The sequence below is a fragment of the Fuscibacter oryzae genome (assembly GCF_016765795.1).
In the GTDB taxonomy this organism is placed as follows: Bacteria; Pseudomonadota; Alphaproteobacteria; order Rhodobacterales; family Rhodobacteraceae; genus Fuscibacter; species Fuscibacter oryzae.
On record NZ_JAESVP010000011.1, the window covers coordinates 1 to 53,906 of the forward strand.

Below are 53,906 nucleotides of genomic sequence, written 5' to 3' on the forward strand. Positions count from 1 at the left end.
TGTTCCCTGATCATCCCGATAATCTGCGCCTCGGTGAAACGGCTTTTCCTCATGTCGTCTGCTCCTTCTCAGGTTGGGCAGACTCTACATCACAGCGAGGGAACTTCCGGGGGGCAGGTCAACCCTGATAACGGGACTAAGTTTTGGACATCGTGTATTAACGTCTCGATGGCGGACCTTCTTTCAAACAAGGAGATGCTTTCGATTTTCAGATCTGCTTCGAAGGTTGACGGCACAGCCAATCACACCTTCCGCTGACAGTACAACAGTAGCAGGAAAGTGCCTCCGCAGCGCAGACCTTTCGCGACCCGAGATCGTGAAACGCGTCGCGGCCGCTGAAACCCTGCGAAGGGCGTTCGCGGCGCTACCCGAGCCTCCGGCCCGGGGAACGAGCACTCACGGAGCATTTGGCCTTGCGAGTGATTGGGAAGCCAAGCACAAGGCGCTCGTCTCCAAGTGGCTGCAAACGTCGGGGGAAGTAGCGGAGGTGGTCGACGCGCTCTGTCACCGCGCTCCCCTCGCGCCTGGGAAGCAAGAAGAAATCGCGGACTATTGCCGGAAAAAGCTTGCCGACCACGTGTCAGAAGTCGTGAACAACGACCGGTATATCCAAGAAGAACTCAGCGAACGCCTGGCTACCGCCGGCGTGCTCCCGATGTTCGGTTTTCCGACCCAAACACGGAGTCTGTTCAGCTACAAGAAGGACGCGACCGTGGACGAGATGGTCGTCTCGGACCGCCCGCTCGACCACGCTGTCTGGGCGTTTTCACCCGGCTCCGAGATACCCAAGGACAAGCAGGTACACGTAGCTTGCGGTTTCGAGTACAAGAAGCAGGTAGGAGGGCGGATCATTCCCGACCCTGACCCACTGGGCAAGCCCCTGGTGTTTTCTCGCTGCGAAGAGCCAACTTGCGGCAACATCATGCAAGGCGCGGTCGAGACATGTGACGTTTGCCATTCGATGGCGTCGCCGTTCAACCTTTACCAGCCAAAGGGCTTCGTGACGACTGGACGACCAAGAGACTACGATGGCCAACGGCAACGAGGTCCGTCGTTGAAGCCGCCGGTCCTGGCGTTCAAGCCGGATTACGCCTCTGGGTTCAGAGTGGGCCCGATGAGCGTCGCGATGACATCCGACGAGCCAATCGCGCTCGTGAACGACGCCGGAGGGGAGTTTTTCAAGTTCCGTCGCAAGGTCAATTCCATCGTCGTGAACGACGACTACCTCTACAGGGATGACGCTCCACACCAGGACCTACAGGGGGATCCGGAGACGACGGGAGCGATCGGTGCCGTCTTCAACACCGACGTGATGACCCTGCTGCTCGACCGTTTGCCAGGCGTTGGATACAACGGGATCCTCGATGTCGAGAACCAGCCGGCCGCCGCGGCCGCGCTGGTATCTTTCGGAGAATTCGTGAAACTCGCGGCCGCCGTCGACCTCGACGTTGATCCTTCGGAGCTTCGGGTCGGCACCCAGAAATGGCGGACCCCAAGTTGCGTGACCCGGCAAGTATACGTGGCGGACTCCCTCGAGAACGGGGCCGGGTACACTCGCCACGTTTGCGATGCTGGCCGCCTGAAAGGGATGCTGGAACGGCACTACCAGATTCGGAAGGCCGAATGGCAAGCAGATGACCATGCCCTGTGCGACAGGTCCTGCCCAGATTGCCTTCGGAACTACAACAACCGCTTCCTGCATGCGGCACTCGACTGGCGCCTTGCCCTAGACGTCGCCGAGCTGGTGCTTGGACTTCCCTTGGACATGGATCGATGGTTGGCGCCTGCCGAGAGGATTGGGAAACGCTTCGTCGAGCTCTGCAACACCGAGAATGGGAACGTCTTCTTGGAGAAGTCCGATAGCCTTTTCGCGGTCACGCGACGCGATCCTGGGCTGTCGCTCGTGCTGTCACACCCACTCTGGTACACGTCCAAGGACGGCCCGGCCCAAGATCGCCAACAGAATGCCAAGCTGAGCTTGCAGGCAAATCATGGCGCTAGTCACGAAGTCAAGTTCGTCGACATAAGGGAATTTACAGCTTCTCCGCAGTCCTTCGTGATCAGGATGCTGGAAGCGTCATGATCGAGATTATTGGGACTGAGGGGTCGAGCGAGTACCGCGCCGCGCTCATGGTCCGCGATGCTTTGGAGGCAACTTGGCCCGGCGTCTCAAACACGCCGGCCGAGCAAGACGACATCAAGATCGCCGTGAGCGTGAAAATCACCGGCTACAAGGTACAGGATATCGACGTCGTCTTGGTTGGCCAGCTGTCGCGACCCCGGCTTTTCCGACCGGCAAGGGTGATCCGCGGACACGCCGGCAATCGCCTCAATGATCGCCCCGTCGTCGTTGAAAGCTTCGTCGTCGCGATCGAGGTCAAGGACCAGGACGACAAGGGGGTCAAGGTAAACGACGACCAGGTACAGGTTCGGTATTCAAGATCGGGCAAGGTCGAATGGAAGAGCGCGACGGACCAGAACGTCGACCAAGTCCATTCGCTCAAGGCGTACTTTTCTGACCAACACGCGGACGTATTCGTGCGTCGATGCATGGTCTTTTCTCCTAGCTCAAGCAGCCACGCCAACACGCCAGAAACGAGCTGGCTCCACGAGATGGCGGAACTGCCCAGGGTCTTTCCCGCGAACTCCTCGACGAGGTTCTTTTGGCTTTCCTTGGCACGCCCAATGGTCGCCATGAACAAAGCGTTCATCAAGTCGGGGCTGAACGACGCGATGCTGGCAGCGATCTCGGTTTCCCGCTCGTCGAGGTCCTGGTCGTCCTGCACCTTTTCGGCGACTGAGGTCGCGTCACCAATGGTGAATTTTTCTCGTGGCCTGAGTTCTGCGAACACGAGTTGCCGAACAAGGGAACGGAAATGATTAAGTTCAAGGCCCGCTGCAACGTCCGCCGCGTCATCCCTGCTATCGGTGAAGGCAATCATCGGGGCAGCGCGAGTTTCCGAACCGAGGCTTGACGTGGCTCGGTCCGCGATCACCTGCGTTGTCACATTCAAGCCCGTCCGCAGCCCCCGGATCGGGCTGTTCACGCGGCTTCCCGAGAAGAACGCCTTCAATATGCGGTTCTGGCTTTTCTTGGATTGGCAAGCGGGACAGATCTCGGGGAGCCCGGGAACGTCAACCTTGCCTGGAACTTGGTACATTGTCCCTGTCGGTTTTTCGCCGGCTTGAGCCTTGTGAAGGTGGCCATACAAGGGATGGTAGACCGCGGGCGCAAAGCTGAACGTTTCAGGTTTCTTGGTTGCTGGGTTCGTGTGCTGCCAAGTTGAACTGACGCCAGGGGCCACTGATTTCCCTGGCCAATACCAACGGAACTGGCTGTTTGGCCGTTCATTCACGAGGCCAGGAACGGTAGTCGAAAGATCCGTTGGCCCGGACTCGAGGAAAACATCTCCGTCGGCGTCTTCTCCGCTCCGAGGTACCACGTAGCCGCCGAGGTAAGCTTCACCACAATCGTAACAGTACAGGAGTTCGAGCACTTGTCCACCGCAGGGGCACTTGATCGCTGGTTGCTTGAAGATCTTGCCTATCTGGCGTCCGTCGTAACTGTACGCTGGATCAATCTCGGTACACGCAGGGTTCGAGCACGCCCACATTCCTTGTATCTGGCGAAGAAACATGTGAGCGCGGAAGGAAGGCTTCGGTTCCTTGAACGACGTGGACTTCTCTCGTGCTGCGGCATGTAGAATGGCCTTAAGCAACTGCTCACTTGCCTCCGCCCCGAACAACGCATCCTTGACCTTCGATATCCGGGCGGGCCCAATAGCGCCGTCGTCCCGTTTGCCTGCAACAAGGCAAGCTGTGCCTAGAGCATCGCGCGGCGAAATCTGGGCAAGGATTTGGTTAATCGCGGTTTCGTCGCCGTCGATGATTGCCTGTTCTTTTCCCACAAAAATGGACGTGTCTAGGGGCAGGTCGGCCTTTGGCTTGCGTGGTTCGCCAGGGAAGACCGCGAAGGTGGCCGAGGGCAGTTCCACCCCTTCAGCTTCCATTTCGCGCAGCACCTCGCCGATCCGGCGCAGCTCGGCCGCGCTCAGGAACCGTTCGCGTTTCTCCTCGGGGTATTTCCGGATGTGCTTGCGCGGGTTACGGAATGAAACTCTGTTCCCGTCCCTGCACCATGCCCGCGCAACGCTGGCCGTCTGGCGCAAGGGCTATAACACCGAACGGCCCCACTCCCGGCTCGGCTGGCAGACCCCAGCCGAGTTTGCCCGAACCTTCGCCCCGCAACGGGACCTGACGCCGCACAATCCGCAAAGCTCCGCGCCAGCCCCCGTTGCCCAACCCGCACCAAAAGGCAAAACTCAAACCCGGAGGCTCGCTCACGCTGGATAAAAGTTGGGGGCAACGTCACCGGGGCGCTGCTTTTCAAGGGTCCAACTCTTGCCGTCGCTGCTCATCCGCGAGGCGATCAACTGCCCGTGATGAAGATGTCCTTTGCCAGTCTTTTATGCTCGATCAGCTTCCGAAGACCACTCCGAGTATCGTCCGTGATCACGATCCCTTGATCGAAGCTTCGGAAATGGCTGAACTCTTGATCTGCCATTCGTTGGTATGTGCTACCCGACATAAAGCTCTGCACTGGCCGGGCGACGAGTTCCTGTCCGTCGTGCCAGCGCAAGTGCAAGTCATTGCGCTGAACAAAGACCTCCATCGGCGGCGCGCCGAACGTCTCAAGTATTGGGATCACCTCAGGGTTGAACCGCCAATCAGGAAGGTCAAGCGTTCCGGCGTCATACTCAACGACCAACTCGTTCATCAGTGGGTATAGCTTTCTACCCAAGACACTTATTTGCATGTCGAACCAATCGCCCTTCCGAGGCAGTAGCGGGCGCAGGAAGGCGAGGCCATCAACGAAATCGGCGGGCAGCGCGAAACGCTCGCCACTCACCAAAATTGGCGAGAGCGGGGGGCTATAGGGCCGAGTATTTTCGAAGCGCTGCAACATGGCTTTGAGGCGTAAAGCCCTGATGTGCAGAAGTTTGGCGGCAGGTGCCGCGCATGCCCACGTTTAAACGTACCAATCCAAATGTTGCAAGAATATTGCAAAATGGAAAAGGCGTCCCGTATGACGCCCTCTAACCCGTTGTTTTTATTGGTGGAGCCAGGGAGGATCGAACTCCCGACCTCTTGAATGCCATTCAAGCGCTCTCCCATCTGAGCTATGACCCCATTCCAATCGTCCGACGCTTGGGCCGCGTCGTGGGCGCTGTTTAGGGGCAGGCGCGGGGGGGTGCAAGAGATAAAATGCACTTTTTCGCGGTTGCCCCTAAACTTGATTCAGTGCTCTTCCTCATCGCCCGCAACGTCTGCCAACTCGTCAAGCGAAACGTTGTCATCGGCGTCATCTTCCAGCAATTCATCGTCCAGCTCGCCATCGGGCGTGGCCGCTGCCAGCAGTTCGTCATCGGCTTCCAGATCGTCAACCAGAACGTCATCGTCCTTTTCGGGAACAGCGCGGCTGATCACGGCGGCCGCCATTTTGCGACGGGCGGATTCAATATCGACGACTTCGCCGGTATAGGGCGAGACGACGGGCACACGGTTCAGGTCATAGAACCGCTTGCCGGTGGTGGGGCAAATACGCTTGGTGCCCCATTCTTGCTTGGGCATGGTCTTCCCTTTATCACAAGGCTCGGGTTTCGAGGGTCGGGACCGCTTGCCACAAGCCTTGGCCACTGTCAAAGGCTTTGTCGCATGGTTGCGGTATGGCCCCATGTGGCTATTCTGACAGCCCTTCGCAAGAGGTTTCATGCCCGTTCTTCCCGGCCTGCCTGATCTGGATATCACCTTGCGCCGTTCGGCGCGGGCGCGGCGGTTTTCGCTGCGGGTGTCGTCGCTTGACGGGCGCGTCACACTTTCCATGCCCGCCCGCGCCCGCGAGGCCGAGGCGCTGGCCTTTGCCCGCGCGCAAGAGGGCTGGCTGCGTCAGGCATTGGCGCGCGTGCCCCAGGGGGCCGAGGTGGCGATGGGGGGCGAACTTCCGTTCGAGGGCAGGCCCCTGCGCCTGATGCCCGGCAGCGGCCGCGCCATTCGGGTCGAGGGCGATTCGCTGCTGGTGCCCGGCGATCCGGCGCAGGTGGGCGCGCGGGTGGCTGCCTGGGCGCGCGCACGGGCGCGCGACCGGCTGGCAGAAGCGGCAGACCGCTATGCCGCGCAGATCGGCCGCAAGGTTGCGCAGGTCGCGCTGCGCGATACGCGGTCGCGCTGGGGGTCATGCACGGCGGATGGGCGGCTGATGTTTTCGTGGCGGCTGATCCTTGGTCCGCCTGCGGTGCTGGAGTATGTTGCGGCGCACGAGGTGGCCCATCTGGTCGAGATGAACCATTCGCCCGCGTTCTGGGCGGTGGTAGAGCGTCTTTATCCCGGTTGGCAGGTGCAGCGCGCCTGGCTGCGTCGCCACGGGTCCGCCCTTCATGCGATAAGGTTCTGATGATGTCGATCACCCCGCGCCTTGCCGACCCGAACGCCGCCGCGCATGAGCGCGTCTATCGCACTCTGCGCCAGCAGGTCATGCACGGCGAACTGGCGCCCGGTCAGTCGCTGACCCTGCGCGGCGTGGCCGAGATGTTCGGCGTCTCGATGACCCCCGCACGAGAGGCGATGCGGCGGCTGGCGGCCGAAGGGGCGCTGACCATCTCGAATTCGGGGCGCATTGCCACGCCAGAACTGACGCCCGAGCGGATCGAGGAACTGGCCCAGGTGCGGGCGCTCTTGGAGCCTGAAATGGCCTCTCGTGCGCTGCCACGGGTGCATTTTGCGCTGATCGACCGGCTGGCCGCGATCAACCAGTTGAATCAGGAGGCGGTGATGAACCAGGATGCCGTCGCCTATGTGCGCAGCAATCTGGAGTTTCACCGCACCCTATACCTGCGCGCCCAGACGCCCGCGATGCTGGCGATGATCGAAACGGTCTGGCTGCAACTTGGCCCGACTATGCGGGCGCTTTACCAGAAGATACGCCGGCGCGAGATGCCGCAGCACCACCGCCACATTCTGGCGGCGCTGCGGGCAGGGGACGAGCCGGGGTTGCGGCTGGCAATCAGGACCGATGTGACGCAAGGGCTGCGGCATCTGATTTCCTGAGCCGCCAAATGGAAAGGCCGGGGGGCTGTCTGCCCCCCGGACCCCCCGAGGATATTTGAGCCAGTATGAAAGGCTCAGGCGTGAATGGCCCCCAAGCCGCAGGCCAGCGCTGCCTCGCGCACGGCCTCGGAATAGGTCGGGTGGGCGTGGCAGGTCAGGGCGAGGTCTTGCGCGCTGGCGCCGAATTCCATCGCCACGCAAACCTCGTGGATCAGATCGCCCGCACCCGGCCCGATGATATGGCAGCCAAGGATGCGGTCGGTCGCCGCATCGACGATCAGCTTGACGAAGCCTTCGGCCTGAAACACCGCCTTGGCCCGCGCATTGCCCATGAAGGGAAACTTGCCGACTTTATAGGCGCGGCCCGCTTCTTTCAGTTGCTCTTCTGTCTTGCCGACCGAAGCCACCTCCGGCGTGGTATAGACCACGCTGGGGATCACATCATAATTCACATGGCCATGCTTGCCGGCGATGATCTCTGCCACGGCCATGCCCTCATCCTCGGCCTTGTGGGCCAGCATCGGGCCGACAATCGCATCGCCGATGGCGTAAAGGCCGGGAACCGAAGTGCGGAAATGGTCGTCGGTCTTGATCTGGCCACGCGGCAGCATTTCCACGCCCAAAGTCTCCAGCCCCAAGCCCGCCGTATAGGGTTTGCGCCCGGTGGCGACCAAAACGGTATCGGCGGCGATGGTCGCCTCGCTGTCGTTCTTGCGCAGTTTGTAGGTTACCTTCGCGCCCGTCGCATCGGCTTCGACCTTTTGCACGGCGGCGCCCAGAATGAACTTGAAGCCCTGCTTTTTCAGGATGCGCTCAAAATTCTTGGCGACTTCGCTGTCCATGCCGGGGGTGATGGCATCCAGATATTCGACCACCGTCACCTCGGTGCCCAGACGGGCATAGACCGAGCCCATTTCCAGCCCGATCACGCCCGCGCCGATCACCACCAGCGATTTCGGAATGCTCGGCAGCGCCAGCGCGCCGGTCGAGGTGACGACGACCTTTTCATCCACCGTCACGCCCGGCAGGCTGGACGGTTCGGAGCCGGTGGCGATGATGATGTTTTTCGCGGTGTGAACCTCATCGCCGACCTTGACCTGCCCGGCGGCCGGGATCGACCCCCAGCCTTTCAACCAGGTGACCTTGTTCTTCTTGAACAGGAATTCGATGCCCTTGGTGTTGCCGTTCACCACATCCTGCTTGTAGGCCTGCATCCTGGCCCAATCGACCGTGGGCGCACCGCCCATCAGGCCCATCTTTTCGAAGTTCTCATGCACCTCATGCAGGTGATGGGTGGCATTGAGCAGCGCCTTGGACGGGATGCAGCCCACGTTCAGGCAGGTGCCGCCCAGAGTCTCGCGCCCTTCGACGCAGGCGGTTTTCAGGCCAAGCTGTGCGGCATGGATCGCGGCCACATAGCCGCCGGGGCCACCGCCGATGACGATCACGTCGAAGTCTGCCATTTGGATTCTCCTTTTCGAACCGAAGGCCGGGGGCTGTCTTCCCCCGGATCCCCGAGGATATTTGGGCCAATGTGAAAGTGTCAGATCAGGGTTGACACCAGAAGCGTAAGGGTTGCCAGAAGGCTCACCATCCAGATGACCGAGCGCCAGGGAACGAGGCCATAGGCATAGGCGGGGACATAAAGGATGCGGGCCGCGACATAGATCCATGCGGTGGCTGTCGTGAGCGGGCCGGATTGGCCCGAGATGGCGAGGATCAGCACCGCAGGCGCGAACAGCACCAGCCCCTCGAAACCGTTTGCGACAGCGCGGCGCAGGCGGCCCAGCAGCGGCGACATCGCAGGAAGTGTGCCATCGCGCGGTCCGGTTGTGACCTTCGGCCCAAGTTCCCGGTTGGCAACGATGGACATCGCGGCAAGGGTGCCGATCTGGACCAGCAGGGCGAAGACAAGGGTGGTGAGTTCCGGGGTCATGGTGCGGCACTTTCCTGCGGGATGGGGGCATCCCAGCCATAAAGGCCCTGATCCAGCAACAGCTCCTGCCGCAACCGGACAAAGGCGTCGAATGCTTGCTGCTCCAGACGGGCAACCTCTGGATCGGTGCGCCATTCCGCAAGCAGGGCCTTGGTTGCGGGAAGATGGCGCTGGATCGTGGTATCCGTCGCCTCGTTCCGGTCAGCATTCACCCAGAAATCCGAACCCTTGAAGTATTTCGTATGGCTCATGCCCAGCCCGTCGCGACGATGGTTTTTCAGAAGAAGGATATCCTCTGACCGGATGGCGTAATGGTTGATGGCGGCATTGTCCCAAGTGAACAGCCTTGGAGCCGCCGTGGTGTGACGCATGATCTTGCGGCTGAACAGCGCGTCTGTGGGCAGGGCCTCGCCACGGCTGTTCACAAGGGATACGTCCTTGCGTCGTGGCGATTTCGGGACATGGGCGACGACCTGACCGAACTGGTCGGGTCGGAACAGGCATTTTCCCAAGGGAAGCCTGCGGCGCCGGATGTGATCCTCGGTTCTGGCAAAGATTTCCAGAACGCTGCCGCCTGACCAAAGGCGCCTGCCGTCAGAACCGAACATTTTCCAGGTCAGCGAAATGCAGTCGGCCCCATGCCCGGCCACAGCCAGCAGGTCATCAATATGGCCGGACCCGCAGGTCACGTTCAGAAACTCGTCAATGTCGATGTGCAAAAGCCAGTCTACCCCGGTCATCGCAGGATGCGCCAACGCCAGATCGCAGCCAGCAACCTGGGGCGGCACATCTGGGGGCGGTGTGTGGGGCAGGTGGATGATCTGGCCCATCTCGGCCAGCCGCGCCATCATCGCATCCGAGCCGTCGGTGCAATCGTTGGTGGCGACAAAAACCAGATCAAAACCGATGGCCCGGTGATAGGCGACCCATTCCAGAAGCCACAGCCCCTCGTTCCGCGCAGAGGCGAGAACGGCGTGTTTCTGGCTTTGGGCGGCGGCGGTCATTCAGGCGATGCCGTTCTGGTGTGGGAGGGGATGGGTGGAAAGCATCGCTCAGACCGTTTGCAGGAATTGGGCGGTGACGCCGTGGCCAAGGGCGGATTGTTTGGCCAGCCAGTCCTGGGCGTGTTTGCGGTTGGCGACCTCGAACAGGACGAGGACGGCGGCGCCTTCGCCCTTCCAGATTTGCAGGGTCGAGAGGCCCGCATCGGCGATGTTCTCCGCTTCCGCATCGAAGGCGGTTTTCCAGGCGGTGTAATCGGGGGCGGTGGTCTGGATCAGGAGTTGCATGGCGGGTTCCTATGCAGTGCGCGCATATGATATTGGCATTCGTCCGCAGAGAATAAGTCGTGAAAAGCCACCGTCGGAGGCAGGGGCCGTGCCATTTTAATAAATGAGGTCAAGGCATTCATGCGGCACCTTTTGCGAGGGTATCCTGGACGCGGCTTACCACGGATTGCAGTATTCTGATCTGTGCGATGCCTAACATGACGCCCAAGGTAAATTGCGCCAGCGCAGTATAAGGGCCGGTCGCAGGCCAAGTGGAGGTTGACCGGGTGGCCATGAGGCCGAAGAAGCAGGCAAGAGAGGCAATGTAGGCTTCATGATCATGTCGCGACAAAAGGCCGATCGACCAGATCAGCAAGCCGGCAGCAATGACCTGCAACATCGCTAGAAAGACCAGAAGCCCCGGAAAACTGTCGCTGGGCACCTGTGCCAGCCCAAGGGATATGGCAATCAGACCAAACAGGATGGTGGAGGCTAAAGCCACCATGGTCAGTCGCCATATCCCAAGGGCTAGCAAGGGCGTTCTCACAAATCCATCAGCAACCGGCGCGGGTCTTCCAGTGCTTCCTTGACGCGGACGAGGAAGGTCACGGCGCCCTTGCCGTCCACGATGCGGTGGTCATAGCTGAGCGCCAGATACATCATCGGGCGGATGACGATCTGCCCCGCAACCACCACGGGACGATCCTGGATCTTGTGCATCCCCAGAATGCCCGATTGCGGCGGGTTCAGGATGGGCGAGGACATCAGCGAGCCGTAGACCCCGCCGTTCGAGATGGTGAAGCTGCCGCCCTGCATTTCGGCCATGGTCAGCTTGCCGTCGCGGGCGCGCAGGCCAAGTTCGGCGATCTTTTTCTCAATCGCGGCAAAGCCCATCTGGTCGGCGTCGCGCACCACCGGCACCACAAGGCCGGTCGGCGTGCCGACAGCCACGCCCATATGGACGTAGTTCTTGTAGACCACATCATTGCCGTCGATCTCGGCATTGACCTCGGGCACTTCTTTCAGCGCGTGGATGCAGGCCTTCACAAAGAAGGACATGAAGCCCAGCTTGACGCCGTGCTTTTTCTCGAACTGGTCCTTGTAGGCGTTGCGCAGCTCCATGATGCCGGACATGTCCACCTCGTTATAGGTGGTCAGCATGGCGGCGGTGTTCTGCGCGTCTTTCAGGCGGCGGGCGATGGTGGCGCGCAGGCGGGTCATCTTGACGCGCTCTTCGCGGGCGGCGTCATCGGCGGCCACGGGCCCGCGCGGAATGGCGGCTGGCGCGGGGGCAGGGGCCGCAGCGGCGGTGGCCACGGCGGTTGCGGCGCGGGCCACGTCTTCCTTCATGATGCGGCCATCGCGGCCGGTGCCTTGCACCTGTGCCTCGGTCAGACCAGCCTCGGCCATGGCCTTTTTCGCGGCGGGGGCGTTTTCCACGTCCTTTGCCGCCGGGGCGGGGGCGGGGGCTGCAACCGGGGCCGCAGCAGCAGCCGGGGCGGGGGCCGCACCAACCGCACCTTCGGTCACAATCGCCAACCGTGCATTGGCGGCCACCGTGGCGCCCTCGGCGGCGATGATCTCGGCCAGCACGCCGGAAACGGGCGACGGCACCTCGACCGACACCTTGTCCGTCTCAAGCTCGCACAGCATTTCGTCCTGCTTGACGGTATCGCCCACCTTCTTGAACCAGGTGGAGACGGTCGCCTCGCTTACGCTTTCGCCCAGGGCGGGCACCATAACGTCGGTCATGTTACTCTCCATTACCCCCGGGCGATCAGCCCAAGGCCTCTTTCACGAGGGTTTCCTGTTCATACTTGTGACGGCTGGCCAGACCCGTGGCGGGCGAGGCGCTGGCCTTGCGACCGGCATAGCGGGCGCGGGTGGTCTTGGCGCCAATCTCGGTCAGAATGGCTTCCAGTTCCGGCTCGATAAAGGACCAGGCGCCCTGATTCTTCGGCTCTTCCTGGCACCAGACGATTTCAGCCCCTTTGAAGCGCGACAGCTCGGCGACCAAGGATTGCTTCGGCACCGGGTAAAGCTGCTCCACTCGCAGAAGGTAAGTATCATCCTGCCCGCGGGCATCACGTTCGGCCAGAAGGTCGTAATAGACCTTGCCCGAACACAGCACGACGCGCTTGATCTTGCCGTCGGCCTTCAGCTTCAGGGTCGAATTGCCGCGCTCCGCATCATCCCACAACACGCGGTGGAAGGTCGATCCGTCGGTGAAATCTTCGGCCTTCGAAATCGCCATCGGGTGACGCAGCAGCGATTTCGGCGTCATCATGATCAGCGGTTTGCGGTAGTTGCGGTGCAACTGGCGGCGCAGGATGTGGAAGTAGTTCGCAGGTGTCGAACAGTTCGCCACGATCCAGTTGTCTTCCGCGCTGAGTTGCAGGAAGCGTTCCAGACGGGCCGAGGAATGTTCCGGCCCCTGACCTTCAAAGCCATGCGGCAGCAGCACCACAAGGCCCGACATCCGCAGCCACTTCGACTCGCCCGAGTTCACGAACTGGTCGAACATGATCTGCGCGCCATTGGCGAAATCGCCGAACTGCGCTTCCCACAGGGTCAGGGCATTGGGTTCCGACAGCGAATAGCCGTATTCAAAACCCAGCACCGCATATTCCGACAGCATCGAGTCGATCACTTCATACCGCGCTTGCCCCGCGCGGATGTGGTTCAGCGGATAATATCGCTCTTCGGTGGTCTGGTCGATCCAGCCGGAATGGCGCTGGCTGAAGGTGCCGCGGGTGCAGTCCTGCCCCGACAGGCGCACGGGGAAGCCTTCGACCTGCAATGAGCCAAAGGCAATCGCCTCGGCGGTGGCCCAGTCGAACCCCTTACCGGCTTCGAACATCGCCTTCTTGGCCTCAAGCTGGCGGGCCACGGTCTTATGAATCTCGAACCCGTCAGGAATTCGGGTCAGGCCCGCGCCGATTTCGGCCAGTGTTTCCGCCTTGATGCCGGTATCGCCCCGGTCATAGCTGGCGCGGTCTTCGGCCGACAGTGATTTCCACCGGCCATCCAGCCAGTCGGCCTTGTTGGGCTTATAGGTCTTTCCGGCCTCGAACTCTTCGTTCAACTTGGCCTGGAAGGCCGCCTTCATATCCTCGATCTCGCCCTCGGGGATCAGGCCGTCTTTTACCAGACGCTCGGTATAAAGTTGCAGAGTCGTCTTCTGCTTGCGGATGCGGTTGTACATCGCCGGATTGGTGAACATCGGCTCGTCGCCTTCGTTGTGACCAAAGCGGCGATAGCAGAAGATATCCAGAACCACGTCCTTGCGGAACTTCTGGCGGAACTCGGTCGCCACTTTGGCGGCGTGCACCACGGCCTCGGGGTCGTCACCATTCACATGGAAGATCGGCGCTTCCACCATCAGGGCGATGTCGGTCGGATAGGGCGAGGTGCGGCTGAAATGCGGCGCGGTGGTAAAGCCGATCTGATTGTTCACCACGATATGAATGCAGCCGCCGGTGCGGTGGCCCTTGATGCCCGACAGTTGCAGGCATTCGGCCACAACACCTTGCCCGGCAAAGGCAGCATCACCATGCAGCAGGATCGGCAGCACAGAGGTGCGGTCCACATTGTCGCCGAACTGGTCCTGCTTGGCGCGGACCTTGCCCAGAACAACCGGGTTCACCGCCTCCAGATGGCTGGGGTTCGCGGTCAGCGACAGGTGGACCCTGTTGCCGTCAAACTCACGGTCGCTGCTGGCGCCAAGGTGATACTTCACGTCGCCAGAGCCATCGACATCCTCGGGCTTGTAGCTGCCGCCCTGGAATTCGTTGAAAATGGCGCGGTAGGGTTTCATCATAACATTGGCCAAGACGTTCAGCCTGCCCCGGTGCGGCATGCCGATGATGATCTCCTTGACCCCCAGGTTTCCGCCACGCTTGATGATCTGTTCCATTGCCGGGATCAGCGCCTCGGCTCCGTCAAGGCCGAACCGCTTGGTGCCCATGTACTTGACGTGCAAGAACTTTTCGTAGCCCTCGGCCTCGACCAGCTTGTTCAGGATCGCTTTGCGCCCTTCGCGGGTAAAGGCGATTTCCTTGCCGTAGCCTTCGATGCGTTCCTTGAGCCAGGCAGCCTGCTCGGGGTCGGAAATGTGCATGTATTGCAGGGCAAAGGTGCCGCAATAGGTGCGCTTCACGATCTCGACAATCTGGCGCATCGAGGCGTGGGTCAGCCCCAGCACGTTGTCGATAAAGATCGGGCGGTCCATGTCGGCTTCGGTGAAGCCATAGGAGGCCGGGTCCAGCTCAGGGTGGTGGCCCCGGTCGGTCATGCCCAGCGGGTCCAGATCGGCGGCGAGATGCCCCCGGATCCGGTAGGCGCGGATCAGCATGATGGCGCGGATGCTGTCCAGCACGGCGCGCTGAATCTGGTCCTGGCTGATGGCAACGCCCTGTTCGGCGGCCTTGTCGGTGACCTTTTTCGCCACGGCCTTGGCATCCACCTTTGCGGCGGGCCATTCGCCGGTCAGCGCGGCGGTCAGGTCATCGGTGGGCGCGGGCGGCCAGTCGGCACGCGCCCAGCTTGGGCCAGCAGCCTGACGCCGGGCATCGGCCTCACTGTCGCCAAGGGCGCGGAAGAACTCGGCCCATTGCGCATCGACCGACGCCGGATCGGCGGCATAGCGCGCCTGCAACTGGTCGATGTAATCCGCATTCGCCCCTTGCAGGAACGACGAGGCATGGAATTGGGTGTTGGGGGATTGTTCGGTCATTTTGTCACCTCAAGGGGGTTGGGACCGTAGGAATTGGGGCCGGAAGACGGGGCGTCGATCAGGATACTGAACATCCACAGACCGGCGAACCAGGTTGCGGCAAAGCCGAGCAGTTGCAGAGCCGTCACTTCGTAGTATTTGACTGTCCGCAGGTCGAAAGAAAGCGAGAAGCCAATGCCTGTTGCGAGGGTAAGAGCCAGAAACAGCCAACGCGACCTGCTCACATCCTGAAACCGGCGCGATCCAGCGGAAAGGACCGGTGTCAGCATGATCAGGCCAACAAGCGCGTTCAAGGTCAGGTGGCCGCTACTTTCCAGTGCCACTGCGGGCGTGAGCGTCGTGAGAATACCGACAAACGCTGCAAACCACCAATACTCCGAGCGGGAGGCCCGCCCGGAGGACTGCAAGGACTTGGCAAAGCAAGTCCTGATGGCCTGCGCCGGTCCCATGATCAGCCCTTGATCGCCTTCATCACGGCTTCGCCCAGATGGGCCGGGCTGTCGGCCACGATGATGCCGGCGGCTTTCATCGCCTCGATCTTCGATTCCGCGTCGCCCTTGCCACCGGCCACGATGGCACCGGCATGGCCCATGCGGCGGCCTTTCGGCGCGGTGCGGCCTGCGATGAAACCAGCGGTCGGCTTCCAGCGGCCGCGCTTTTTCTCATCGGCCAGGAACTGCGCGGCTTCTTCTTCGGCAGAGCCCCCGATTTCGCCGATCATGATGATCGACTGGGTTTCGGGGTCGGCCAAGAACATCTCCAGCACGTCGATATGCTCGGTGCCCTTGATCGGGTCGCCGCCGATGCCCACCGCCGACGACTGGCCAAGGCCGAGGTCAGAGGTTTGCTTGACCGCCTCATAGGTCAGCGTGCCCGAACGCGACACCACACCGACGCTGCCACGCTTGTGGATGTGGCCCGGCATGATGCCGATCTTGCAGGCGCCGGGGGTGATGACGCCGGGGCAGTTCGGCCCGATGAGGCGGGTGTTCGAATTGATGAGGGCGCGCTTGACCTTCATCATGTCCAGAACCGGAATACCCTCGGTGATGCAGACCACCAGCGGGATTTCGGCGTCAATCGCCTCCAGAATCGAATCCGCCGCGAAGGGCGGCGGAACGTAGATCACGCTCGCATTGGCCCCGGTCTTGGCGACCGCGTCATGAACCGAGTCAAAGACCGGCAGGCCAAGGTGTTCGGTGCCGCCCTTGCCGGGTGTGACACCGCCGACCATCTTGGTGCCATAGGCGATGGCCTGTTCACTGTGGAAGGTGCCTTGCGAGCCGGTGAAGCCCTGGCAGATGACTTTGGTGTTTTCGTTTACAAGGATTGCCATTGTTGGTTCCTATTCCTGCGCCAGCAGCAAGACCGCAGCGCCTTTGTGAAAGTCATATTGGGTGACCGGCACGACATTCAGGGCGGCACCGCGTCCATGAACAGAGCCGACCCAGATGGTCCCGCCGTAGGCCTGCTTTGCAGCCGTAGCCTTCAGATGCAGGTCAGAAGCGATTTTGGCGGCCAAATCCATGGCCTGCCGGTTTGTCATCTTGTTGTAAGAGGCAAAGCAGCCCTGCGTCGGGTGCCCCTTGCGGCCCAAAGCGATAACGACCCGGCGGTTGGCCTTGGTTGTCCACTGATAGACGCCCTCTGATCCAACATAATCCCAGCCGTCGGCCTTGAGGTTCCGCAGCCCGGCCACCGGGTCGCCAAAGGCGGCCACGCAGGCATCGAACCCCTGACGCGCCAGCGCCGGATTGCCTGCCGTGTCGGCTGTGGCAGGGAAGCCCGCCACAAGCAGACACAAAGCAAGAAGGCTCCGGCGCATCATGGGCCTTACCCCTTCACTGCCTTGACGATCTTTTGTGCCGCATCCGACAGGTTGTCGGCGGCGATCACGTTCAGGCCGGAATTACGGATGATGTCCTTGCCCAGTTCGACGTTGGTGCCTTCAAGGCGCACCACCAGCGGCACCTTCAGGCCGACCTCTTTCACCGCGGCCAGAACGCCCTCGGCGATGATGTCGCAGCGCATGATGCCGCCGAAGATGTTGACGAGGATGCCTTTGACGTTCGGGTCAGAGGTGATGATCTTGAACGCCTCGGTCACCTTTTCCTTGGTGGCGCCACCGCCGACGTCAAGGAAGTTGGCGGGTTCGGCACCATAAAGCTTGATGATGTCCATCGTGGCCATCGCCAGACCAGCGCCGTTGACCATGCAGCCGATCTCACCATCCAGCGCCACATAGTTCAGGTCGAACTTTTGCGCGGCCAACTCTTTGGGGTCTTCTTCGGTCTCGTCCTTCAGCGCCAGGATGTCGGCGTGGCGGTAAAGGGCGTTGCTGTCAAAGCCCATCTTGGCATCCAGCAGTTTCAGGCTGCCGTCTTTCAGCACGCAGAAGGGGTTGATCTCCAGCATGTCCATGTCTTTTTCGACGAACAGCTTATAGAGGTTGCGCACGATGCCGACGCATTGCTTGATCTGGTTGCCTTGCAGGCCCAGACCAAAGGCGACGCGGCGGCCGTGGAAATCCTGAAAGCCGGTGGCCGGATCGATCGAGAAGGTCAGGATCTTTTCGGGCGTGTCATGCGCCACGTCTTCGATGCTCATCCCGCCCTCGGTCGAAGAGACGATCGAGATGCGGCTGGTTACGCGGTCGATCAGCAGGGCAAGGTAGAATTCGCGGTCAATATCGGAGCCGTCTTCGATGTAGATGCGGTTGACCTGTTTGCCCTGCTCGCCAGTCTGGATGGTGACAAGTGTGCGGCCCAGCATCTGGCGGGCGAATTCAGCGGCCTCTTCCACCGAGCGGGCAAGGCGGACGCCACCCTTTTCTCCAGCTTCGGGTTCCTTGAAATGACCCTTGCCACGGCCACCGGCATGGATCTGCGCCTTGACGACCCAGAGCGGACCGTCCATCTCGCCAGCGGCGGTCTTGGCATCTTCGGCCCGCAGCACAACGCGACCTGCCGAAACCGGCACGCCATAATCGCGCAAAAGACCCTTGGCCTGATATTCGTGAATGTTCATGGGGCGGTTCCCGTCATGATGAATTTGGGGCGTGATGCCATGATTTTGCAGGCCTGCAAAACCCGAAATGCCAACAAATTCATGAAAAGCGACGTTTGTGATCACAGGTTAAAAACGTGTGATCACAAACGCGGAATGTTAGCGGAAACCCTTGCAGTCAGTTCAGCCACAGCGCCATCAGCATGGCATCGCCGCCTATGATAGATTCGAAACGGCTCCAGTTTTCGGCGCTGACCGTCTCGCCTGCCTGATAATAGGGCATCGCGGCCCAGCCCTGAATCCATCCCGGTACATCAACGGGACGCGGTTCGATAAAGATCTTGGCCAGATTGATCCCAGCACTGGGGCCAGAGCGCCAGTAGGGGATCAGCTTGTCGCCCTTTAGCAGTTCTTCGCCATCGGCGAGCACTGCTTGCCAGACGGCCCCTGTATCGGGTGGCAGGGTCAGCCCGAGGGCCGAGGTCTGCCTGGCATTAGGCAGCCATTCGGCCTGATTGTCGGTTTCTGCCGCGACGCGGGTCCAGAACATGCGGTTCTGGTCCACGGCCGCCAGCAGGTTGTCGCGCGCCGCCACCATTCGCGCGGTATCGGGCTGCTGGTTCAGCGTGGCCAGCGCAAGCGCAATCATGTCGAAACTGTCCAGCCCATCACCTGCGCTGCCAAAAAGCATGTCGGGCGGCAAGGGGCCATGTTCGGTCAATTTGCTGCGGGTGGCGAGGATGCGGGTCACGGGTTCTGTCGGGTCATAGGCCAACACCACTTGCGAAATGGCCTGCAAGCCATGGGCATAGGCGGCCAGCCAGGCGGCATCGGCCACGTCAAAGCGGATCACCGGAGCAGGGGTGGCAGGGTCACGCTGTGACCATTGCCAACCCAGCAGGGCGGGGCCGGCAATGTCCAGCAGCCCCTCTTCCGGGTCGCGGGTGGCATTGGCGTTCACGTCAAACCACAGGTCGGCCAGATTGACCGTGAGGCCGAAATCGGCGGTGTCGGGGATCGTCTCCAGCACCTGATGCGCGCCGGTCAGGGTGGTTTCAGACTGCCGGAAAATCTCGGCAACCGAGGTGGGGTCAAACGGGGCCGGGTTGGGATTGTCGGGCACCGGCAGGCGCAGCAGGGGCAGCATGCCGGTGCGGTCGGTCATGCCGTTCTGCCAGCGGATCTGAAAGCTGATCTCAATCGCGCGCAGGAACCGCAGGCCGCCAAGGGCGAACTTCTCCTCATCGCTGGGGGCGGGCAGGGTGGCCAGTCGCGCCTCGGTCGGGGCAAGGCCCGCGCGACCGATTTCGGCGCTGAGCGTTTCGGAATGCAGTGGTGTGGCGGCAAGAAGCAGGGGGAAAAGGTAGGGGCGCATCACAACCTCGGTTCTGTTCGGGGCAGCCTGCGCCGGTGGCCCTTTGCCCGCAAGGTCAGGAATTCAGCGCAGCGTCCATAGTACCTGCCCCCTAGGCAGGCGGTCGTCGCGGGCCTCGGCGGCGAAACCTGCCGCAGTTGCCATGTCCTGCATCGCTTTGGGGGTAATGTGGTAGGGCGGACGGTCGGGATGGGTGACAACGCCGTCGCGCTGCCGGGTGGCGCCGGCACCTTCGGGGGCCAGAAACACGGTGACAAGGGCGGCTTTCAGGCACGGAAAGCGCGCCCGCAGCCGGGGCAGCGCCCCGGCCAGCAGCGGCGCGGGCAGATGGGTGAACACACCCCAGGCGATGGCAAAGTCGATCGTGTCGGGGATGGCGGGGTAGGTGAAACCGGCATCCTCGACCAACTGGCCAGGAGGCAGGCGGTTCTTGTCCGCCAGCTCCAGTTCATACCCGCGCTGCATCAGGGCTGCCGACTGGTCGGTGCCCCAGTAATGACCCGGATCAAGATAGGGCACCACCTTGCAGCCCAGCCGGAGCGCGCCGCAGCCGATGTCGAGCAGGCGGTGGTGCGGGCGCAGACCTGCCTCCAGCAGCACGCGTATCTGCGCCTCGCCCGTCTCATCCCAGCGACCGCCGACAATATCGCGGTGCCGCCCGCGCGCCAGTTCGCGGTCGTAAAAGCCGGGGACAAGATAGGGAGAGATGGGATGCGTCATGTCTGGTGGCCAAGGCCGGGGGGCTTCACGCCCCCGGACCCCCCGTGGGATATTTATGCCAATGTGAAAGGGTCAGGGCTTGGCTGCTTTTTGCGCGATGGCCAGCATCAGATCGGTGGCCTTGGCCATGTCTTGCAGGCTGATCCATTCCAGCGGGCCATGGATTTCCTGCATTCCGGTGAACAGGTTGGGGCAGGGCAGGCCCATCTCGGTCAACCGAGAGCCGTCAGTGCCGCCCCGGATCGGGACGGAGACCGGATCAAGCCCGATGGCGCGGGCGGCGTCGCGCGCCAGATCGACCGGCGTCATGTCTTTTTCCAGCCAATAGCGCATGTTGCGGTATTGTGGCCTGATCGCGCAGGATATTTCGGCGCGCGGCTCTCCGGTTTGCAGGGCGGCACAGGCGGCGCGCAGGATGTCGCCCTTTTGTTGCAGCCCATCCAGTTCAAAATCGCGGAGGATGAATTTCAGCACCATTTCCGACGAGCCCCCGGTCATGTCGGTGCAATGCAGAAAGCCCTCGCGACCTTCGGTCACCTCTGGCTGCATCGTTGACTGCGGCAGGGCCGACAGCAGTTTGGCGGCAAGCGTGGTGGCGTTGACCATCTTGCCTTTGGCAAGGCCGGGGTGGATCGAGACACCCTTGATGGTGACCACCGCGCCATCGGCGGAAAAGGTTTCATACTCAATCTCGCCCACCGCGCCGCCATCGAACGTATAGGCAAAATCGGTGGCAAGGTCGGCAGGCAGGCGTTTGTCAACGCCGCGACCGATCTCCTCATCCGGGGTGAAGGCGATGCGGATCGTCGGGCGGGGCGCGTCCGAGGCCAGAAGCTGGCGCGCCGCCGTCATGATCACCGCGATCCCTGCCTTGTCATCGGCCCCCAGAAGCGTGAGGCCAGAGGCCGTCACGATGTCATGGCCCAGCTTTTCTGCCAGATGGGGTGAGGTTTCCGGGCTGAGGGTCAGCGCCGGATTGTCAGGATAGCTGATCGGGCCGCCGTTATAGCCCCGGATCACGCGGGGTTTGACCCCGGTCGCGTTGAACTGCGGCGCGGTATCCATATGGGCCAGAAACCCCACCACCGGGCCAGGGGCGGTGCCGGGCAGGGTGGCGATGACGGTGCCATACTCGGTCAGCTGGACATCGCTGGCGCCGATCTCGGCCAGTTCCTGCACCAGCAGATTGGCCATGTTCAACTGAATCGCGGTTGAGGGAGAGGTCGGGCTGTCCTCATCGCTTTGGCTATCGATGGCGCAATAGCGTGTCAGGCGCGATTCGAGTTCGGCGATGATTTGGGCGCTGTCGGTCATGTCTGCTCTCCTGCCGCTGGATGTGGCGGCAGGCATGGGGCGAAGTCAACTGCCCCTCACTCCTTCTTGCGGGCCTCGGCGGCGGCCTTCATGCGAGCCAGAAGTTCGGCCTTGGCATCGGGTTTCGCGGTTGGCGCACCCTTGAGTGTGGCGCGTTTCGGGCGCGGGGCGAATTTTGCAGCGGCTGCGCTGCCGGATTTGGAATAGTCCATCTGGGCCTCCTGTTGCCGATGGGATGCCCCAATCGCGCCCCATGGGCAAGGGGGATGCGCATCGGTTGCGAAAGTGCCGTGAAACACCCGTGGCGAAGGCCCGTGAAACGGGGCCGGAAATAGACTTGTAAAAACGGCGATTTTGACCTATTTAGAGGCGGCTACGTTCTTCACTATCGACCTGTCTCCTTCTGGCTTCAGTTTTCGATTGCGGACTGACTGGCCTGGCCATCGCAATTGTGCGGGTGGCATTTATAGGAGATCTCACGATGGCCAACGGCACCGTGAAATGGTTCAACGCTACCAAGGGTTACGGCTTCATCGCCCCTGAGGGTGGCAAGCGCGACGTGTTCCTGCACATCTCGGCGATCGAACGCGCCGGTCTGACCGCCCCCAAGGACGGCCAGGCTGTGACCTTCGACATCGAATCGGGCCGTGATGGTCGCGAGTCGGCTGTGAACCTGAAGTTCGCATAAGCGAATTCGCCCCCACAGGGCAGGAAAGGCGGCCTTCGGGCCGCCTTTTTGTTTTTGCAGCGCGTGATACCTGCTGCCAACAAAAAACGCGCACCCCTTTCGAGATGCGCGTTCCATTCTGCCGTAGGATGCGTGCCTGGCACGCACCGCTGTTAGGCCAGCGACGGATCGATAGCCTTGCAGGCGGCAACCAATCCCTTCACCGCGTCGATCGACTTGTCCAGCATCGCTTGCTCATCAGCGTTCAGCTTGATGTCCACGACACGCTCAACACCACCGGCGCCCAGAATCGTCGGCACGCCGACATACATGCCCTTCAGACCATAGGCGCCATCGACATAGGCGGCGCAGGGCAGCAGGCGCTTTTGGTCCTTGAGGTAGGCTTCCGCCATTTCAATCGCCGAAGCGGCGGGCGCGTAGAAGGCCGAGCCGGTTTTAAGCAGGCCAACGATTTCCGCGCCGCCATCGCGGGTGCGCTGCACGATCGCGTCCAGCTTTTCCTGTGTCGTCCAGCCCATCTGCACCAGATCGGGCAGGGGGATACCGGCGACGGTGGAATAACGGGTCAGCGGCACCATCGTGTCGCCGTGGCCGCCCAGAACGAAGGCGGTCACGTCCTTCATCGAGACGTTGAATTCCACCGACAGGAAATGACGGAAGCGGCCCGCATCCAGCACGCCCGCCATGCCGACAACCTTGTTTGCGGGCAGGCCCGAGAATTGTTGCAGCGCCCAGACCATCGCATCCAGCGGGTTGGTGATGCAGATCACAAAGGCGTTCGGCGCGTGCTGCTTGATGCCTTCGCCGACCGACTTCATCACTTTCAGGTTGATGCCCAGCAGGTCATCGCGGCTCATCCCCGGTTTGCGCGGCACACCGGCGGTGACGATGCAGACATCGGCCCCCGCGATATCTTCGTAGCTGTTGGCGCCGCGCAGCGTGGCGTCAAAGCCTTCGACCGGGCCGGATTGCGCGATATCCAGCGATTTGCCCTGCGGGGTTCCTTCGGCGATATCAAAGAGGATCACGTCCCCCAGTTCCTTGATCGCTGCAAGATGGGCGAGTGTGCCGCCGATCTGGCCAGCGCCGATAAGCGCAATCTTCGGTCGTGCCATGGCTGGAATCCCCTTTGGGTCTGGTGACTGACGCGGGGTTCGTAAGCCCAAACTTGCCCGTCGCGCAAGCCTTCGCGTCTGCGGCAATGGGGGTGGGATTGCTCAATCTGCCGGTTTTGCGCTAACACCTGCCGCAAACCGGGGGGCGGACCATGGGCGGATGGGAATTCTGGGTGGTCGCTGTCGTTGCTGCGGTGATGACCGGCATGGGCAAGGGCGGGCTGCCGATTGTGGGCGCGCTGGTCGTTCCGCTGCTGTCTCTGGTGATCAGCCCGGTGGTGGCGGCGGGGTTGATGCTGCCAGTCTATGTCGTGTCCGACTGGTTTGGCCTCTACGCCTATCGCAAAGAGTTTGACCGCCGCGTGCTGGCCATCGCCATTGTCGGGCTGACCATCGGGGTCGCGGTCGGTTGGGCGACGGCCAGCGTGGTTCCTGAATTCTGGGTGACGGCGCTGGTCGGGCTGATTTCGGTCGCCTTTGCACTCAACCAACTTTTGCGCCGCCCTGCGGTCGAGGAACCAAAGCGGGCCGAGGTGGGGCCGGGGCTGGCGTGGTGCACAGTGGCCGGATTTACCAGTTTTGTCAGCCACACCGGCGGACCGCCCTATCAAGTCTGGACGCTGCCCTTGGGCATGCGCAAGGCCGCTTTCGCAGGCACGTCCACCATTGCCTTCGCCTATGCCAATGCGATCAAGCTGATCCCGTATTTCTTTCTGGGGCAGATCAACCTGCACAGTCTGGAACTGGCGGCGGTTCTGATGCCGGTGGCGGCGGCGGCGGTCTTCCTGGGGGTCTGGCTGGTCAAAGTCTTGCCGGAAAAGCTGTTTTTCCGCGTTGTCACCTGGTCCTTGCTGATCATCGGGGCGCAACTGGTCTACAAGGGGCTGTCTGCCGCGCTGGGCTAAGGCTGGGGCAGGGCGCCCGAAAGAACCCTGCCCACTCTAGCGTCGTCAAACCCGGTCAATGCCCTTCTTGACCGCATCGGCCGCTGATTTCACGGCGTCTTTGGCCTTGCCCACCAGTTGTTGGGCCTCGCCCTTGGTTTCCTGAACCTCGCCCTCGCTGCGCAGGCGCTCGTTTCCGGTTGCCTTGCCGATGGCTTGTTTGGCATTGCCTACGGCTTCGTTGGCCAGACCCTTGATCTTGTCGGTGGTGCTGCTCATCACGAACTCCTTCGTTTGCGGGCGGAACGGCCCGTCGGGGCCGATGCACGGGCACGGCCCTTGGGCCACTGCGGTGTGCATGTTCAAAAGGTGGGGCGGGTCGGGGCAAGATCAACCGCGCGGCGGGCGTGGGCCGGAAACCGGCGGAGTTTTGCGAAAAGGGCCGTATTTGCCTGCCGCTTGCCGCCGATACCCGGCGAACAAGCTTGACGATCAGGGCAGCCGCTGGATCAGCGCCGGCAAAGGCCAGGGGGCGGCATGTGCCACAGGCCAAAGCGCGCCGCCCCAGCCCGCCTGCATTACAAAAATCACGCCCACCAGACCAAGCGACAGGGCAAAATGCGATTTTTCCATGGGGCCTCCGATGTGTTTTGCCGGGGCAGGTTGCCGCTGTCCGGGTAACGGCGGGTTAATGGCCCGCTCATTCTGCGGTGCAGAAACTTTATCCTTGCCGAAAATGCCAAAATGCGCAGTCTGTGCGCAAGAAAATTGCCCGGAGAGAATCATGTCCTCGCGCCCCTATCGCTCTGTCCTCTACATCCCCGGCTCTAAAGAGCGGGCCTTGGAAAAGGCGATGGGGCTGGCCGCCGATGCGATCATCTTCGATCTGGAGGATGCCGTATCCCCCGAGGAAAAGCCCGCCGCGCGCGCGCTGTTGGCCCGCGTGCTGACCGACTGGGATTTTGGCCCCCGCGCGCGGATTGTGCGGATCAATGGCTTTGATACCGAATGGGGCCGCGCCGATGCCGATGCGATCAGCACGGCGATTGCCGGGGGCGCAAAGGTGGATGCGGTGCTGATCCCCAAGGTCAACAGCGCCGCCGATCTGGACGCCGTGGCAGAACGGGTGCCGGGTGCCGACCTTTGGGCGATGATGGAAACCGCGCTGGGCATGCTGAACGCCGCCGAGATTGCCGCCCACCCCCGCCTGAAGGGTATGGTGATGGGCACCAACGATCTGGCCAAGGAACTGGGCAGCCGGTTCCGCACAGACCGTCTGGCCATGCAGGCGGGTCTTGGCCTGTGCCTGCTGGCCGCGCGCGCCCATGGCAAGGTGATCGTCGATGGCGTCTATAACGCCTTCAAGGACGAAGAGGGTCTGCGCGCCGAATGCGAACAGGGCCGCGACATGGGGTTTGACGGCAAGACGCTGATCCACCCCGCCCAGCTTGACATTGCAAACGCCGCCTTTGCCCCCAGCCCAGCAGAACTGGATCTGGCCCATCGCCAGATTGCCGCCTATGCCGAGGCCAAGGCCGCCGGGCAAGGTGTGGCCGTGGTCGACGGCAAAATCGTGGAAAATCTGCACATCGTCACCGCGAATGCCCTGATTGCGAAGGCACAGGCTATTGCGGCGCTGGCTGGCTGACGGCAACCTAGGGCCAGTTCACATCGTCGGAGCATATGATGCCTGTCCTGATCCTTGGCCTCTTGTTGTGGGTGCTGGCCCACACGTTCAAGCGCATGGCGCCCGGGTTGCGCGCCCGCATGGGCGATGCCGGAAAAGGGCTGGTCGCCGCCCTGATCCTACTGGGCGTGCTGCTGATGGTGATCGGGTACCGCCAGACCGACTTTATCCCGATCTACAATCCATTCCCCGGCGCGGGTCACCTGAACAACACGCTGATGCTGATCAGTGTTTTTCTGTTCGGCGTCGGCGGCACCAAGGGCACGCTTTACACCCGGATGCGCCATCCGATGCTGTGGGGAACCGTGGTCTGGGCGGTGGCTCATCTGCTGGTGAACGGGGATCTCGCCTCGATCGTGCTGTTCGGCTGCCTTGCCATCTGGGCTTTCATTGAGATGTCGCTGATCAACGGGGCAGGCCCTTGGCTGCGCCCGGTGCATGGCCGTGGCCTGAAGGGCGATGCGATGAACCTTGTGGGCACGGTCGTGATCATCGGGGTTGCCGCGCTGATCCACCAGTGGCTGGGCCACCCGGTGTTTCTGGGGAACTACTGATGAAACTCTATCGCTTTTTGTCGGATGATGACACCTCGGCCTTTTGCCACAAGGTGTCGCTGGCGCTGTCCAAGGGGTGGGAGCTGCACGGCAGCCCGACTTATGGGTTTGATGCCGTGCGCGGAGTGATGCGCTGCGGGCAGGCGGTGGTGAAAGAGGTTCCGGGCAGCTATGCGCCCGATCTGAAACTGGGTGAGCAATAATCCGGGCCGATGGCCCGGAGCGGGGGACGAATGAAGACCAATCCGGGCCGTTTCTTTGAAGATTACCGCATTGGCGAGGTGATCGCCCATGCCGTTCCGCGCACGGTTTCGGGCGGCGAGCGGGCGCTGTATCACGCGCTTTATCCCGCACGCGGGGCGCTTTATTCGTCAGATGAATTCGCCCGCGCCAGTGGCCTGCCCGCCAGCCCGCTGGATGATCTGATCGCGTTTCATGTCGTCTTCGGCAAGACGGTGCCCGACATTTCGCTGAATGCGGTTGCGAACCTTGGCTATGCCGAGGGGCGCTGGCTGGCACCGGTTTACCCCGGCGATACGCTGCGGTCGGAAAGCGAAGTGATCGGGCTGAAGGAAAACTCCAACGGCAAATCGGGGGTGGTCTATGTCCGCACCACCGGGCGCAACCAGCACGGGACGCCGGTTCTGGACTATGTGCGCTGGGTCATGGTGCGCAAGAACCGTGAAACCGCAGCCCCCGACCCGGTTGTTCCAAAACTGCAAGCCGTGGTGTCGCCTGAGGCGCTGGTGTTCCCCGCCGGGTTGGATTTCTCCAACTATGATTTTGCCTTGGCCGGTGAGCCGCACCGCTGGGGCGACTATGCGGTCGGCGAAAAGATCGACCATGTTGATGGTGTGACCGTGGAAGAGGCCGAGCATATGCTGGCCACCCGCCTGTGGCAGAACACCGCCAAGGTGCATTTCGACGCCACCTTCCGCGAGGATGGACGGCGGCTGATCTATGGCGGCCACGTCATTTCCATGGCGCGGGCGCTGTCGTTCAACGGGCTTGCCAATGCGCAGATGATCGTCGCGCTGAACGGCGGGGCCCACGCCAACCCCTGCTTTGCCGGTGATACCGTCCGGGCCTGGTCCGAGGTGCTGGACAAGGCAGAAACTGCCGCCCCCGGCGTGGGGGCCATCCGGCTGCGACTGGTCGCGGTGAAATCCGGCGCAGCCCCCTTTGCCTTGCGCGACGAGGCGGGCAAGTATCTGCCAGAGGTACTGCTGGATCTGGATTACTGGGCCTTGATGCCGCTTTAGGGGCGGGGTTGCATACGAAACCTGCCGCGCAGGGGCGGAAAGGGGATTCATATCCGCTGCCAGTTGTGATTCATTACCTCAAAACGACTAATTGAGGTAACGAGCATGTCTTTTCGCCCCCTCGCGGTTCTGGCCGCGTTGTCTTGTGCTGGCGCGGCGCAAGCCCAAGGTTTCAACATCGAGGCCGGCGGCACGCTGATCTATTCCTTCAACCGCGATCACTCGCCATTGTCGCCCGAACTGCCTCGCCCCGATGGCGCGCGTGCTGACACCAAGGATGGCAATGCACTGGAAGGGGCAGCCTATATCGAGGCACAATTCGGCGGCCTTTACGGCGGTCTGCGTGGCTTTGTCGCGCGCGAGACCGATATCAGCCGTGCCGATCTGTATCTGGGATATCGCGGCCAGACGGGGCAGGGCTTTACCTACGATGTCAGCTATACCCAGTTTTACTATCCCAAATCCGGGGGCGATTGCTGTGGCCAGTTGGGGCTGGATGTCGGTGTGCCGATCGGCGCGCGGGGCACGGGCAAGGTTGATCTGGCGCTCAGCCCGGCGGATTCCGAATTTTCGGCCGCTGTCGGGCTGGATTATGCGGTAACCGACCAACTGTCGGTCGGGGTGGATTATGGCGTTTATGATTTTGACATAAGCTCGACCGAACGCAAATGGGAGCTGGGCGCCGATTACGCCGTGAATGACCGGGTCAAGACTGGCGTCGCCTGGCATGACGGGTCTTCACAAGACGGTTTTCTGGCCGTATCGGTCGATTTCAAGACATCGCTTCTGTCGCGCTGAGTCAGGTTAATTTGTGATCACGCGCGAAAATTCCGTGATCACAAACCTGAAAAAATCGCACTGATAGCGGAAACAGGCTGCATCTGCGGCATCGTCGGGCGTGACATGCGCGAATTTCGCGCTATTCAGGAACCGGAACAGCCGAAAGGCGCTGGGGCAACCGGCCCCGCGCGCCCAGCCAAAAGGGATGCGACATGGCTAACGTCAAGCGGGTCGAACGGCCCCTTTCCCCGCATTTGCAAATCTACCGCCCCCAACTGACCTCTTTCACCTCTATCCTGACGCGGATCACCGGCAACGGGCTGATCGTGGGGGTCATTCTGGCGGTGTGGTGGCTGCTGGCAGCGGCGACCAGCCCCGAATATTTCGCAGTGGCCAACGCGGTCTGCACCTCGTGGTTCGGCGATCTGGTGTTTGCGGCCTCGGCCTGGGCGGTGTGGTATCACTATCTGGCGGGCCTGCGGCACCTCTACTTTGATGCCGGCCACGGGCTGGACGTGCCCACGGCGGAAAAGCTGGGCTGGGGCATCATCATCGGGTCGGTCGTGCTGACCGTCCTGACCATTCTTATCGTCTGATGGGGGCCGACATGCGTTACCTGACCGCCCGCAAGCGCGCCGAAGGCAAAGGTGCCGCCCATACCGGGACCGAGCATCACTGGCACATGACCGTGACCGCCGTCGCGCTGGCCTTTCTGGTGCCGACCTGGCTTTATGTCTTCGGCCACGCGCTGGGCCAGCCCTATGAGGCGGTGCGCGCCACCTTTGCCCGGCCGTTTCCCGCCATTCTGACCGCGCTGATCCTGATCGTCGGCATGCGCCATTTCGCCATGGGCGCGCAGATGATGATTGAGGATTACGCCCGTGGCACCGCCCGCAAGATGGCGGTGATCTTCGTCTATTCGCTGTCCGCCGTGGTCGTGGCGACGGGCCTGTTCGCCCTGATCAAGATCGCTCTCTGAGGTTCGATGATGACCCAAGCCTATCCTTATGAAACCCACGATTATGATGTGGTGGTGGTTGGTGCCGGTGGCGCGGGCCTGCGTGCGACACTGGGCATGGCCGAACAAGGGCTGCGCACCGCTTGCGTGACCAAGGTGTTCCCGACGCGCAGCCATACCGTGGCAGCCCAAGGCGGCATTGCCGCCAGCCTTGGCAACATGGGGCCTGATAGCTGGCAGTGGCACCTTTACGATACGGTGAAAGGGTCTGACTGGCTGGGCGACACCGACGCGATGGAATACCTTGCGCGCGAAGCACCCAAGGCGGTGTACGAGCTGGAACATTACGGCGTTCCCTTCAGCCGCACCGATGAAGGCAAGATTTACCAGCGCCCCTTTGGCGGCCACACCACCGAATATGGCGAAGGCCCGCCCGTGCAGCGCACCTGTGCCGCTGCCGACCGCACCGGCCACGCCATTCTGCACACGCTTTACGGCCAGTCGCTGAAGGAAAAGGCGGAGTTCTACATCGAATTCTTCGCGCTGGACCTGATCATCACCGATGGTCGCTGCACCGGCGTTGTCTGCTGGAAGCTGGACGACGGCACGATCCATGTGTTCAACGCCAAGATGGTGGTGCTGGCGACTGGCGGTTATGGCCGGGCCTATTTCAGCGCCACCTCGGCCCATACCTGCACCGGCGACGGCGGCGGCATGGCGGCGCGGGCGGGCCTTGCGCTGCAAGATATGGAATTCGTGCAGTTCCACCCGACCGGCATCTACGGCTCTGGCTGCCTGATCACCGAAGGCGCGCGGGGCGAGGGCGGATACCTCACCAACTCGAACGGTGAGCGGTTCATGGAACGCTATGCGCCCACCTATAAGGATCTGGCGTCGCGCGATGTGGTCAGCCGCTGCATGACCATCGAAATCCGCGAAGGGCGCGGGGTTGGTCCGAACAAGGACCATATCCACCTGCACCTGAACCACCTGCCCAAGGAAACGCTGGACCTGCGTCTGCCCGGCATCAGCGAATCCGCCCGCATCTTTGCAGGCGTCGATCTGACCAAGGAGCCGATCCCGGTTCTGCCCACCGTTCACTATAACATGGGCGGCATTCCAACGAACTATTGGGGCGAGGTGCTGGCCCCCACGCCGGAAAACCCCGATGCGATCTTCCCCGGCCTGATGGCCGTGGGTGAGGCGGGCTGTGCCTCGGTCCATGGTGCGAACCGCCTTGGGTCGAACAGCCTGATCGACCTTGTGGTCTTTGGCCGTGCTGCCGCGATCAAGGCACGCGAGGTGGTTGACCCTAAATCCGCCACCCCACCGACCAACAAGGTCGAGGTTGACCGCGCCCTGTCACGGCTTGACGGCTTGCGCAACGCCAACGGCGCCATCCCGACCGCCGACCTGCGGCTGGAAATGCAGCGCACCATGCAGGCCGATGCGGCGGTGTTCCGCACCGACAAGACGCTGGCCGAAGGCGTTGAAAAGATGGGCAAGGTGGCCGCCAAGATGGCCGACATCAAGGTGACCGACCGCAGCCTGGTCTGGAACAGCGACCTGATGGAGACGCTGGAGCTGACCAACCTGATGCCCAACGCCCTTGCCACCATTGTCGCGGCCGAGGCGCGGAAGGAATCGCGCGGCGCCCATGCGCATGAAGACTGGCCAAACCGTGACGATGTGAACTGGCGTAAGCACAGTCTTGCCAAGGTGGAAGACACCAAGGTGACACTTGCCTTCCGTCCGGTGCATCTTGAACCCCTGACGAAATACGAGGACGGCGGGATCGACCCCAAGAAGATCGCGCCGAAAGCTCGGGTTTATTAAGGGAACCCCAAAATGCGCGCAGCCCTGATCCTGTCCAGCCTTGTTGCCCTTGCCGCCTGCGACCCGCAGGCCATGGTGGATAAGGTGGGCCAACGCACCGCCGAAACGGTGGTGCGGCCTGTGGTGGGCGATTATCTGGCGGGCGCGCAGGCCGATACAGCGACGCGCTGCATTGTTGAGAATGCCGGGGGCGAAGACCTGAAACTGTTGTCGCGCGATGTCGCGGTCGAGGCGGGCAGCGACACGGTGGCCAATGTGCTGCGTATTGCCGCCCAACCCAATACCGCCGCCTGCTTTGCCCGTTCGGGCATTCCGCCGCTGCCAAGGGGGTAAGGGATGCGTCGCCTGACCCTGCTGTTGCTGCTGGCGGCCTGTGGCCCCGTTTCGGTCGAACAGGCCGAGAAATCCTGCATGGAGCGCGCCAAGCTGGCCGCGCATCCGCGTGGCGAGGTGGCACTGGGCGTCGGATCGGGCGGGCGGCATTACGGTGCCGTCGATATTACCATTTCGTCCGACTATCTGGCCGGGCGCGACCCTTCGGGTGTTTTCAACACCTGTGTGAAACAACGATCAGGGCAGATGCCCAACCGCCCGCTTTACGAACAACCCGACTGGCGGCCCTAAGGTCGCCCCGATCCGCCCGCCCATCCGAAAAAGGCAAGCCACATGGTCCAGTTCACGCTTCCCAAGAACTCGAAAATCCGCACCGGCAAGACCTGGCCGCGGCCTGAGGGCAAGAACGTGCGCAAGTTCCAGATTTACCGCTGGAACCCTGATGACGGGAAAAACCCGCAGGTCGATACCTATTTCCTGGATATGGACAAATGCGGCCCGATGGTTCTGGACGCGCTGATCAAGATCAAGAACGAGATCGACCCGACGCTGACCTTTCGCCGGTCCTGCCGCGAAGGCATCTGCGGAAGTTGTGCGATGAACATCGACGGCATCAACACGCTGGCCTGCATCTATGGGCTGGATGAGGTGAAGGGCGATGTGAAGATCTATCCGCTGCCGCATATGCCGGTGGTGAAAGACCTGATCCCTGACCTGACGCATTTCTATGCCCAGCATGCCAGCATCATGCCCTGGCTTGAAACCAAGACCAACACGCCGCAAAAGGAATGGCGCCAGTCGATCGAGGATCGCAAGAAACTGGACGGCCTTTATGAATGCGTGATGTGCGCCTCTTGCAGCACCTCTTGCCCGTCCTATTGGTGGAACGGCGACAAATACCTGGGACCGGCCGCCCTGCTGCACGCCTATCGCTGGATCATCGACAGCCGCGATGAGGCGACGGGCGAGCGGTTGGACAACCTTGAAGACCCCTTCAAGCTGTATCGTTGCCACACGATCATGAACTGCGCCAAGACCTGCCCAAAGGGGCTGAACCCGGCCAAGGCGATTTCGGAAATCAAGAAGATGATGGTGGATCGGGTGGTCTGATCGGGCGGACATGGTCTGTCCATTTCCCTTCCCTCGCAACCAAGGGGGAGGGTGCGGCTTGTGGCGGCGAGTGCCCGAATAAGTTTAGTGTTGTCCTTTGGTGCGATTTTGGGGGACCGATCCGGGGCTTAACCCAGCGTTCGCAGGGCCTCTTGCGTGGCGGTGTCGAACTGATCCATGCCTTCGGTCGTGGTGTGAACCGCATCGACCAAAGCACCAAGCGTGACCTTTTCAGCGTCGCTGAACGGGCCGGAACTACGGGTCAGGCCAGAGATCGTCCGGCTGGTTGCCGGGCCTGTTGAATAGGTCCAGCCATGCAGCAGCCCATGTGCCTTGGCATCGGCAAGCACGCCTTCCGGGTCTTCGGCGGCCAGATCGGGCCAGTCGATGCCGCCACTATGGGTCAGGCCCCAGCGCACCACGGGGTCAAACAGCATATAACCCTTTTCGCTGTAACGCTCGATCCACTCCTGACTGTAGCTGCGATACAGCAGGCTGGGCCGGGTATAGCGGATATGTATGGCGAGTGCGAAGCCGCTGTCACAACTTGCGCGCAACTGCGCAATCAGTTGCGCCATCTTGTCTATGATTTGTCGGCCGTCGGCCATGTCACATCTCTTCGGGTGGGTTGTGTTGACCGGGCGTTACGGGCACAAGGGTCTGGTAGAGGCTACGGCCAGATACAGGGAACAGCAACCGTCTTGACGCGATGAGTTTTCTGCAATCCGTAAAGGACCAGATCGACCTGATCGCACCATCGGGTTTCTATGTTGCATTGCGCGTTGGTTTTTCCTTTCCCGAAGCGGAAGAAAACCACCTGCCGGACCCTTGGGTCGAATATTACACCGCCGAGGGTTTTGTGGTCGATGACCCGTCCTTGCGCTGGGTTTACCGCAATGCCGGGGCCATTCGAACCTCTGCCATTGACCTGCCAGATCCGCGCCATGTGCGCGCACATGCCCGGGTGTTCGGGCTGGGGTTTGGCGCGGTGGTGTCGGTCACGGCCAAGGGCGATGCCGGGCGGCGCAGCTATGGACTGTTCTTCCGCGATGATCGCGATTTCACCGAGACCGAGTTGGAGGCGCTGTTGCGCATTCTGACCGGGCTGCATTCGGGCCGCGACGAAGACCCCGGCCTGACCCATGCCGAGGTTGAGGCGCTGCGTATGCAGGCGCAGGGGTTGCGGCTGAAACAGATCGCCGGGTTGCTGAACATTTCGGAAAGTGCGGTCAAGGCGCGGCTGAACAACGCCAAGCGCAAACTGGGTGCCAAAACCCTTTCGCAGGCCGCATCGCTGGCGGCGCAGCGTCGACTGCTCTGAAAGTTGGTAAATGGGAAACGGAGAGTTTCCTGAAATCAATACCTTAAGCGTGTGAAACGTCAGGAAGTTCAACCTAAAGCGTAATAGTGTGCCCTTGACAAAGAATTTGCCAAGGAGCGGACCATGCACAACGTGACGTTCGATTTTTCGACCCTGCATCGTCACGGCACCGCCTTTTGGCAGTTCCTTGAACTGCGCAAGAAGGTGTTCGTCGATGACCTCGGGTGGGATATTCCCCACAATGACGAGGTGGAGATGGACCAGTATGACACGCCTCTGGCGCAGTATTCGCTGGTGATGATGGATGGCAAGGTGGTGGGCGGCGCGCGCGCCATGGCCACCACGGCAAGCTGGGGCAGCCACACCTACATGCTGCGCGATGCCTGGTCGGGCAAGCTGCCGCATATCCCTGCGCATGTGATGAGCGTCGAGATCGCCTCGTCCGCCATCTGGGAATGCACGCGGCTGGTGATTTCCGACGCGCTAACCGCGCAGGCCGACCGCGCGCAATGTCTGGAGCTGATCGTGGACGGGCTGGTCGAAACCGCACGCGCGGCAGGGGCGAGCCAGATGATCTGCCTGTCATCGCTGGCGCTGATGCGGGCGCTGCGGCTGCTTGGCTATGACGTCAAACGTCTGGGCGAGACCTATCGCAACGGCGAGGATGGGCGCGCCTATGCGGTTCTGGTGATGCCCGCCGAATATTCACGCAGCCGCAAGCGGCGGTGTCAGCCGATTCCCTTTGGCGCGCGCGAACGCCGGGTGGGCGCGCTGGCCTGACGGGGCCTTTCCCGTCGCGAGATTGCGTGGCAGGAAGGGGCATGGTTCTGCTTTTGCCTTTGCTGCTGGTCGGCGTCTTTGCCTATATGTGGTTTGATCGGCGGGGCAGCACCCTGACGCGCGATTGCCTGTGGCGGGTGGATCGCAGCCTTGGCCCCGATCAATGGCGCTGTGCCGCCTGCGGGGCGACTTGTCAGGTTGCGCAAGGCAAAGAGCCGCGCCACTGTCTGCGCCCAAGCTCGCCCCCAAGCTAGAAAGTAGCCGATGAAGCCTGATCACCCGGATCATATGCCGCCCGCCGATGCCGTCGCCCGCCGGGCCATTCCTCCGGTGATCTGTTATCCGGTCTCAAGCCTGCCGCGCCCGGATATGGCCCCTTATCGCACTGCACGCGATGGCTGGGCCAAGATGGCAGAAGTGTTGGTGCCCGCCCGCGATGCACGCTGTTTCGATGTGCCCGCCGGCCATTTCTTTCGAATCACCAGTGTTGATGGCCCGCAGGTCGGTGACCTGAACCTGTGGAACGCCGCAGACCTGACAGAGCGGTTTTTCTCGGGCAAGACCCGCGCCCTGCACGGCACGCATCTGAGCACGGGCGATCAGATGTGGTCGAACCTGCCATATATGCGGGCCTTGGCGACGATCACCGATGATACGCTGGACTGGTATGGGTTCGATGAGTTCGGCGGCTCGGTTCATGATGTGATCGGCACGCGCTGCGATCCCTATACCCACAACCTGTTGTCGCACGGCGGGCAGTATCACCAATGCTGCCATTCCAACCTGACCCGCGCGCTGGCCACCCGCACCGGCCTGCCGCTGCCGGTCTGCGAGACGCATGTGCATGATGTGCTGAATGTCTTTATGTGCACCGGCTTTACGCGCGACACGGGGCAGTATTTCATGAAGGCAAGCCCGGTGCGGCCCGGTGATTACATTGAATTCTTTGCCGATGTCGATCTGCTGGGCGCGCTGTCGGCCTGTCCCGGCGGGGATTGTTCGTCTGAACATTCGTCAGATCAAGCGGCCTGCCATCCCTTGCTGGTCGAAGTCTTTCGCCCCAAGGCCCCGCCTGCGGGCTGGCAGCCGTCGCCCGCAAATGGCTATGACCGGACGCATGGCCTGTGACGGAAGGGGGGCTTTCCGCCCCCCAACGGCGCGTGCCGCGCCTGCCCCCCCGAGGATATTTGGGCCAATGTGAAATCAGCAATAGCGTTCGATGGCCAGCAACTGGTGATCGCCATAGCGGTCGCCTTCGGCCCAGCCGGGGGGCAGCAGGCGGTCGATTTCTGCCCAATCCTCTGGCGTGAAACGGATCTCTGCCGCCTGCACCCATTGCCGCAGATTCTGGGCATACCGGGTGCCGGGAATGGGGATCAGGTGGTCGCCCTGTTGCAAAACCCAAGCCAGGGCGGCGGCGGGGGTAGACCAGCCGCGTTCGGCGGCAAATGCGCGGAACGCAGTTAGTTTCGCAAGATTGGCCGAAAAGTTTGGCTCGGAAAACCGGGGGTTGGTGCCGCGAAAGCCATCTTCGGGCCGGGCAATCGGTGCATCGCCCAGCATCCCGCGCGCCAGCGGCGAGAAGGGGATGAAGGCAATACCCAGCGCCTTGCAGGTCTGGATCACGCCCAGTTCGGGGGCCCGTGTCCACAGCGAGTATTCGTTCTGCACCGCCGTGACGGGGTGCAGCGCATGGGCGGCGCGGATCGTATAGGGGGCCACTTCCGACAGGCCATAGCCGCCGATCTTGCCCTCTTCAATCAGGCGCGACAGGGTGCCCACCACCTCCGCCAGCGGGCGGGACTGTTCGCGGCGGTGGATGTAGAACAGCTCCACATGATCGCGGCCAAGGCGTTTCAGCGACGCCTCAAGCTCGGCCCGCAGATGGGCTTCGGAATTGTCGATCCGGCGGTCAGGGCCGGCGACAAAGCTGGCCTTGGTGGCAATCGTGACCTGCGGCTTGCGGCTGGCCAGCCATGTGCCGATCACTGTTTCGCTGATGCCCATGCCATAGATGTTGGCGGTGTCGATAAAGTCGATGCCAGTCTCCAGCATGGCATCAAGGCAGGATAAGCTTTCGCCTTCATCCGTCGCGCCGAAGATGCCGCCGAATGACATGGCGCCCAGACCGATGGCGGAAACCATCGGCCCGGTCGCGCCCAGTTTGCGGTACTGCATGATGCGTCCTTTTCGTGGGGGGAGGGCAATAGACCCCCGCGAATCGGATGTTTCAAGGGTGCATGTGGTGCAGGCCGGTAAATTTCTGCCGCAGCGCAGCGGTGCGCGGCGCAACGGCGGTTGGATCGTTGCCGCGGAGGCCTTCGACAATCAGATCGGCCAAAGCAGGCACATTGGCAACCGTCACCCCGCGCCGCACCAGTTCCGGCGTGCCGATGCGCAGACCGTTCAGGTCGCCCGCGACCTCGGCAATCGGCAGGCCGATGCCGCAAGCCAGAAAGCCCGCCTTGCGCAGTGTTTTCGATGCCGCCTGACCGCCGCCAAAGGCTGCGGCCTCAATCGCGAACTGGTGGCTTTGCGTCATGCCCCGGCCAGCGCCAAACACCGGCAGGCCGCGCTGGGCCAGCGCACCAGCCAACGCTTGCGCCAGATCCACCATCGCCTGCGCGTAACCAGCGCCAAAGTCGCGCCAATCCAGCAGGCTGATCGCCAGAGCCGCTGATTTTGCCGCGTCGAAATTCGCCGTCATGCCGGGAAAGGCGATGTGATCCAGCGCCTCGGCAATATCCGCCTCATTGGTCACGATCAGGCCGCTCGCTGGGCCGCCAAGGGATTTATAGGTGCTCATCGTCATCAGATGCGCCCCTTCGGCCAAGGGGTTGGCCCAGACGCCGCCCGCGATGATGCCGCATTGGTGTGCGGCGTCGAACAGCACCTTGGCGCCCACGGCATCGGCAATTGCGCGGACCTCGCGCACCGGATGGGGGAACAGGTTCAGGCTACCGCCAACGGTGATGACCTTGGGCCGTACCCGCCCTGCCAGTTCGGCCAGCGCCGGAATGTCGATGGTATAGCCATCGGCATTGATCGGGGCGCTGTGCGTGGTCAACCCATACAGCCCCGCCACCCCTGCCTTGTGATGCGTCACATGCCCGCCAATCGACGGGGGCGGCGCAATGATGGCATCGCCCGGTTTGGTCAGCGACATGAAGCCATAAAGGTTAGCCAAAGCCCCTGAACCCACACGAATCTCGGCATATTTTGCTCCGAACACCTCGGCGGCGAGTTCGGCGGCGATCACTTCGATTTCCTCAATCGCCTCCAGCCCCATCTCATATTTGTCGCCCGGATAGCCAAGGCTGGGGCGGCTGCCCAGACCACGGGCCAGCGCCGCCTCGGCGCGCGGGTTCATGATGTTGGTGGCGGGGTTCAGGTTGAAGCAATCGTGGTCGTGGATGTCGGTGTTGCGCAGGATCAGCGCCTCGATCCGGTCGGCGACTTGGGCCGAGGGGGCGGCGGTTTTCGCGGCAAGCTCTTGGATATAGGTTTCGCAGGCGGCGGGCACCCAGGGGCGGGGGGCGAGGTGAGGCATGGCGATCTCCTTTTGCCAGATCATGCGGGGCAGGGGACTTGCGGGCAAATCAGATTTCTGGAAATCTAGGGTTAGGAAATCTAAGTCATGTCAGTTGCGCCACCTCGCCCCAAAGACCTTGCGCTGAATGCCTTGCGGGCATTCGAAGCCGCTGCCCGGCTGGGCGGGTTTGCAGCCGCGGCTGTTGAGCTGGGTGTGACGCCCGGCGCGGTCACGGCGCATGTGAAGGCGCTGGAGGATCGGCTGGGGGCGGCGCTATTTGCCCGCAGCGCCAAGGGGGTGGAACTGACGACGCTGGGTGCGCGCGTTTTGCCCGGCTTTACCGAGGCGTTCGATGCGCTGGGGCTGGCGCAACATCACCTTCGGTCCGAAGCAGCCCCCCGTGCCGTTCACATCGCCACCCTGCCCGCCATTGCGCAACTGTGGCTGTCGCCCCGTCTGCCTGCCTTGCGGGCGGCGATGCCCGAGGTTGCGATCTCTATCACCGCGATGGAGGTGCCGCCCAACCTGAAACGCGCGCCTTATGACCTGAGCCTCTTTCCCGGCGACCAAGGGCAGGTGGTGGCCGAGGATTGGCTGTTCCCGGTTTGCGCGCCTGCCTTGGCCAACCGGCTGGCCCGGCCCGAGGATTTGAACACGCTGCCCTGCCTGATTGATCTGGCATGGGCCGGGGATTGGCAGCTTTGGTCGGCGCAGGCCATGCCCGGCAAGCCCTTTGCCCCGCGCGGGCCGGTCTTTTCGCTTTATGCGCTGGCAGTGGAAGAGGCGGCGAATGGTGCTGGGGTGCTGATGGCGCACGGGGCTTTGGTGGCGGGGCATTTGCAACGCGGCACGCTGGTGGCCCCGCTGTCGCAGCGGGTAAAGCTGCCACAGGCGCTGCGGTTGTGGTCGGCCCGGTCGCTCCGTGCCGGGCATCCGGTGGGCCGGGTGGCCCGAGCGCTGGGCGCTAGCTGAAGGCCGCCTCCAGCGCCACTTCGACCATCGCGCCGAAACTGGTTTCGCGCTGGTCGGCGGGTAGGGCCTCCTGCGTCAGCAGGTGGTCGGAAATGGTCAGCACCGCCAGCGCGCGACGACCATGGCGGGCAGCAAGGTGATACAGTTCCGCCGCCTCCATTTCCACGCACAGACAACCATGGCGCTGTAGTTGTTCATTCAGATCGGGGCGTTCGTCATAGAAGGTATCTGAGGAATAGATGCCGCCCACATGCACCGGCACACCGATGCTTTGCGCCGCCTTGTGCGCCGCTGTCAGCAGGCCAAAATCGGCAACGGGGGCAAAGTGCAATTCCCGAAACATGGCCTGTGACGGGCTTCCAAGGGTCGAGGCCGCCTGCGCCAATACCACATCGCGCACCTTGACATGGGGCTGCATCGCCCCCGCCGACCCGATGCGGATCAGGGTTTGCGCGCCATAGTCGCGGATCAGTTCGTTGGCATAGATCGACAGCGATGGCATGCCCATACCGCTGCCGTGAATGGTCACGCGGTGCCCGCGCCAGGTGCCGGTATAGCCCAGCATGCCCCGCACCTCGTTCACCAGAACCGGGTTCTCCAGATACTTTTGCGCCGCCCAGCGGGCGCGGTATGGGTCGCCCGGCAACAGGACGGTTTCGGCAATCTCGCCGGGTTTCGCACCGATGTGGAATGTCATGTGGCCCTCATGCTTTTCGCAAGGCTAGCGTCTTGGTGACGCACAAGGAAGGGGCGGGGTTGCGCTTGGTGGCGCGGATGCGTATCCGCGTCCTGTCAAGCAAGGAGCGTCCCATGGCCGACGATGATTACGTCTATGACGAGGCCACCGGCGAATGGCGTCCGGCCGCTGAACTTGCAGCCGAGGCTGTGCGCAAGGTCGTGGATGCCGCCGGCAATCCGCTGGCCGACGGCGATTCCGTTACGCTGATCAAGGATCTCAAGGTCAAGGGCACCTCGACCACGCTGAAGCAGGGCACCGTCATCCGGTCGATCCGCCTGACCGACAGCGATGAGGAAATCGACTGCCGCCACGATACGATCAAAGGGTTGGTCTTGCGGACAGAGTTCGTCCGCAAGCGGTGACCCTTCAGGCGGCGGCTTTTGCGGCTATTTGCGTGAAATCTGCCGCGTTCGGGCAAAAGCCTGCATCGCGCGGGCGCGACAACTCGCCTCGTTCCAGCACCAGCGCGCAGGCCCCGCGATGTTCGCAGTGGCCGCAGGTGTGCAGCATGTCGATCAGGTGGCCGTGGTCCTGGCGCAGCGCGGTTTCATCGACGCCAAAGATTGCGGCCATGGCCGTCACCCGCTTGTCGAGGTCATGCGGCATGCGCACGAACTCTTCCAACTGCGCGCGCGACAGGCCGATGTCATCAAGGTCGCGGTCGCTCATCGCATCGACCTCGCGGATTTCGTCCCAGCGGTGAATAAGTGCCTTGATCCGTTCAAACATTTGCGCCTCCTGTGCGATGGCGCAAGGAATGGCACAGATGTGCGCAGGCACTTTGATCTGGCGCAAACCGCCGCTGCTGATCAGGCCGCTTTTGACGAGATTTCGTCAACGATGCGGGCAATATCCAGCATGATGCGGTTCAGCTCAAAATCCTTGGGCGTATAGACCGCCGCCACCCCCATCGCGCGCAGGGCGCGGGCGTCCTCTTCGGGGATGATGCCGCCGACGATCACCGGGGTGTCGGCCTGCCCGGTGGCGCGCATCCGCTCCATCACCTCGGCAATCAGGGGCAGGTGGCTGCCCGACAGGATCGACAGGCCGACGACATGGGCGTTTTCCTCGGCTGCGCGCGCGACGATTTCCGATGGCGTCAGGCGGATGCCCTCATAGGTGATGTCCATGCCCACATCGCGGGCACGGGCGGCGATTTGTTCGGCGCCGTTGGAATGGCCGTCCAGCCCCGGTTTTCCGACAAGGAATTTCAGGCGACGGCCCAACTTGGTGGAAACGGCATCGACCGCTTCGCGGATCGATTCCAGCCCCTCGGTACGGTTCGATGGGTTGCGTGACACGCCCGTGGGGGCCCGGTATTCGCCAAAGGCGGCACGAACGACCGCGCCCCACTCGCCGGTGGTGGCGCCCGCCTTGGCGGCGGCGATCGAGGGCGGCATGATGTTGCTGCCGGTTTGCGCCGCCTGCCGCACGGCCTCCAATGCCGCCTGCACCTTGGCATTGTCACGGGTGCTGCGCCACGCCTTCAGCCGCGCGATCTGGTCGGCCTCGGCCGCCTCATCCACCACCATGATTGCGCCATCGCCTGCGGTCAGCGGTGAGGGCGCGGCCTCGGTCCAGCGGTTGACGCCGACGACCACGGTTTCCTTTGCCTCAATCCGGGCGATGCGCTCGGCATTCGACTCGACCAGACGGCCCTTCATATAGTCGATGGCGGCCACCGCGCCGCCCATCGCGTCGATCTGCGCCAGTTCGGCGCGGGCCCCTTCCTTCAACGCCGTAACCTTGGCGTCCACCACCGGGTTGCCGTCGAACAGGTCGCCATATTCCAGAAGGTCGGTCTCATAGGCGAGGATCTGCTGCATCCGCAGCGACCATTGCTGATCCCATGGACGCGGCAGGCCAAGCGCCTCGTTCCACGCAGGCAGTTGCACGGCCCGCGCCCGGGCCTTTTTCGACAGGGTGACGGCCAGCGTTTCCAAGAGGATGCGGTAGACGTTGTTTTCCGGCTGCTGCTCGGTCAGGCCAAGGCTGTTCACCTGCACGCCATAGCGGAAGCGGCGATACTTGGCGTCGGTGACGCCATAGCGTTCCAGCAGCAACTCATCCCACAGATCGACAAAGGCGCGCATCTTGCACATCTCGGTCACGAAGCGGATGCCCGCGTTCACGAAGAACGAAATCCGCCCGACCATATTGGGGAAATCTTCCGCCGCCACCTTGCCCTTCAGGTCATCCAGTACGGCGCAGGCGGTGGCAAGGGCAAAGGCCAGCTCCTGTTCCGGCGTCGCCCCCGCCTCTTGCAGGTGATAGGAACACACGTTCATCGGGTTCCATTTCGGCAGGTTCTTTTGCGTATAGGCCGCGATATCGGCGATCATCCGAAGGCTGGGCTTGGGCGGACAGATATAGGTGCCGCGGCTTAGGTATTCCTTGATGATGTCGTTCTGAACGGTGCCTTGCAGGGCGGCCACATCGGCCCCCTGTTCCTCGGCCACCGCGATATACAGCGACAACAGCCACGGCGCCGTGGCGTTGATCGTCATAGAGGTGTTCATCTGCTCCAGCGGAATATCCGCGAACAGCGCCCGCATGTCGCCCAGATGGCTGATGGGAACGCCGACCTTGCCGACCTCGCCACGCGCCAGTTCGTGGTCACTATCATAGCCGGTCTGGGTAGGCAGGTCGAAGGCCACGGACAGCCCGGTCTGTCCCTTGGCAAGGTTGTTGCGATACAGCGCGTTCGAGGCCGATGCGGTCGAATGGCCCGCATAGGTGCGGAACAGCCACGGGGTTTCCTTCTGCGCCTGCATCACCGGCCCTCCTGAATCTTGTCGGCAAGATTATTTCGTCAGGTGCCAGATAGGCGACATTTTCCGCCGTTGTCAATCGCTGCGCTGCGGCGTGGGCGTTTGACGTGCTGCGACTTTCCGGCAAGGCTGGCGCGATGTTCCAGCCGGTTGCGCTTCCCCTGTGGCTTTTGGTTCTGATCCTTGGCTTTGCCGGGGTCACATTTGCCTCTCATTTCCTGTTCCCCTCGGTGCGCTGGTTCTTCCGGCGGCGGGCGGAAAAAGCGCTGGCGCGGCTGAACGCGCGGCTGGACCGGCCGATCGAGCTGTTCAAACTTGCCCGGCGGCAGGACATGATCGTCCGGCTGTCCTATGACCCCAAGGTGCTGGAGGCGGTGACGGATTACGCCGCCGAAGCCAGCATTCCGCCTGAGGTCGCCTTTGAAATGGCCCGCCGCTATGCGCGCGAAATCGTGCCTTCCTTCTCGGCGACGCTGTATTTTGGCGTTGCGATCCGGCTGGCGCGGTGGCTGTCGCGTGGGCTGTATCGGGTGCGCGTGGGCAGGGTCGACAAGGAGCTGAGCCTGATCGACCCGCGCGCCACGGTGGTTTTCGTGATGAACCATCGCTCGAACATGGATTATGTGCTGGTGACATGGCTGGTGGCCAACCGCTCGGCCTTGGCCTATGCGGTGGGGGAATGGGCGCGGATCTGGCCGTTTTCGGGGCTGATCCGCGGGATGGGCGCCTATTTCATCCGCCGTAAATCGCGCAATACCCTCTATCGCCGGGTTCTGGCGCGCTTCGTGCAGATGGCGACAGAAGAGGGCACGACGCAGGCGATTTTCCCCGAAGGCGGGCTGTCTCTGGATGGCCGTGTGGGCGCGGCAAAGCTGGGGCTGCTGAGTTACATCGTTTCGGCCTATTCGCCCGACGGGCGCGATGTGGTCTTTGTGCCGGTGGGTCTGGGCTATGACCGGGTGCTGGAGGACCGGATTCTGGTGCAAGCGGCGGCAAGTGGGGAACGGCGGTTTCGTGGCAAGTTGCTGACCACCGCTTGGTTTGGCGCGCGGGTGCTGTGGAAAATCCTGCGCGGCCGGTTTCCGGGGTTTGGAACGGCCGCCGCCGGATTTGGCGCGCCGGTGTCCTTGCGCGCGTATTATGAGCGGACCCCCGGCGCTGCTGTTGAAACGCTGGCGGCCAGCCTGATGGCCGAGATTGCCCGCGTTGTGCCGGTTACGCCCGGCCCGCTGGTGGCCGCCGCACTGATCAATCAGCCCGCCGATCTTATCGCTTTGGCAACCGAAGTAGAGCGTCTTGCTGCAAAGCTGGAAGGGCAGGGCGCGGTGCTGCGTCTGGCACCGCAGGGATTCGCCGCCACCGTCGCCGAAGGGCTGGTGCCATTCCAAAAGCGCGGTCTGGTGGACGACGCCCTGCAACCAACGCCCGGATCGGCCCCTGTCCTGGCCTTTTATGCCGCAGCGGTACAGCAGCGGCTGCAAGGTGACGCTGCGACGCAGAAGACATAAAATTACAATATCTGCCATAGTAGTATTGCAAAATTGCGCGCGCGGCCATATTCCTTCGCCATCCCCGCCCCGATTCTGCGGTGCGGCAGAGCGAACAGGAGGCCCCGATGGCATTGGATACGATCAGCCCGATAGCGCCCTATGACGCGCCGGTGAAAGACCTGTATGAAATTGGCGAGATGCCGCCCCTCGGTCATGTCCCGGCCAAGATGTATGCTTGGTCAATCCGGCAGGACCGCCACGGCGACCCCGACAAAGCGATGCAGGTCGAAGTGGTCGATACCTGGAAGCTGGACAGCAACGAAGTGCTGGTTCTGGTGATGGCGGCGGGCGTCAACTATAATGGCGTCTGGGCCGCGCTGGGCGTGCCGATCAGCCCGTTTGATGGCCACAAGCAGCCGTTCCACATCGCAGGTTCTGATGCCTCGGGCATCATCTGGGCGGTGGGCGACAAGGTCAAACGCTGGAAAGTCGGCGATGAGGTGGTGATCCACTGCAATCAGGACGACGGCGACGATGAAGAATGCAACGGTGGCGACCCGATGTTCTCGCCCAGCCAGCGGATCTGGGGCTATGAGACCCCCGATGGTTCTTTCGCGCAGTTCACCAAGGTTCAGGCCCAGCAGTTGATGCCGCGCCCCCGCCATCTGACCTGGGAAGAATCGGCCTGCTATACCCTGACGCTGGCCACGGCCTACCGGATGTTGTTCGGCCACCCGCCGCATGATCTGCAACCCGGCCAGAATGTGCTGGTCTGGGGTGCTTCGGGCGGTCTGGGGTCTTTCGCGATCCAGTTGATCAACACCGCAGGCGCCAATGCGATCGGCGTGATCAGCGACGAATCCAAGCGCGATTTCGTCATGGGACTGGGGGCCAAGGGCGTCATCAACCGCAATGACTTCAAATGTTGGGGCCAGCTGCCCAAGGTCAATTCCGAAGAATACAATGCTTGGCTGAAAGAGGCCCGCAAGTTCGGCAAGGCGATCTGGGACATCACTGGCAAGGGTGTGAACGTCGATATGGTGTTCGAACATCCGGGTGAAGCGACGTTCCCGGTCTCGTCTCTGGTGTGCAAAAAGGGCGGCATGGTCGTGATTTGCGCCGGGACCAGCGGCTTTAACTGCACCTTTGACGTGCGCTATATGTGGATGCACCAAAAGCGCCTGCAAGGGTCGCACTTTGCGCATTTGAAGCAGGCGGCAGCGGCCAACAAGCTGATGTGCGAACGCCGGCTAGACCCCTCGATGTCAGAGGTGTTCCCTTGGGCCGAAATTCCCGCCGCCCATATGCTGATGCTGAAGAACAAGCACAAGCCGGGCAACATGGCGGTGCTGGTTCAGGCCCCGCGCACTGGGTTGCGCACGTTTGAAGACACGCTGGAGGCGAGTCTGCGTCGCTGATCACGGAAATGCCGCAACCCTTGCGGGTGCGGCATTGCTATTGCTCCCCGAATCCCGCCACTATCCACGATGTGGGATCATTCTTGCCATGGCGGCCAAATTGTTTCCGTCATGGCGATGATCCGCGTAAAACGGTGGCGGCAGGTTCGGGGACTCGATGCACCACGACTGGATCTTCGATGTCCTACGGGACTTGCAGGCCTATGCTTCGGCCAATGGTTTGCCCGCCCTCGCCGCCAAGGCGGAAGAGGCGCTGCGCACCGCAGAACTGGAATTGATCGCGCGGGGGACTGATGGCGATCCCCCCGACGGCGCGCCCTTCGTTCTGCCGCATTAGCGTCTGGCTCTTCCCGGTGCCATGGCCTAGGGTTGCGCCATGCTGCCCAATGTGACCTTTTCCGACGACCAGGCCGAAGCCTTCGACCGTGTCGCGGCCGATCTGATGTCCATGGGCATCGACCTTGAAAACGGCGAGTTGTCGCCGCGCGCCGAAGGCCGGGCCTCGGTGCTGGCTGTGATCGGCAAGGCCGGGTCGGGCAAGACGCTGCTTTTGGCGCAACTGACCAAAGCGATGCAGGCGGCGGGCGTTGAAATCGTCTCGGGCGATTACGAAGGGCGCAAACGCAAAGAGCGGCGCACTCTGGCGGTTCTGGCTCCTACCAACAAGGCGGCATCGGTGCTGCGGATGCGCGGGGTGCCCGCCACCACGATCCACCGTATCCTTTATACGCCGGTCTATGACCCGCAATACGAACGTATCGCCGAATGGCTGACAGGGCAGGGTGACCGCCCAGTGGTCGAAGGGCTGACCGACCAGGCGCTGGACCGCGCCCATGCCTTTTACCAACAGGTCGCCTCGGTTCCCGGCGCGCTGGCGGCGGCGGGTCTGCGCGGGTCCGATTTTATCAAGGGCTGGAAACGCCGGGAAGAGCCGCTGGATGTCGGCTTTGTCGATGAAAGCTCAATGCTGGACGAACGCCAGTTCGAAGATCTGAAAGAAATCTTCCCCATACTTGTGATGTTCGGCGATCCGGCGCAGCTTGCGCCGGTGGGCCAGTCGGGTGCCATGGTGTTCGACAAGCTGGCCCAGCCTGCCAAGCTGATCCTGCACCGCATCCACCGGCAAACCCAGGACAACCCGATCCTTGATCTGGCCCATGCGCTGGCCGATGACAGTATCGGGTTTGAGGATTTTGAGCGGCTGGTCGAACAAAAATCCCGCGCTGATGACCGCGTGGTCTGGGCCGAGCGGGTCGATGCCGAGATGATGGCGCGCAGCCCGGTCCTTGTGTGGCGCAACGCCACCCGCATCCGCCTGATCACCGCTTTCCGCACCGCTTATGGCGCACCCGATGACGATCTGGTGCCCGGCGAACCGCTGATTTGCGATGGGATCGAACTGCCCCTGAAACACCGCAAAAAGCGCATCGATCTGGAGGCGCGGGGTCTGATCAAAGGCGCGCAGGTCATCTATCTTGGCCCCGGCAACCGAACGGGCTTTGCCAAGCTGCATGTGATCGGCGCCGAAGACCCGCAGTTTTCGGCGGCCAGCATCATCAAGATCGAAAAGCCGGATGAAGAGGAACCTTTCATCCCACATGCCGCCACCATGGGAGCCGCCTTCCTGCATGGCGCGGCGGTCACCATCCACAAGGCGCAGGGCAGCCAGTGGGAAAATGTGCAGGTCTTTGCCCCCGATCTTTACGCCGCCGCCGCCGCGGGCCGAACCGAGGCGGGCCTGCCCCTGTGGAAACGTCTGGCCTATGTGGCGATCACCCGCGCCGAAAAGCGGCTGTTCTGGATCGTGCGCAACCGCCTTGCCCGCCCGCAATCTGCCCTGACCATCGACGATCTGCGCCAGGCCCCCGCGCCTTTGAAGCTGGAAACGCAGGAAGACTTTTCGTAAGGCCCGTGCTGGGCTACACCATGGCAAAGGTCGCATTTGCGCCTTTCCAGATACTCCACGGGGGTCCGGGGGTGTGAAACCCCCGGCCTTCGGCCCGACAAAGGAAACCCCATGCGCTGCGTCTTCGTTCAGTTCCGCTGCACCCCCGGCAAGACCTATGAGGTCGCCGAGGCGATCTATGACCGAGAGGTGGTCAGCGAGCTTTATTCGACCAGTGGCGAATATGACCTGATCGCCAAGGTCTATATCCCGGACGAGGAAGATGTCGGCCACTATCTGTCGTCAAAGCTGTTCGACATTCCGGGCATCCAGCGCACTCTGACGACGATGACCTTCAAGGCGTTTTAATTGGTGCGCGCAAAGCACGCACCCTACCATGGCACCGTAGGGTGCGTGATTTCACGCACCATTCCACAACCTTCACCGCAGGATCGGCGGCCCATCGGCCCGTGCTGCGCGCACAAAGGCCGCGATGCGCGCATGGTCCTTCAACCCCGGCGCGCTTTCCACCCCGGATGATACATCGACCTGCCGTGCATTGGTCAGCCTCACCGCCTCGGCCACGTTCTCGGGGTTCAGCCCGCCGGCCAGCATCCACGGGCGCAGCCAGCGGCGCTGCGCCACCAGCCGCCAGTCAAAGGTTATCCCGTTGCCGCCGGGCAGGGCGGCACCCTTGGGGGGCTTGGCATCGATCAGCAACTGGTCAGCCACCAGCGAATAGTCCAGCAGCGGCGCAAGGTCGCCCTCATCCGCAACACCCAAAGCCTTCATCACCGGCAGGCCATAGCGGGCACGCACCTCGGCCACGCGGTCGGGCGTTTCGCGGCCGTGCAGTTGCAGCATGTCCAGCGGCACCGCCTCGACAATCGCATCCAGCGTGGCATCATCGGCATCGACCACCAGCGCCACCTTGCACAATCCGTCGGGTGCCCACAGCGTCAGTTCGCGCGCTTCGGGAATTGTCAGATTGCGGGGCGATTTAGCAAAGAACACGAATCCTGCATAGGCGGCACCGGCCGCCGCCACGGTGTCCACATCTTGCCGCGTCCGCAGCCCGCAGATCTTTACCCGAATGTCAGGCATCTACCGCGCCTTCGGCTTGTCGAGCAGGGCGAGGATCTCGTCCTTGGGCGGGGTACTGGTCGAATCCTTTAGAACCGCCAGTTCCCGCTCCAACTGCGTGACCTGCCGCGATCCTTGCCGTGCGGCGCTGCGGTGTTTGTGTTCGCGCGCCCATTCCCAGAAGAAGCCGATCAGGATGCCAAATGCCACTGAACCCAAGATGATCAGGAACAGCGGCAGGTCGATCTGGCAATCCCATCCCAGCAACGCGGCAAGCCCCGCTGGCAGCGCCTTGAGCGTGACCACCGAACGGTTGGCAATTGCCACCGTCAGCAAGATCAGCGCCAGTGCGGCAAGGATCAGATAGCGCAGGTATCGAAACATGGTGGCCCCGGCAATGACTGTCGGGCCTTTATCGGCCAGCGCGGGCCAAGGCGCAAGGCGACTATTCGGCGCCGTTCAGCCGTTCGCGCAGCAGTTTGCCGGTCTTGAAGAAGGGCACCTTCTTCTGATCGACCTGAACCGCCTCGCCCGTGCGGGGGTTGCGCCCGGTGCGGGCATCGCGCGCCTTGACCGAGAAGGCGCCAAAGCCGCGCAACTCGACGCGGTCGCCCTTGGCCAGCGCCTCGATGATTTCCTCGAAGACCGTGTTCACGATCCGCTCGACATGACGCTGTGTCAGATGCGGATTTTCATCTGCAATCTTCTGGATCAGTTCAGATCGGATCATCCGATGTCCCCCTGTGGCCACCTCGGTCTGTGGCCGACCGTTCGGTGAGAATACGCTTTGCGATTAGGACTATAGGGGAAATTTGCGGTCACACAAACGATTTCGCCATTGTGTTGACCAATGCGAAAGGCCCCGCCGGGGCGGGGCCTTTCATTGTTTCTTTGGCGTCGCCAGTGGCGATCAGTTGCGGTCCTTCAGGGCCGCGCCAAGGATATCGCCCAGCGAGGCGCCCGAATCGGACGAGCCATACTGTTCCACGGCTTCTTTCTCTTCGGCAATCTCGCGTGCCTTGATCGACAGGCCCAGACGACGGGTCTTGGGGTCGATGTTGGTCACGCGCACGTCGATCTTGTCGCCGACCGAGAAACGCTCGGGGCGCTGGTCGCCACGATCACGGCTCAGGTCCGAACGGCGGATGAACGACTTGGCGCCGTTGTATTCCACCTCGATGCCGCCTTCTTCGATGGCGGTCACTTCGACGGTCACGATCGAGCCACGCTTCACGCCATCAACAGCGTCGGTGAAGGTGTCTTCGCCAACAGCCTTGATCGACAGCGAGATACGCTCTTTCTCGACGTCAACTTCCGAAACGGCGGCCTTGACGGTATCGCCCTTGCGGTAGTTCTGGATCGCGTCTTCGCCGCGCTGGTCCCACGACAGGTCGGACAGGTGAACCATGCCGTCGATGTCGTTGTCGAGGCCGACGAACAGACCGAATTCGGTGATGTTCTTGACTTCGCCTTCGATGATCGCGCCCACCGGATGGGTTTCGGCGAACACTTCCCACGGGTTGCGCTGGGTCTGCTTGAGGCCCAGGGAAACGCGGCGCTTGGCGCTGTCGATTTCCAGAACCATGACGTCAACCTCTTGCGAGGTCGAAACGATCTTGCCGGGGTGGACGTTCTTCTTGGTCCAGCTCATTTCCGAGACGTGGACCAGACCTTCGACACCGGCTTCCAGCTCCACGAAGGCGCCGTAATCGGTGATGTTGGTGACACGGCCCTTGTGGACCGAACCCAGCGGATAGGCCTTTTCAACAGCATCCCACGGATCGGATTGCAGTTGCTTCATGCCCAGCGAAATACGGTGGGTTTCCTTGTTGATCTTGATGACCTGAACCTTGACGGTCTCGCCGATCGACAGGATTTCTGACGGGTGGTTGACGCGACGCCAAGCCATGTCGGTGACGTGCAGCAGGCCGTCAACGCCACCGAGGTCAACGAAGGCACCGTATTCGGTGATGTTCTTGACCACGCCATCGACGATCTGACCTTCGGTCAGGTTGCCAATGACTTCGGCGCGCTGTTCGGCGCGGCTTTCTTCCAGAATGGCGCGGCGCGACACAACGATGTTGCCACGGCGACGGTCCATTTTCAGAATCTGGAACGGCTGCTTCATGCCCATCAGCGGGCCAGCATCACGCACGGGGCGCACATCAACCTGCGAACCCGGAAGGAACGCCACAGCGCCACCCAGATCGACGGTAAAGCCACCTTTGACGCGGCCAAAGATCGCGCCATCGACGCGGGTCTCGGCGGCATAGGCCTTTTCCAGACGGTCCCAGGCTTCTTCGCGCTTGGCTTTTTCGCGGCTGATCTGGGCTTCACCACGGGCATTTTCCACGCGGTCCAGATAAACCTCGACTTCATCGCCAACATTGATGTTGGGCTGTTCGCCGGGGTTTGCGAATTCTTTCAGATCAACGCGGCCTTCCATCTTGTAGCCGACGTCGATGATGGCCTGGCCCGCCTCGATGGCGATGACCTTGCCTTTGACAACCGAACCCTCTTCGGGGGTGTCAATCTCGAAGCTCTCTTTCAAAAGGGCTTCAAATTCTTCCATAGCGTTCTTGGCGCACATGCGAGTTATATCCTTTTCACGGTTTTTCTGGCCATGCGGTTGGCTCCGCCGGTCTTTGGTGGCCCCGCAATGGCAAGCAGCCCGGAAAACCGGGCGCATCCTGCGGGATGGCGGCGCTATAGCGGCAAAGCGGGGTGGGGGCAAGCGAAAGCGGCCAATCTAGCGGGGCGGCAGGCCAAAGCGTTCGCGTGGAAAGCCAAAGCGCGCCAGATGGGCGAACAGGCGGCCTTCGAAACCCGGGCTGTCGATATCCAGCGTGTGACGGGTGAAATACCAGTAAAGCGCGCGGTCAAAATCACGCGGGCCGGCCAGCGCGCGGTGCAGGGCGTCGGCCACATCTTCGGGGCGGGGGGCGGTTTGCACCAATTGGGCAAAATCGGCCCGCCCGCACAGGACGGCGGGCTTGCCGTGCAGCAACCCCTCGACCGACGCGGCAGAGTTGAACGAGACGGTCACATCGCAGGCCGCCAGCACATCATGGATATTCGCCTCTATCGGCGGCAGGTCCAGCCCGTCATCGGCCAGCCGCGCCAGCGTGCGCAGCCCCGGTTCGCGGGCAAGGGGGTGCAGCTTGACCACCACGGGCCGGTCGCCCGCCGCGTCAACGACCGCGCGCACCATGTCTTCCGACGACATGAAGTGCTGGGCAAGGTTCGACGGCTCAATCCCTTGCAGGAACACCGCGATGCAGCCCTGCGGCACAAGGGTGAACTGGCGCGGCTGTTTATAGCGAGACTTGCGCGCCAGAACGAACCGCTGGCGCAACCCGTCGCAAAATGCACGCGCCGCGGCTACATCCACCGCCGCCGCATCAAACACCGCATGACGGGCAGAGCTGTCGGCCAGCGTCCCCTCGGGGTCGGCGTGAAAATAGCCCTGCAAATAGGCCAGCGCGATGTTCAGCCAGCCGGTGCATTTGACCTGCCCGCCCTCGATCAGATGCAGGTTGCCATCGGCCCTCGCCTGATTGGGCTTGCGAAAAATCTCGCGCCGCAGCACGGCCGAGATATCGATGTCATAGCCTGCCAGCGCCTCGATCATCCGGTTGGCCAAGGGGGGGCGGCGGATCTCTGGCCAGACCTCAAGGTTCTTCGGGGTCAGGTGAAACACAATCCGCGCCGGGCCGGTCTTGGCGGCAATCGCCGCCCCGATCCGGGCGGTGGCCATGTCAATCGCCTCGGCAGCGGTCAGGGCAGAGGTGTCGATGATGACCGCATCGGCGGCGGGCCGCAAAGGGGCATCGGCGCGGTTCATGTCGCGCTCATCGCGCTCGATCACCTCGGCCAGAACGTCCTCATAGGGTTTTGGCGCATTCTTGCCGCCCAGTTCCAGCCAGCGGCGGCGGGCGCGCACCTCTGGGCTGGCGGTGACGAACAGCTTCACCTCGGCCTCGGGGCAGATCACCGTGCCGATGTCGCGCCCGTCCAGCACCGCGCCGCCCTTTTTGCGGGCAAACCGGCGCTGAAATTCCAGCAGGGCGGCGCGCACTTCGGGGATAACGGCGACACGGCTGGCGGCTTGCCCGGCTTCCAGCGTGCGCAGGTCGGGGCGCGCCAGATCGTCGGGTGTCAGGCTTTGGGCGGCAAGGATCGGGTCGCCGCCTTTGACCCCTACAGCGCGATAAAGTGCGCCGGTATCGAGATGGCCAAAGCCGAACCGTTCCGCCACGGCGCGGCTGATGGTGCCCTTGCCCGCGGCGGCAGGGCCGTCGATGGCAACCGTAAAGATCATGGCCGAACCTTGCCCTGCCGGAACCGCCGATACCCGGCCAGCAGAACCGCCCCGCCAAAGACCAGCAGCGCAAACCCGTCCAGCACCGCCTTGATCCGCGTTGCATCAGACGCGGCGGTGACCATCGCCTCGGTCAGCTCCCCGGCAGTCAAAAGGGTTGCGACGCGGATATTCTCGGTCAGGTCCGCCACGGCTCCGGCGATGACAACCAGCGCCATTGCCAGGGCCAGCCATCTTGGCAGCAAGACAGCAAATGACCAGACCAAAAACAGCGCCAGCGCCGGAATGAACAGGCCGTCCAGCCGGTGCAGCGCCTCAAGATACAGGTCGCGGCCCGTTGGCGTCAGCCGGTCAACATAGGCCTGTGCGGCGGTCAGGTCATAGCCGCCGAACCGCGCATCGAAACTGGTCTGCCCGCCTGCCGCCGCTGCCAGCTCTGGCCCGACGACCTGCGTCATCAACGCCCAAAGCGCCAGAACCACCCCCGCCAGCGACAGATAGGCCATACGCCCCAGCATGGCCTAGCCGTGCCGCAGCTTGGCACCAAGGCCGTTCATCAACCCTTCAAAGATCGGGAAAGAGGTGACAATCGGGCTGGCATCATCCACGCCCACCGGCTTTTTCGCCGCCATCCCGGCAATCAGGAAGGACATGGCGATGCGGTGGTCCAGATGGGTTTTCGCGGTGGCCCCGCCGGGCATGCCGCCCGCGCCCATGCCATGAACGATCAGCGTATCCTCATCCTCTTCGATCTTCACGCCGCAAGCCTCAAGGCCCCGCGCCATGGCGTCGATGCGGTCGCTTTCCTTGACGCGCAGCTCTTTCACACCGCGCATCACCGTCTTGCCGTTGGCGAAAGAGGCGACGATGGACAGGATCGGGTATTCGTCGATCATGCTTGGCGCGCGTTCGGGCGGAACCTCGATGCC

The 53,906-nt window shown here is 62.4% G+C and carries 60 protein-coding genes, 1 tRNA gene and 2 pseudogenes (1 of these 63 running past the window's edge); 28 read left to right on the plus strand and 35 right to left on the minus strand.

Annotated features, from left to right (window positions below; genetic code table 11):
- The first annotated feature begins 316 nt into the window (after window positions 1–316).
- Complete coding sequence (locus tag JI744_RS19360; RefSeq protein WP_202662360.1) at window positions 317–2,083, plus strand: DUF1998 domain-containing protein; 1,767 nt, start codon at window positions 317–319, stop codon at window positions 2,081–2,083.
- 145 nt (window positions 2,084–2,228) lie between these two features.
- Here the strand turns inward: JI744_RS19360 and JI744_RS16920 are convergent, their stop codons facing one another.
- Window positions 2,229–4,169, minus strand: coding sequence for a hypothetical protein (locus tag JI744_RS16920; RefSeq protein WP_236019526.1), 1,941 nt, complete (start codon window positions 4,167–4,169; stop codon window positions 2,229–2,231).
- On the opposite strand from JI744_RS16920, the gene JI744_RS19160 reads away from it, so the two are divergent.
- A complete protein-coding gene (locus tag JI744_RS19160; protein WP_407927607.1) occupies window positions 4,090–4,353 on the plus strand; it encodes an integrase core domain-containing protein in 264 nt (87 codons plus the stop codon). The two genes, JI744_RS16920 and JI744_RS19160, sit on opposite strands and share 80 nt — an antisense overlap.
- Before the next feature lie 76 nt (window positions 4,354–4,429).
- Here the strand turns inward: JI744_RS19160 and JI744_RS16930 are convergent, their stop codons facing one another.
- The 3 genes from JI744_RS16930 to JI744_RS16940 all read right to left on the minus strand — a co-directional run bounded on the left by JI744_RS16930 (window position 4,430) and on the right by JI744_RS16940 (window position 5,631).
- Window positions 4,430–4,966 (minus strand): hypothetical protein, encoded by a 537-nt coding sequence (locus tag JI744_RS16930; protein WP_202662363.1) that lies wholly within the window; start codon window positions 4,964–4,966, stop codon window positions 4,430–4,432.
- Window positions 4,967–5,114: 148 nt separating this feature from the next.
- Window positions 5,115–5,190 (minus strand) — tRNA-Ala (locus JI744_RS16935).
- Between the two features lie 108 nt (window positions 5,191–5,298).
- Entirely contained in the window at window positions 5,299–5,631 is a 333-nt protein-coding gene (locus JI744_RS16940) for a TIGR02300 family protein (protein ID WP_202662364.1), read from the minus strand.
- 139 nt (window positions 5,632–5,770) lie between these two features.
- Here JI744_RS16940 and JI744_RS16945 point away from each other — a divergent pair, with 139 nt between their 5' ends.
- Together JI744_RS16945 and JI744_RS16950 are read left to right on the plus strand one after the other, a co-directional pair.
- Window positions 5,771–6,451, plus strand: a complete 681-nt coding sequence (locus JI744_RS16945; RefSeq protein WP_202662365.1) for a M48 family metallopeptidase — start codon at window positions 5,771–5,773, stop codon at window positions 6,449–6,451.
- Between the two features lie 2 nt (window positions 6,452–6,453).
- Window positions 6,454–7,104 (plus strand): GntR family transcriptional regulator, encoded by a 651-nt coding sequence (locus JI744_RS16950; RefSeq protein ID WP_202662476.1) that lies wholly within the window; start codon window positions 6,454–6,456, stop codon window positions 7,102–7,104.
- 74 nt (window positions 7,105–7,178) lie between these two features.
- Here JI744_RS16950 and lpdA read toward each other — a convergent pair whose 3' ends face one another.
- The 15 genes and pseudogenes from lpdA to JI744_RS17025 all read right to left on the minus strand — a co-directional run bounded on the left by lpdA (window position 7,179) and on the right by JI744_RS17025 (window position 21,670).
- Complete coding sequence (lpdA, locus tag JI744_RS16955) at window positions 7,179–8,567, minus strand: dihydrolipoyl dehydrogenase (protein ID WP_202662366.1); 1,389 nt, start codon at window positions 8,565–8,567, stop codon at window positions 7,179–7,181.
- A gap of 80 nt (window positions 8,568–8,647) precedes the next feature.
- A complete protein-coding gene (locus tag JI744_RS16960; RefSeq protein WP_202662367.1) occupies window positions 8,648–9,040 on the minus strand; it encodes an MAPEG family protein in 393 nt (130 codons plus the stop codon).
- Window positions 9,037–10,044, minus strand: coding sequence for a glycosyltransferase family 2 protein (locus JI744_RS16965; RefSeq protein WP_202662368.1), 1,008 nt, complete (start codon window positions 10,042–10,044; stop codon window positions 9,037–9,039). The genes JI744_RS16960 and JI744_RS16965 overlap by 4 nt, the downstream gene beginning before the upstream one ends.
- Window positions 10,045–10,092: 48 nt before the next feature.
- Window positions 10,093–10,329, minus strand: coding sequence for a hypothetical protein (locus tag JI744_RS16970; protein WP_202662369.1), 237 nt, complete (start codon window positions 10,327–10,329; stop codon window positions 10,093–10,095).
- Between the two features lie 118 nt (window positions 10,330–10,447).
- On the minus strand, window positions 10,448–10,813 hold the full coding sequence (locus JI744_RS16975) for a hypothetical protein (protein ID WP_202662370.1): 366 nt from the start codon (window positions 10,811–10,813) through the stop codon (window positions 10,448–10,450).
- A gap of 38 nt (window positions 10,814–10,851) precedes the next feature.
- Window positions 10,852–12,084 (minus strand): annotated as a pseudogene (gene odhB / locus JI744_RS16980) (2-oxoglutarate dehydrogenase complex dihydrolipoyllysine-residue succinyltransferase); the annotation flags it as partial.
- A 1-nt stretch (window position 12,085) separates the two neighbouring features.
- Window positions 12,086–15,043: a 2-oxoglutarate dehydrogenase E1 component gene (locus JI744_RS16985; protein ID WP_202662371.1), complete on the minus strand. Its 2,958-nt coding sequence runs from the start codon at window positions 15,041–15,043 to the stop codon at window positions 12,086–12,088.
- Complete coding sequence (locus JI744_RS16990) at window positions 15,040–15,492, minus strand: DUF805 domain-containing protein (RefSeq protein ID WP_202662372.1); 453 nt, start codon at window positions 15,490–15,492, stop codon at window positions 15,040–15,042. The genes JI744_RS16985 and JI744_RS16990 overlap by 4 nt, the downstream gene beginning before the upstream one ends.
- Before the next feature lie 2 nt (window positions 15,493–15,494).
- Entirely contained in the window at window positions 15,495–16,379 is an 885-nt protein-coding gene (sucD, locus tag JI744_RS16995; protein WP_202662373.1) for a succinate--CoA ligase subunit alpha, read from the minus strand.
- Between the two features lie 9 nt (window positions 16,380–16,388).
- Window positions 16,389–16,871, minus strand: coding sequence for a hypothetical protein (locus JI744_RS17000; RefSeq protein WP_202662374.1), 483 nt, complete (start codon window positions 16,869–16,871; stop codon window positions 16,389–16,391).
- 5 nt (window positions 16,872–16,876) lie between these two features.
- Window positions 16,877–18,070 carry an ADP-forming succinate--CoA ligase subunit beta gene (sucC, locus tag JI744_RS17005; protein WP_202662375.1) on the minus strand — a complete coding sequence of 398 codons (1,194 nt, stop codon included), beginning with the start codon at window positions 18,068–18,070 and terminating at the stop codon, window positions 16,877–16,879.
- A gap of 157 nt (window positions 18,071–18,227) precedes the next feature.
- Window positions 18,228–19,424, minus strand: a complete 1,197-nt coding sequence (locus tag JI744_RS17010; RefSeq protein WP_202662376.1) for a hypothetical protein — start codon at window positions 19,422–19,424, stop codon at window positions 18,228–18,230.
- A 63-nt stretch (window positions 19,425–19,487) separates the two neighbouring features.
- A complete protein-coding gene (locus JI744_RS17015; RefSeq protein WP_202662377.1) occupies window positions 19,488–20,144 on the minus strand; it encodes a class I SAM-dependent methyltransferase in 657 nt (218 codons plus the stop codon).
- Window positions 20,145–20,216: 72 nt separating this feature from the next.
- Entirely contained in the window at window positions 20,217–21,458 is a 1,242-nt protein-coding gene (gene pepT, locus JI744_RS17020) for a peptidase T (protein WP_202662378.1), read from the minus strand.
- A gap of 56 nt (window positions 21,459–21,514) precedes the next feature.
- Window positions 21,515–21,670 carry a hypothetical protein gene (locus JI744_RS17025; RefSeq protein WP_202662379.1) on the minus strand — a complete coding sequence of 52 codons (156 nt, stop codon included), beginning with the start codon at window positions 21,668–21,670 and terminating at the stop codon, window positions 21,515–21,517.
- Window positions 21,671–21,939: 269 nt separating this feature from the next.
- Here JI744_RS17025 and JI744_RS17030 point away from each other — a divergent pair, with 269 nt between their 5' ends.
- Window positions 21,940–22,146, plus strand: coding sequence for a cold-shock protein (locus tag JI744_RS17030; protein WP_202662380.1), 207 nt, complete (start codon window positions 21,940–21,942; stop codon window positions 22,144–22,146).
- A 152-nt stretch (window positions 22,147–22,298) separates the two neighbouring features.
- On the opposite strand, the gene mdh is transcribed toward JI744_RS17030, so the two are convergent.
- Complete coding sequence (mdh, locus tag JI744_RS17035) at window positions 22,299–23,261, minus strand: malate dehydrogenase (protein ID WP_202662381.1); 963 nt, start codon at window positions 23,259–23,261, stop codon at window positions 22,299–22,301.
- Between the two features lie 152 nt (window positions 23,262–23,413).
- Between mdh and JI744_RS17040 the strand changes: the two genes are divergently transcribed.
- Window positions 23,414–24,166 carry a sulfite exporter TauE/SafE family protein gene (locus tag JI744_RS17040; protein ID WP_202662382.1) on the plus strand — a complete coding sequence of 251 codons (753 nt, stop codon included), beginning with the start codon at window positions 23,414–23,416 and terminating at the stop codon, window positions 24,164–24,166.
- A 45-nt stretch (window positions 24,167–24,211) separates the two neighbouring features.
- Here the strand turns inward: JI744_RS17040 and JI744_RS17045 are convergent, their stop codons facing one another.
- Window positions 24,212–24,424 (minus strand): CsbD family protein, encoded by a 213-nt coding sequence (locus JI744_RS17045; protein ID WP_202662383.1) that lies wholly within the window; start codon window positions 24,422–24,424, stop codon window positions 24,212–24,214.
- Window positions 24,425–24,637: 213 nt separating this feature from the next.
- Window positions 24,638–24,778 carry a hypothetical protein gene (locus JI744_RS17050; protein ID WP_202662384.1) on the minus strand — a complete coding sequence of 47 codons (141 nt, stop codon included), beginning with the start codon at window positions 24,776–24,778 and terminating at the stop codon, window positions 24,638–24,640.
- Window positions 24,779–24,929: 151 nt separating this feature from the next.
- Here JI744_RS17050 and JI744_RS17055 point away from each other — a divergent pair, with 151 nt between their 5' ends.
- The 11 genes from JI744_RS17055 to JI744_RS17105 all read left to right on the plus strand — a co-directional run bounded on the left by JI744_RS17055 (window position 24,930) and on the right by JI744_RS17105 (window position 32,665).
- Window positions 24,930–25,793 carry an HpcH/HpaI aldolase/citrate lyase family protein gene (locus JI744_RS17055; RefSeq protein WP_202662385.1) on the plus strand — a complete coding sequence of 288 codons (864 nt, stop codon included), beginning with the start codon at window positions 24,930–24,932 and terminating at the stop codon, window positions 25,791–25,793.
- A gap of 38 nt (window positions 25,794–25,831) precedes the next feature.
- Window positions 25,832–26,386, plus strand: coding sequence for an NnrU family protein (locus JI744_RS17060; protein ID WP_202662386.1), 555 nt, complete (start codon window positions 25,832–25,834; stop codon window positions 26,384–26,386).
- On the plus strand, window positions 26,386–26,589 hold the full coding sequence (locus JI744_RS17065) for a DUF1737 domain-containing protein (protein WP_202662387.1): 204 nt from the start codon (window positions 26,386–26,388) through the stop codon (window positions 26,587–26,589). Before JI744_RS17060 ends, JI744_RS17065 begins: the two co-directional genes overlap by 1 nt.
- A gap of 30 nt (window positions 26,590–26,619) precedes the next feature.
- Window positions 26,620–27,648 carry a MaoC family dehydratase gene (locus tag JI744_RS17070; RefSeq protein WP_202662388.1) on the plus strand — a complete coding sequence of 343 codons (1,029 nt, stop codon included), beginning with the start codon at window positions 26,620–26,622 and terminating at the stop codon, window positions 27,646–27,648.
- 105 nt (window positions 27,649–27,753) lie between these two features.
- Window positions 27,754–28,446, plus strand: coding sequence for an outer membrane beta-barrel protein (locus JI744_RS17075; RefSeq protein ID WP_202662389.1), 693 nt, complete (start codon window positions 27,754–27,756; stop codon window positions 28,444–28,446).
- A 194-nt stretch (window positions 28,447–28,640) separates the two neighbouring features.
- The gene (gene sdhC / locus JI744_RS17080; protein WP_202662390.1) at window positions 28,641–29,024 is read left to right on the plus strand and encodes a succinate dehydrogenase, cytochrome b556 subunit; all 384 of its coding nucleotides are present in this window, start codon (window positions 28,641–28,643) and stop codon (window positions 29,022–29,024) included.
- Between the two features lie 11 nt (window positions 29,025–29,035).
- Complete coding sequence (gene sdhD / locus JI744_RS17085) at window positions 29,036–29,407, plus strand: succinate dehydrogenase, hydrophobic membrane anchor protein (protein WP_202662391.1); 372 nt, start codon at window positions 29,036–29,038, stop codon at window positions 29,405–29,407.
- A gap of 9 nt (window positions 29,408–29,416) precedes the next feature.
- The gene (sdhA, locus tag JI744_RS17090) at window positions 29,417–31,222 is read left to right on the plus strand and encodes a succinate dehydrogenase flavoprotein subunit (RefSeq protein ID WP_202662392.1); all 1,806 of its coding nucleotides are present in this window, start codon (window positions 29,417–29,419) and stop codon (window positions 31,220–31,222) included.
- Between the two features lie 12 nt (window positions 31,223–31,234).
- The gene (locus JI744_RS17095) at window positions 31,235–31,555 is read left to right on the plus strand and encodes a hypothetical protein (protein ID WP_202662393.1); all 321 of its coding nucleotides are present in this window, start codon (window positions 31,235–31,237) and stop codon (window positions 31,553–31,555) included.
- A gap of 3 nt (window positions 31,556–31,558) precedes the next feature.
- Entirely contained in the window at window positions 31,559–31,846 is a 288-nt protein-coding gene (locus JI744_RS17100; RefSeq protein WP_202662394.1) for a hypothetical protein, read from the plus strand.
- Window positions 31,847–31,888: 42 nt separating this feature from the next.
- Window positions 31,889–32,665 (plus strand): succinate dehydrogenase iron-sulfur subunit, encoded by a 777-nt coding sequence (locus tag JI744_RS17105; RefSeq protein ID WP_202662395.1) that lies wholly within the window; start codon window positions 31,889–31,891, stop codon window positions 32,663–32,665.
- Window positions 32,666–32,793: 128 nt separating this feature from the next.
- Here the strand turns inward: JI744_RS17105 and JI744_RS17110 are convergent, their stop codons facing one another.
- On the minus strand, window positions 32,794–33,273 hold the full coding sequence (locus tag JI744_RS17110; protein WP_202662396.1) for an autoinducer binding domain-containing protein: 480 nt from the start codon (window positions 33,271–33,273) through the stop codon (window positions 32,794–32,796).
- Window positions 33,274–33,374: 101 nt separating this feature from the next.
- On the opposite strand from JI744_RS17110, the gene JI744_RS17115 reads away from it, so the two are divergent.
- From JI744_RS17115 to JI744_RS17130, 4 genes are all read left to right on the plus strand, one after another.
- Window positions 33,375–33,986 carry a helix-turn-helix transcriptional regulator gene (locus JI744_RS17115; protein WP_202662397.1) on the plus strand — a complete coding sequence of 204 codons (612 nt, stop codon included), beginning with the start codon at window positions 33,375–33,377 and terminating at the stop codon, window positions 33,984–33,986.
- A gap of 123 nt (window positions 33,987–34,109) precedes the next feature.
- Window positions 34,110–34,766: an acyl-homoserine-lactone synthase gene (locus JI744_RS17120; protein ID WP_202662398.1), complete on the plus strand. Its 657-nt coding sequence runs from the start codon at window positions 34,110–34,112 to the stop codon at window positions 34,764–34,766.
- Window positions 34,767–34,807: 41 nt separating this feature from the next.
- The gene (locus tag JI744_RS17125; RefSeq protein ID WP_202662399.1) at window positions 34,808–35,020 is read left to right on the plus strand and encodes a hypothetical protein; all 213 of its coding nucleotides are present in this window, start codon (window positions 34,808–34,810) and stop codon (window positions 35,018–35,020) included.
- A 10-nt stretch (window positions 35,021–35,030) separates the two neighbouring features.
- Window positions 35,031–35,894, plus strand: coding sequence for an urea carboxylase-associated family protein (locus tag JI744_RS17130; protein WP_202662400.1), 864 nt, complete (start codon window positions 35,031–35,033; stop codon window positions 35,892–35,894).
- 75 nt (window positions 35,895–35,969) lie between these two features.
- On the opposite strand, the gene JI744_RS17135 is transcribed toward JI744_RS17130, so the two are convergent.
- Both JI744_RS17135 and JI744_RS17140 read right to left on the minus strand, forming a co-directional pair.
- Window positions 35,970–36,944 (minus strand): aldo/keto reductase, encoded by a 975-nt coding sequence (locus JI744_RS17135; protein WP_202662401.1) that lies wholly within the window; start codon window positions 36,942–36,944, stop codon window positions 35,970–35,972.
- 52 nt (window positions 36,945–36,996) lie between these two features.
- Window positions 36,997–38,316, minus strand: coding sequence for a serine hydroxymethyltransferase (locus tag JI744_RS17140; protein WP_202662402.1), 1,320 nt, complete (start codon window positions 38,314–38,316; stop codon window positions 36,997–36,999).
- A gap of 87 nt (window positions 38,317–38,403) precedes the next feature.
- Here JI744_RS17140 and JI744_RS17145 point away from each other — a divergent pair, with 87 nt between their 5' ends.
- A complete protein-coding gene (locus JI744_RS17145) occupies window positions 38,404–39,270 on the plus strand; it encodes a LysR family transcriptional regulator (protein ID WP_202662403.1) in 867 nt (288 codons plus the stop codon).
- On the opposite strand, the gene deoD is transcribed toward JI744_RS17145, so the two are convergent.
- A complete protein-coding gene (gene deoD / locus JI744_RS17150) occupies window positions 39,263–39,967 on the minus strand; it encodes a purine-nucleoside phosphorylase (RefSeq protein ID WP_202662404.1) in 705 nt (234 codons plus the stop codon). The two genes, JI744_RS17145 and deoD, sit on opposite strands and share 8 nt — an antisense overlap.
- Window positions 39,968–40,080: 113 nt before the next feature.
- Here deoD and JI744_RS17155 point away from each other — a divergent pair, with 113 nt between their 5' ends.
- Window positions 40,081–40,371 carry an alkylphosphonate utilization protein gene (locus JI744_RS17155; protein WP_202662405.1) on the plus strand — a complete coding sequence of 97 codons (291 nt, stop codon included), beginning with the start codon at window positions 40,081–40,083 and terminating at the stop codon, window positions 40,369–40,371.
- Window positions 40,372–40,375: 4 nt separating this feature from the next.
- Here the strand turns inward: JI744_RS17155 and JI744_RS17160 are convergent, their stop codons facing one another.
- A complete protein-coding gene (locus JI744_RS17160; RefSeq protein WP_202662406.1) occupies window positions 40,376–40,738 on the minus strand; it encodes a DUF1127 domain-containing protein in 363 nt (120 codons plus the stop codon).
- An 80-nt stretch (window positions 40,739–40,818) separates the two neighbouring features.
- A complete protein-coding gene (locus JI744_RS17165; RefSeq protein ID WP_202662407.1) occupies window positions 40,819–42,783 on the minus strand; it encodes a protein meaA in 1,965 nt (654 codons plus the stop codon).
- Window positions 42,784–42,887: 104 nt separating this feature from the next.
- Here JI744_RS17165 and JI744_RS17170 point away from each other — a divergent pair, with 104 nt between their 5' ends.
- From JI744_RS17170 to JI744_RS17190, 5 genes are all read left to right on the plus strand, one after another.
- On the plus strand, window positions 42,888–44,288 hold the full coding sequence (locus tag JI744_RS17170; protein ID WP_328757513.1) for a 1-acyl-sn-glycerol-3-phosphate acyltransferase: 1,401 nt from the start codon (window positions 42,888–42,890) through the stop codon (window positions 44,286–44,288).
- Between the two features lie 107 nt (window positions 44,289–44,395).
- A complete protein-coding gene (gene ccrA, locus JI744_RS17175; protein ID WP_202662408.1) occupies window positions 44,396–45,688 on the plus strand; it encodes a crotonyl-CoA carboxylase/reductase in 1,293 nt (430 codons plus the stop codon).
- Between the two features lie 157 nt (window positions 45,689–45,845).
- On the plus strand, window positions 45,846–46,025 hold the full coding sequence (locus JI744_RS17180) for a hypothetical protein (protein ID WP_202662409.1): 180 nt from the start codon (window positions 45,846–45,848) through the stop codon (window positions 46,023–46,025).
- A 39-nt stretch (window positions 46,026–46,064) separates the two neighbouring features.
- Window positions 46,065–47,594 (plus strand): ATP-dependent DNA helicase, encoded by a 1,530-nt coding sequence (locus JI744_RS17185; RefSeq protein ID WP_202662410.1) that lies wholly within the window; start codon window positions 46,065–46,067, stop codon window positions 47,592–47,594.
- Window positions 47,595–47,705: 111 nt separating this feature from the next.
- The gene (locus tag JI744_RS17190) at window positions 47,706–47,942 is read left to right on the plus strand and encodes an Lrp/AsnC family transcriptional regulator (protein ID WP_202662411.1); all 237 of its coding nucleotides are present in this window, start codon (window positions 47,706–47,708) and stop codon (window positions 47,940–47,942) included.
- A 72-nt stretch (window positions 47,943–48,014) separates the two neighbouring features.
- Here the strand turns inward: JI744_RS17190 and JI744_RS17195 are convergent, their stop codons facing one another.
- From JI744_RS17195 to aroA, 7 genes and pseudogenes are all read right to left on the minus strand, one after another.
- Window positions 48,015–48,677 carry a phosphoribosylanthranilate isomerase gene (locus tag JI744_RS17195; protein WP_202662412.1) on the minus strand — a complete coding sequence of 221 codons (663 nt, stop codon included), beginning with the start codon at window positions 48,675–48,677 and terminating at the stop codon, window positions 48,015–48,017.
- Window positions 48,678–49,040 (minus strand): LapA family protein, encoded by a 363-nt coding sequence (locus tag JI744_RS17200; RefSeq protein ID WP_202662413.1) that lies wholly within the window; start codon window positions 49,038–49,040, stop codon window positions 48,678–48,680.
- Window positions 49,041–49,101: 61 nt separating this feature from the next.
- On the minus strand, window positions 49,102–49,386 hold the full coding sequence (ihfB, locus tag JI744_RS17205) for an integration host factor subunit beta (RefSeq protein ID WP_202662414.1): 285 nt from the start codon (window positions 49,384–49,386) through the stop codon (window positions 49,102–49,104).
- A gap of 180 nt (window positions 49,387–49,566) precedes the next feature.
- Window positions 49,567–51,345: a 30S ribosomal protein S1 gene (gene rpsA / locus JI744_RS17210; protein WP_268885816.1), complete on the minus strand. Its 1,779-nt coding sequence runs from the start codon at window positions 51,343–51,345 to the stop codon at window positions 49,567–49,569.
- Window positions 51,346–52,395: 1,050 nt separating this feature from the next.
- A pseudogene (locus tag JI744_RS17215) lies at window positions 52,396–52,977 on the minus strand ((d)CMP kinase); the annotation flags it as partial.
- A complete protein-coding gene (locus JI744_RS17220; protein WP_202662416.1) occupies window positions 52,974–53,495 on the minus strand; it encodes a hypothetical protein in 522 nt (173 codons plus the stop codon). The pseudogene JI744_RS17215 and the gene JI744_RS17220, both read right to left, overlap by 4 nt.
- Window positions 53,496–53,498: 3 nt before the next feature.
- A protein-coding gene (gene aroA / locus JI744_RS17225; RefSeq protein ID WP_202662417.1) for a 3-phosphoshikimate 1-carboxyvinyltransferase crosses the window boundary here: on the minus strand, window positions 53,499–53,906 show its 3' end. 939 nt of this gene lie beyond the right edge of the window; 408 of the gene's 1,347 nt are visible here — the last part of the coding sequence; the start codon falls outside the window, past its right edge; its stop codon occupies window positions 53,499–53,501.

Excerpts from the sequence above, each read along its gene's own strand:
- JI744_RS19160 (WP_407927607.1), top strand. The coding sequence starts at position 4,090 with ATGTGCTTGCGCGGGTTACGGAATGAAACTCTGTTCCCGTCCCTGCAC.
- JI744_RS16930 (WP_202662363.1), bottom strand. The coding sequence starts at position 4,966 with ATGTTGCAGCGCTTCGAAAATACTCGGCCCTATAGCCCCCCGCTCTCG.
- JI744_RS16940 (WP_202662364.1), bottom strand. The coding sequence starts at position 5,631 with ATGCCCAAGCAAGAATGGGGCACCAAGCGTATTTGCCCCACCACCGGC.
- JI744_RS16945 (WP_202662365.1), top strand. The coding sequence starts at position 5,771 with ATGCCCGTTCTTCCCGGCCTGCCTGATCTGGATATCACCTTGCGCCGT.
- JI744_RS16950 (WP_202662476.1), top strand. The coding sequence starts at position 6,454 with ATGTCGATCACCCCGCGCCTTGCCGACCCGAACGCCGCCGCGCATGAG.
- lpdA (WP_202662366.1), bottom strand. The coding sequence starts at position 8,567 with ATGGCAGACTTCGACGTGATCGTCATCGGCGGTGGCCCCGGCGGCTAT.
- JI744_RS16960 (WP_202662367.1), bottom strand. The coding sequence starts at position 9,040 with ATGACCCCGGAACTCACCACCCTTGTCTTCGCCCTGCTGGTCCAGATC.
- JI744_RS16965 (WP_202662368.1), bottom strand. The coding sequence starts at position 10,044 with ATGACCGCCGCCGCCCAAAGCCAGAAACACGCCGTTCTCGCCTCTGCG.
- JI744_RS16970 (WP_202662369.1), bottom strand. The coding sequence starts at position 10,329 with ATGCAACTCCTGATCCAGACCACCGCCCCCGATTACACCGCCTGGAAA.
- JI744_RS16975 (WP_202662370.1), bottom strand. The coding sequence starts at position 10,813 with ATGGTGGCTTTAGCCTCCACCATCCTGTTTGGTCTGATTGCCATATCC.
- JI744_RS16985 (WP_202662371.1), bottom strand. The coding sequence starts at position 15,043 with ATGACCGAACAATCCCCCAACACCCAATTCCATGCCTCGTCGTTCCTG.
- JI744_RS16990 (WP_202662372.1), bottom strand. The coding sequence starts at position 15,492 with ATGGGACCGGCGCAGGCCATCAGGACTTGCTTTGCCAAGTCCTTGCAG.
- sucD (WP_202662373.1), bottom strand. The coding sequence starts at position 16,379 with ATGGCAATCCTTGTAAACGAAAACACCAAAGTCATCTGCCAGGGCTTC.
- JI744_RS17000 (WP_202662374.1), bottom strand. The coding sequence starts at position 16,871 with ATGATGCGCCGGAGCCTTCTTGCTTTGTGTCTGCTTGTGGCGGGCTTC.
- sucC (WP_202662375.1), bottom strand. The coding sequence starts at position 18,070 with ATGAACATTCACGAATATCAGGCCAAGGGTCTTTTGCGCGATTATGGC.
- JI744_RS17010 (WP_202662376.1), bottom strand. The coding sequence starts at position 19,424 with ATGCGCCCCTACCTTTTCCCCCTGCTTCTTGCCGCCACACCACTGCAT.
- JI744_RS17015 (WP_202662377.1), bottom strand. The coding sequence starts at position 20,144 with ATGACGCATCCCATCTCTCCCTATCTTGTCCCCGGCTTTTACGACCGC.
- pepT (WP_202662378.1), bottom strand. The coding sequence starts at position 21,458 with ATGACCGACAGCGCCCAAATCATCGCCGAACTCGAATCGCGCCTGACA.
- JI744_RS17025 (WP_202662379.1), bottom strand. The coding sequence starts at position 21,670 with ATGGACTATTCCAAATCCGGCAGCGCAGCCGCTGCAAAATTCGCCCCG.
- JI744_RS17030 (WP_202662380.1), top strand. The coding sequence starts at position 21,940 with ATGGCCAACGGCACCGTGAAATGGTTCAACGCTACCAAGGGTTACGGC.
- mdh (WP_202662381.1), bottom strand. The coding sequence starts at position 23,261 with ATGGCACGACCGAAGATTGCGCTTATCGGCGCTGGCCAGATCGGCGGC.
- JI744_RS17040 (WP_202662382.1), top strand. The coding sequence starts at position 23,414 with ATGGGCGGATGGGAATTCTGGGTGGTCGCTGTCGTTGCTGCGGTGATG.
- JI744_RS17045 (WP_202662383.1), bottom strand. The coding sequence starts at position 24,424 with ATGAGCAGCACCACCGACAAGATCAAGGGTCTGGCCAACGAAGCCGTA.
- JI744_RS17050 (WP_202662384.1), bottom strand. The coding sequence starts at position 24,778 with ATGGAAAAATCGCATTTTGCCCTGTCGCTTGGTCTGGTGGGCGTGATT.
- JI744_RS17055 (WP_202662385.1), top strand. The coding sequence starts at position 24,930 with ATGTCCTCGCGCCCCTATCGCTCTGTCCTCTACATCCCCGGCTCTAAA.
- JI744_RS17060 (WP_202662386.1), top strand. The coding sequence starts at position 25,832 with ATGCCTGTCCTGATCCTTGGCCTCTTGTTGTGGGTGCTGGCCCACACG.
- JI744_RS17065 (WP_202662387.1), top strand. The coding sequence starts at position 26,386 with ATGAAACTCTATCGCTTTTTGTCGGATGATGACACCTCGGCCTTTTGC.
- JI744_RS17070 (WP_202662388.1), top strand. The coding sequence starts at position 26,620 with ATGAAGACCAATCCGGGCCGTTTCTTTGAAGATTACCGCATTGGCGAG.
- JI744_RS17075 (WP_202662389.1), top strand. The coding sequence starts at position 27,754 with ATGTCTTTTCGCCCCCTCGCGGTTCTGGCCGCGTTGTCTTGTGCTGGC.
- sdhC (WP_202662390.1), top strand. The coding sequence starts at position 28,641 with ATGGCTAACGTCAAGCGGGTCGAACGGCCCCTTTCCCCGCATTTGCAA.
- sdhD (WP_202662391.1), top strand. The coding sequence starts at position 29,036 with ATGCGTTACCTGACCGCCCGCAAGCGCGCCGAAGGCAAAGGTGCCGCC.
- sdhA (WP_202662392.1), top strand. The coding sequence starts at position 29,417 with ATGACCCAAGCCTATCCTTATGAAACCCACGATTATGATGTGGTGGTG.
- JI744_RS17095 (WP_202662393.1), top strand. The coding sequence starts at position 31,235 with ATGCGCGCAGCCCTGATCCTGTCCAGCCTTGTTGCCCTTGCCGCCTGC.
- JI744_RS17100 (WP_202662394.1), top strand. The coding sequence starts at position 31,559 with ATGCGTCGCCTGACCCTGCTGTTGCTGCTGGCGGCCTGTGGCCCCGTT.
- JI744_RS17105 (WP_202662395.1), top strand. The coding sequence starts at position 31,889 with ATGGTCCAGTTCACGCTTCCCAAGAACTCGAAAATCCGCACCGGCAAG.
- JI744_RS17110 (WP_202662396.1), bottom strand. The coding sequence starts at position 33,273 with ATGGCCGACGGCCGACAAATCATAGACAAGATGGCGCAACTGATTGCG.
- JI744_RS17115 (WP_202662397.1), top strand. The coding sequence starts at position 33,375 with ATGAGTTTTCTGCAATCCGTAAAGGACCAGATCGACCTGATCGCACCA.
- JI744_RS17120 (WP_202662398.1), top strand. The coding sequence starts at position 34,110 with ATGCACAACGTGACGTTCGATTTTTCGACCCTGCATCGTCACGGCACC.
- JI744_RS17125 (WP_202662399.1), top strand. The coding sequence starts at position 34,808 with ATGGTTCTGCTTTTGCCTTTGCTGCTGGTCGGCGTCTTTGCCTATATG.
- JI744_RS17130 (WP_202662400.1), top strand. The coding sequence starts at position 35,031 with ATGAAGCCTGATCACCCGGATCATATGCCGCCCGCCGATGCCGTCGCC.
- JI744_RS17135 (WP_202662401.1), bottom strand. The coding sequence starts at position 36,944 with ATGCAGTACCGCAAACTGGGCGCGACCGGGCCGATGGTTTCCGCCATC.
- JI744_RS17140 (WP_202662402.1), bottom strand. The coding sequence starts at position 38,316 with ATGCCTCACCTCGCCCCCCGCCCCTGGGTGCCCGCCGCCTGCGAAACC.
- JI744_RS17145 (WP_202662403.1), top strand. The coding sequence starts at position 38,404 with ATGTCAGTTGCGCCACCTCGCCCCAAAGACCTTGCGCTGAATGCCTTG.
- deoD (WP_202662404.1), bottom strand. The coding sequence starts at position 39,967 with ATGACATTCCACATCGGTGCGAAACCCGGCGAGATTGCCGAAACCGTC.
- JI744_RS17155 (WP_202662405.1), top strand. The coding sequence starts at position 40,081 with ATGGCCGACGATGATTACGTCTATGACGAGGCCACCGGCGAATGGCGT.
- JI744_RS17160 (WP_202662406.1), bottom strand. The coding sequence starts at position 40,738 with ATGTTTGAACGGATCAAGGCACTTATTCACCGCTGGGACGAAATCCGC.
- JI744_RS17165 (WP_202662407.1), bottom strand. The coding sequence starts at position 42,783 with ATGCAGGCGCAGAAGGAAACCCCGTGGCTGTTCCGCACCTATGCGGGC.
- ccrA (WP_202662408.1), top strand. The coding sequence starts at position 44,396 with ATGGCATTGGATACGATCAGCCCGATAGCGCCCTATGACGCGCCGGTG.
- JI744_RS17180 (WP_202662409.1), top strand. The coding sequence starts at position 45,846 with ATGCACCACGACTGGATCTTCGATGTCCTACGGGACTTGCAGGCCTAT.
- JI744_RS17185 (WP_202662410.1), top strand. The coding sequence starts at position 46,065 with ATGCTGCCCAATGTGACCTTTTCCGACGACCAGGCCGAAGCCTTCGAC.
- JI744_RS17190 (WP_202662411.1), top strand. The coding sequence starts at position 47,706 with ATGCGCTGCGTCTTCGTTCAGTTCCGCTGCACCCCCGGCAAGACCTAT.
- JI744_RS17195 (WP_202662412.1), bottom strand. The coding sequence starts at position 48,677 with ATGCCTGACATTCGGGTAAAGATCTGCGGGCTGCGGACGCGGCAAGAT.
- JI744_RS17200 (WP_202662413.1), bottom strand. The coding sequence starts at position 49,040 with ATGTTTCGATACCTGCGCTATCTGATCCTTGCCGCACTGGCGCTGATC.
- ihfB (WP_202662414.1), bottom strand. The coding sequence starts at position 49,386 with ATGATCCGATCTGAACTGATCCAGAAGATTGCAGATGAAAATCCGCAT.
- rpsA (WP_268885816.1), bottom strand. The coding sequence starts at position 51,345 with ATGCGCCCGGTTTTCCGGGCTGCTTGCCATTGCGGGGCCACCAAAGAC.
- JI744_RS17220 (WP_202662416.1), bottom strand. The coding sequence starts at position 53,495 with ATGCTGGGGCGTATGGCCTATCTGTCGCTGGCGGGGGTGGTTCTGGCG.